The 57,671-nt window shown below is 62.3% G+C and carries 45 protein-coding genes and 3 pseudogenes (2 of these 48 running past the window's edge); 30 read left to right on the top strand and 18 right to left on the bottom strand.

The window, feature by feature from the left end; all coding sequences use genetic code 11:
- On the top strand, positions 1–1,791 hold the 3' portion of the coding sequence (shc, locus tag V1278_RS28660) for a squalene--hopene cyclase (protein WP_334383003.1). 171 nt of this gene lie to the left of the window's left edge; the window shows 1,791 of its 1,962 coding nt (coding positions 172–1,962); the start codon falls outside the window, past its left edge; its stop codon occupies positions 1,789–1,791.
- 26 nt (positions 1,792–1,817) lie between these two features.
- A complete protein-coding gene (locus V1278_RS28655) occupies positions 1,818–2,534 on the top strand; it encodes a phosphorylase (RefSeq protein ID WP_334369224.1) in 717 nt (238 codons plus the stop codon).
- 91 nt (positions 2,535–2,625) lie between these two features.
- Here the strand turns inward: V1278_RS28655 and hpnH are convergent, their stop codons facing one another.
- Positions 2,626–3,786, bottom strand: a complete 1,161-nt coding sequence (hpnH, locus tag V1278_RS28650) for an adenosyl-hopene transferase HpnH (protein WP_334367825.1) — start codon at positions 3,784–3,786, stop codon at positions 2,626–2,628.
- Positions 3,787–3,827: 41 nt separating this feature from the next.
- Entirely contained in the window at positions 3,828–4,754 is a 927-nt protein-coding gene (gene ispH, locus V1278_RS28645; RefSeq protein WP_057848041.1) for a 4-hydroxy-3-methylbut-2-enyl diphosphate reductase, read from the bottom strand.
- A gap of 448 nt (positions 4,755–5,202) precedes the next feature.
- Between ispH and V1278_RS28640 the strand changes: the two genes are divergently transcribed.
- Complete coding sequence (locus V1278_RS28640) at positions 5,203–7,791, top strand: MMPL family transporter (RefSeq protein ID WP_334383002.1); 2,589 nt, start codon at positions 5,203–5,205, stop codon at positions 7,789–7,791.
- Here the strand turns inward: V1278_RS28640 and V1278_RS28635 are convergent.
- The gene (locus V1278_RS28635) at positions 7,759–8,424 is read right to left on the bottom strand and encodes a DUF2147 domain-containing protein (RefSeq protein WP_334383001.1); all 666 of its coding nucleotides are present in this window, start codon (positions 8,422–8,424) and stop codon (positions 7,759–7,761) included. The two genes, V1278_RS28640 and V1278_RS28635, sit on opposite strands and share 33 nt — an antisense overlap.
- Before the next feature lie 102 nt (positions 8,425–8,526).
- Here V1278_RS28635 and hpnO point away from each other — a divergent pair, with 102 nt between their 5' ends.
- A complete protein-coding gene (gene hpnO / locus V1278_RS28630; RefSeq protein ID WP_028350900.1) occupies positions 8,527–9,918 on the top strand; it encodes an aminobacteriohopanetriol synthase HpnO in 1,392 nt (463 codons plus the stop codon).
- 96 nt (positions 9,919–10,014) lie between these two features.
- On the opposite strand, the gene V1278_RS28625 is transcribed toward hpnO, so the two are convergent.
- Positions 10,015–10,458, bottom strand: coding sequence for a DUF695 domain-containing protein (locus V1278_RS28625; protein ID WP_334383000.1), 444 nt, complete (start codon positions 10,456–10,458; stop codon positions 10,015–10,017).
- Between the two features lie 200 nt (positions 10,459–10,658).
- Between V1278_RS28625 and V1278_RS28620 the strand changes: the two genes are divergently transcribed.
- Positions 10,659–11,066, top strand: coding sequence for a GFA family protein (locus V1278_RS28620; protein WP_334382999.1), 408 nt, complete (start codon positions 10,659–10,661; stop codon positions 11,064–11,066).
- 205 nt (positions 11,067–11,271) lie between these two features.
- Complete coding sequence (locus V1278_RS28615) at positions 11,272–12,249, top strand: Bug family tripartite tricarboxylate transporter substrate binding protein (RefSeq protein ID WP_334382998.1); 978 nt, start codon at positions 11,272–11,274, stop codon at positions 12,247–12,249.
- 115 nt (positions 12,250–12,364) lie between these two features.
- Here V1278_RS28615 and V1278_RS28610 read toward each other — a convergent pair whose 3' ends face one another.
- Complete coding sequence (locus V1278_RS28610; RefSeq protein ID WP_334382997.1) at positions 12,365–13,426, bottom strand: aminoglycoside phosphotransferase; 1,062 nt, start codon at positions 13,424–13,426, stop codon at positions 12,365–12,367.
- 232 nt (positions 13,427–13,658) lie between these two features.
- Entirely contained in the window at positions 13,659–14,504 is an 846-nt protein-coding gene (locus tag V1278_RS28605) for a uroporphyrinogen-III synthase (protein WP_334382996.1), read from the bottom strand.
- 144 nt (positions 14,505–14,648) lie between these two features.
- Between V1278_RS28605 and purU the strand changes: the two genes are divergently transcribed.
- On the top strand, positions 14,649–15,512 hold the full coding sequence (gene purU, locus V1278_RS28600; RefSeq protein ID WP_334367837.1) for a formyltetrahydrofolate deformylase: 864 nt from the start codon (positions 14,649–14,651) through the stop codon (positions 15,510–15,512).
- Here purU and V1278_RS28595 read toward each other — a convergent pair.
- Complete coding sequence (locus V1278_RS28595) at positions 15,509–15,787, bottom strand: hypothetical protein (protein ID WP_334367838.1); 279 nt, start codon at positions 15,785–15,787, stop codon at positions 15,509–15,511. The genes purU and V1278_RS28595 overlap by 4 nt on opposite strands.
- A gap of 352 nt (positions 15,788–16,139) precedes the next feature.
- Between V1278_RS28595 and V1278_RS28590 the strand changes: the two genes are divergently transcribed.
- From V1278_RS28590 to V1278_RS28540, 11 genes and pseudogenes are all read left to right on the top strand, one after another.
- Positions 16,140–17,312, top strand: a complete 1,173-nt coding sequence (locus V1278_RS28590) for an ABC transporter substrate-binding protein (RefSeq protein WP_334382995.1) — start codon at positions 16,140–16,142, stop codon at positions 17,310–17,312.
- Positions 17,313–17,488: 176 nt separating this feature from the next.
- Positions 17,489–18,358: a branched-chain amino acid ABC transporter permease gene (locus V1278_RS28585; protein ID WP_334376518.1), complete on the top strand. Its 870-nt coding sequence runs from the start codon at positions 17,489–17,491 to the stop codon at positions 18,356–18,358.
- A gap of 7 nt (positions 18,359–18,365) precedes the next feature.
- Positions 18,366–19,397 carry a branched-chain amino acid ABC transporter permease gene (locus V1278_RS28580; RefSeq protein ID WP_334367840.1) on the top strand — a complete coding sequence of 344 codons (1,032 nt, stop codon included), beginning with the start codon at positions 18,366–18,368 and terminating at the stop codon, positions 19,395–19,397.
- The gene (locus V1278_RS28575) at positions 19,394–20,146 is read left to right on the top strand and encodes an ABC transporter ATP-binding protein (RefSeq protein WP_334382994.1); all 753 of its coding nucleotides are present in this window, start codon (positions 19,394–19,396) and stop codon (positions 20,144–20,146) included. Before V1278_RS28580 ends, V1278_RS28575 begins: the two co-directional genes overlap by 4 nt.
- Positions 20,139–20,855, top strand: a complete 717-nt coding sequence (locus V1278_RS28570; protein WP_334367842.1) for an ABC transporter ATP-binding protein — start codon at positions 20,139–20,141, stop codon at positions 20,853–20,855. Before V1278_RS28575 ends, V1278_RS28570 begins: the two co-directional genes overlap by 8 nt.
- A gap of 19 nt (positions 20,856–20,874) precedes the next feature.
- The gene (locus tag V1278_RS28565; RefSeq protein ID WP_334382993.1) at positions 20,875–21,996 is read left to right on the top strand and encodes a cobalamin-independent methionine synthase II family protein; all 1,122 of its coding nucleotides are present in this window, start codon (positions 20,875–20,877) and stop codon (positions 21,994–21,996) included.
- 159 nt (positions 21,997–22,155) lie between these two features.
- A pseudogene (locus tag V1278_RS28560) lies at positions 22,156–23,509 on the top strand (hypothetical protein).
- A gap of 60 nt (positions 23,510–23,569) precedes the next feature.
- Positions 23,570–24,763 carry a methionine adenosyltransferase gene (gene metK / locus V1278_RS28555; RefSeq protein ID WP_334382992.1) on the top strand — a complete coding sequence of 398 codons (1,194 nt, stop codon included), beginning with the start codon at positions 23,570–23,572 and terminating at the stop codon, positions 24,761–24,763.
- A gap of 128 nt (positions 24,764–24,891) precedes the next feature.
- On the top strand, positions 24,892–26,325 hold the full coding sequence (ahcY, locus tag V1278_RS28550) for an adenosylhomocysteinase (RefSeq protein WP_334382991.1): 1,434 nt from the start codon (positions 24,892–24,894) through the stop codon (positions 26,323–26,325).
- Positions 26,326–26,523: 198 nt separating this feature from the next.
- Entirely contained in the window at positions 26,524–27,990 is a 1,467-nt protein-coding gene (locus V1278_RS28545) for a flavin-containing monooxygenase (RefSeq protein WP_334382990.1), read from the top strand.
- 159 nt (positions 27,991–28,149) lie between these two features.
- A complete protein-coding gene (locus V1278_RS28540; RefSeq protein WP_334382989.1) occupies positions 28,150–28,302 on the top strand; it encodes a hypothetical protein in 153 nt (50 codons plus the stop codon).
- 327 nt (positions 28,303–28,629) lie between these two features.
- Here the strand turns inward: V1278_RS28540 and V1278_RS28535 are convergent, their stop codons facing one another.
- Together V1278_RS28535 and V1278_RS28530 are read right to left on the bottom strand one after the other, a co-directional pair.
- On the bottom strand, positions 28,630–28,944 hold the full coding sequence (locus V1278_RS28535) for an EthD family reductase (RefSeq protein WP_028348979.1): 315 nt from the start codon (positions 28,942–28,944) through the stop codon (positions 28,630–28,632).
- A 30-nt stretch (positions 28,945–28,974) separates the two neighbouring features.
- Positions 28,975–29,184: a hypothetical protein gene (locus V1278_RS28530; RefSeq protein WP_334382988.1), complete on the bottom strand. Its 210-nt coding sequence runs from the start codon at positions 29,182–29,184 to the stop codon at positions 28,975–28,977.
- 99 nt (positions 29,185–29,283) lie between these two features.
- Between V1278_RS28530 and V1278_RS28525 the strand changes: the two genes are divergently transcribed.
- The gene (locus V1278_RS28525; protein ID WP_334367848.1) at positions 29,284–29,538 is read left to right on the top strand and encodes a hypothetical protein; all 255 of its coding nucleotides are present in this window, start codon (positions 29,284–29,286) and stop codon (positions 29,536–29,538) included.
- A 96-nt stretch (positions 29,539–29,634) separates the two neighbouring features.
- On the opposite strand, the gene V1278_RS28520 is transcribed toward V1278_RS28525, so the two are convergent.
- Positions 29,635–30,288: a hypothetical protein gene (locus V1278_RS28520; RefSeq protein ID WP_334367849.1), complete on the bottom strand. Its 654-nt coding sequence runs from the start codon at positions 30,286–30,288 to the stop codon at positions 29,635–29,637.
- A gap of 81 nt (positions 30,289–30,369) precedes the next feature.
- The gene (locus V1278_RS28515) at positions 30,370–31,992 is read right to left on the bottom strand and encodes a GMC family oxidoreductase (protein ID WP_334382986.1); all 1,623 of its coding nucleotides are present in this window, start codon (positions 31,990–31,992) and stop codon (positions 30,370–30,372) included.
- Between the two features lie 171 nt (positions 31,993–32,163).
- Between V1278_RS28515 and V1278_RS28510 the strand changes: the two genes are divergently transcribed.
- Complete coding sequence (locus V1278_RS28510) at positions 32,164–33,336, top strand: M20 aminoacylase family protein (protein WP_334382985.1); 1,173 nt, start codon at positions 32,164–32,166, stop codon at positions 33,334–33,336.
- A gap of 163 nt (positions 33,337–33,499) precedes the next feature.
- Here V1278_RS28510 and ppk2 read toward each other — a convergent pair whose 3' ends face one another.
- On the bottom strand, positions 33,500–34,426 hold the full coding sequence (ppk2, locus tag V1278_RS28505) for a polyphosphate kinase 2 (protein WP_334384283.1): 927 nt from the start codon (positions 34,424–34,426) through the stop codon (positions 33,500–33,502).
- Positions 34,427–34,767: 341 nt separating this feature from the next.
- Between ppk2 and V1278_RS28500 the strand changes: the two genes are divergently transcribed.
- On the top strand, positions 34,768–35,238 hold the full coding sequence (locus tag V1278_RS28500; protein ID WP_334367852.1) for a VOC family protein: 471 nt from the start codon (positions 34,768–34,770) through the stop codon (positions 35,236–35,238).
- Between the two features lie 403 nt (positions 35,239–35,641).
- On the opposite strand, the gene V1278_RS28495 is transcribed toward V1278_RS28500, so the two are convergent.
- Positions 35,642–37,024 (bottom strand): UdgX family uracil-DNA binding protein, encoded by a 1,383-nt coding sequence (locus tag V1278_RS28495; RefSeq protein WP_334382984.1) that lies wholly within the window; start codon positions 37,022–37,024, stop codon positions 35,642–35,644.
- A gap of 227 nt (positions 37,025–37,251) precedes the next feature.
- On the opposite strand from V1278_RS28495, the gene V1278_RS28490 reads away from it, so the two are divergent.
- From V1278_RS28490 to V1278_RS28470, 5 genes are all read left to right on the top strand, one after another.
- Complete coding sequence (locus V1278_RS28490; protein ID WP_334382983.1) at positions 37,252–38,085, top strand: ImuA family protein; 834 nt, start codon at positions 37,252–37,254, stop codon at positions 38,083–38,085.
- A 262-nt stretch (positions 38,086–38,347) separates the two neighbouring features.
- Positions 38,348–39,925 carry a Y-family DNA polymerase gene (locus tag V1278_RS28485; protein ID WP_442893719.1) on the top strand — a complete coding sequence of 526 codons (1,578 nt, stop codon included), beginning with the start codon at positions 38,348–38,350 and terminating at the stop codon, positions 39,923–39,925.
- Positions 39,922–43,512 carry an error-prone DNA polymerase gene (locus tag V1278_RS28480; protein ID WP_334382982.1) on the top strand — a complete coding sequence of 1,197 codons (3,591 nt, stop codon included), beginning with the start codon at positions 39,922–39,924 and terminating at the stop codon, positions 43,510–43,512. The genes V1278_RS28485 and V1278_RS28480 overlap by 4 nt, the downstream gene beginning before the upstream one ends.
- A gap of 277 nt (positions 43,513–43,789) precedes the next feature.
- Positions 43,790–45,187, top strand: coding sequence for an NfeD family protein (locus V1278_RS28475; RefSeq protein WP_334476145.1), 1,398 nt, complete (start codon positions 43,790–43,792; stop codon positions 45,185–45,187).
- An 11-nt stretch (positions 45,188–45,198) separates the two neighbouring features.
- Entirely contained in the window at positions 45,199–46,014 is an 816-nt protein-coding gene (locus V1278_RS28470; RefSeq protein WP_334382979.1) for a slipin family protein, read from the top strand.
- Between the two features lie 661 nt (positions 46,015–46,675).
- On the opposite strand, the gene V1278_RS28465 is transcribed toward V1278_RS28470, so the two are convergent.
- The 5 genes from V1278_RS28465 to V1278_RS28445 form a co-directional block, all read right to left on the bottom strand.
- Entirely contained in the window at positions 46,676–47,107 is a 432-nt protein-coding gene (locus V1278_RS28465; protein ID WP_334384280.1) for an MgtC/SapB family protein, read from the bottom strand.
- A gap of 92 nt (positions 47,108–47,199) precedes the next feature.
- Entirely contained in the window at positions 47,200–48,117 is a 918-nt protein-coding gene (locus V1278_RS28460; protein ID WP_334382978.1) for a hypothetical protein, read from the bottom strand.
- 314 nt (positions 48,118–48,431) lie between these two features.
- Positions 48,432–48,704: a PilZ domain-containing protein gene (locus tag V1278_RS28455; RefSeq protein WP_334367861.1), complete on the bottom strand. Its 273-nt coding sequence runs from the start codon at positions 48,702–48,704 to the stop codon at positions 48,432–48,434.
- A gap of 259 nt (positions 48,705–48,963) precedes the next feature.
- Positions 48,964–49,734, bottom strand: a complete 771-nt coding sequence (locus V1278_RS28450; RefSeq protein ID WP_334382977.1) for an SDR family NAD(P)-dependent oxidoreductase — start codon at positions 49,732–49,734, stop codon at positions 48,964–48,966.
- A 132-nt stretch (positions 49,735–49,866) separates the two neighbouring features.
- The gene (locus V1278_RS28445; protein ID WP_028348964.1) at positions 49,867–50,154 is read right to left on the bottom strand and encodes a hypothetical protein; all 288 of its coding nucleotides are present in this window, start codon (positions 50,152–50,154) and stop codon (positions 49,867–49,869) included.
- A gap of 56 nt (positions 50,155–50,210) precedes the next feature.
- Between V1278_RS28445 and V1278_RS28440 the strand changes: the two genes are divergently transcribed.
- The 4 genes and pseudogenes from V1278_RS28440 to V1278_RS28425 form a co-directional block, all read left to right on the top strand.
- A complete protein-coding gene (locus V1278_RS28440) occupies positions 50,211–51,605 on the top strand; it encodes a CoA transferase (protein ID WP_334382976.1) in 1,395 nt (464 codons plus the stop codon).
- A gap of 168 nt (positions 51,606–51,773) precedes the next feature.
- Positions 51,774–52,998: pseudogene (locus V1278_RS28435) on the top strand (efflux RND transporter periplasmic adaptor subunit).
- Between the two features lie 29 nt (positions 52,999–53,027).
- Positions 53,028–56,150: an efflux RND transporter permease subunit gene (locus V1278_RS28430; RefSeq protein ID WP_334382975.1), complete on the top strand. Its 3,123-nt coding sequence runs from the start codon at positions 53,028–53,030 to the stop codon at positions 56,148–56,150.
- A 105-nt stretch (positions 56,151–56,255) separates the two neighbouring features.
- A pseudogene (locus tag V1278_RS28425) lies at positions 56,256–57,671 on the top strand (hypothetical protein) (it continues 61 nt past the right edge of the window).

Below are 57,671 nucleotides of genomic sequence, written 5' to 3'. Positions count from 1 at the left end.
GCCGAGCCCATCGACAGTGAGCTCGAAGCCAAGATCGCGAACTATCTACGTCGCACCCAAGGCAATCATGGCGGGTGGCCGCTGGTGCAGGATGGCCCGTTCGACATGAGCGCCAGCGTCAAATCCTATTTCGCGCTGAAGATGATTGGCGATTCCGTCGATGCGCCGCATATGGTGCGCGCGCGCGAGGCGATCCGCTCCCGCGGCGGTGCTGCCCGCGTCAACGTTTTCACGCGGTTTCTGCTGGCGTTCTACGGTGTATTGACTTGGCGCGCGGTGCCGGTGCTGCCGGTCGAGATCATGCTGTTGCCGATGTGGTCGCCGTTCCATCTCAACAAGATCTCCTATTGGGCGCGCACCACGATCGTGCCGCTGATGGTGATGGCGGCGTTGAAGCCGCTGGCGAAGAATCCCAAGGGGGTCGGCATCGACGAGTTGTTCCTGCAGGATCCCAAATCGGTCGGGATGAACGCGAAGGCGCCGCATCAAAGCTGGGGCTGGTTCACGCTGTTCAGCGCGCTGGACAAGATCCTGCGCGTGGTCGAACCATTGTTTCCGAAGAAGCTGCGCCAGCGCGCGATCGACGCCGCGCTCGCGTTCACCGAGGAGCGGCTCAACGGCGAAGACGGCATGGGTGCAATCTATCCGCCGATGGCCAACATCGTGATGATGTACGACGCGCTCGGCAAGGGGCCGGATTATCCGTCGCGTGCGGTCACCCGCAAGGGCATCGACAATCTGCTCGTGATCGGCGAGCACGAAGCCTATTGCCAGCCCTGCGTCTCCCCGGTGTGGGACACGGCGCTGACCTGCCACGCGCTTGCCGAGGCCGGCGGCGAGGACACGCTCAAGAAGATGAAGCAGGGTCTCGACTGGCTGAAGCCGCGGCAGGTGCTCGAGCTCAAGGGCGACTGGGCGGCGAAGGCGCCCAACGTTCGTCCGGGCGGCTGGGCGTTCCAGTACAACAACGACTATTATCCCGATCTCGACGACACCGCCGTGGTCGTGATGGCAATGGACCGGGCGCGCCGGCAGACCGGCAGCAAGGAATACGATCAGGCGATTGCGCGCGGCCGCGAGTGGATCGAGGGGCTGCAGAGCCGTGATGGCGGCTGGGCTGCCTTCGACGTCAACAACCTTGAATATTACCTCAACAACATCCCGTTCTCCGATCACGGCGCGCTGCTCGATCCGCCGACCGAGGACGTCACCGCGCGCTGCATCTCAATGCTGGCTCAGCTCGGCGAGACCGCGCAAACCAGCAAGGCGGTCGCGGACGGCATTGCCTATTTGCGCCGCACCCAGCTCGCGGAGGGCTCCTGGTACGGCCGCTGGGGACTGAACTACATCTACGGAACCTGGTCGGTGCTGTGTGCGCTCAATGCCGCCGGCGTGGACCACCAGGACCCCATGATTCGGAAGGCGGCGGACTGGCTGGTTTCGATCCAGAACCGGGATGGCGGCTGGGGCGAGGATGCGGTCAGTTACCGACTCGATTACAAGGGATATGAGCAGGCGCCGTCGACCTCCTCGCAAACGGCATGGGCTTTGCTTGGATTGATGGCGGCCGGCGAGGTGGAACATCCGGCCGTCGTGCGGGGCGTGGAGTACCTAAAAGCCACACAGACGGAGAAAGGACTGTGGGATGAGGCGCGCCACACGGCTACAGGCTTTCCGCGGGTGTTTTACTTGCGGTATCATGGCTACTCGAAGTTCTTTCCGCTCTGGGCGCTGGCGCGGTATCGGAATTTGAGAAGCACCAACAGCAGGGTGGTAGGGGTCGGGATGTGACTTTGGAGGCGGGGGCCGCCGCGATCGTGGACAATTCGGTTGATCGCAATTCGAATGATCCGCGACCGGTTTTGATCGTTACAGGATTGGTGCAGGAAGCCCGCATTGCGGCCGGGCCCGGCATGATCGTCATCTGCAGTTCCAGCGATCCGCAGCAATTGCGCGCACTGCTGGCAACGCTGGATTCTACCACTTTCAGGGGTGTGATCTCGTTCGGCGTCGCCGGCGGGCTCGATCCGTCGCTGAAATCGGGCGATGTGGTGGTGGCGACCGAGGTTCTGGCCGGCGATACCCGGTTTCTGGCAGGCTTGGCGCTGAACGAGGAAATGATTACCCGCGCGGCGCTGCGCCGCCGGCGCGTGGTCCGTGGCATTCTTTCGGGTGTGGAACAGGTGATCGCGGCGACCGCCTGCAAGGCCGCGCTGCATTCGGAGACCGGGGCGGCGGCGGTCGATATGGAAAGCCACATCGCGGCGGCCTATGCGGCCGAGGCCGGGCTTCCGTTCGCGGCGCTGCGGGTCATCTCCGATCCGGCCACCAGGGCGCTTCCGGCGCTCGCCAAGAGCGCCATCAAGCCGAATGGCGACATCGACCTCGGCAAGGTGCTGCGCGGGGTGGCGCGCAATCCCGCCACGCTGCGTGCGCTGGTCTCCACGGGCCTTGATTTCAACCGCGCGCTGCGCTCGCTGCGCGGCTGCCGTGGTTTCCTGCATGGCGAGAGCTTCGCCATGGCGGAGGCCTGAGGCAGGCTTCAGAGTTTTCGAAGGCGTCAAAAAACAAAGGGCCCCGGTTCGCTCAAGAACCGGGGCCCTTTAAGCTTGTTTCCGTGCTCGCTCAGGCGGCGGTGGAGGCCTTCGCCTGCTGTTTGGCGGCGGCAGCAGCCGCCTCGTCGCGGCGGATTTCCGACAGTTTCTTCTGAACCTGTTCGGAGAAGATGTACTGCGCCGGGCGCTGGTTGGAGAGGTCGATCTCGGGCGCCATCGGACCCGAGGTGCGGACGCCCCGCAGCGCGACCCACATCGCCTTGAACGGACTGGTCAGCGCGGCGTTGGCAGCGGTCGGCTCATAGCCGCAATGCGCCATGCAGTCGGCGCACTTCTCGTAACGGCCGGTGCCGTAGGAATCCCAGTCCGTGGTCTCCATCAGCTCCTTGAAGGTCTTGGTATAGCCCTCGCCGAGCAGGTAGCAGGGCTTCTGCCAGCCGAAGATGTTGCGCGCCGGCATGCCCCAAGGCGTGCATTCGTAGGACTGGTTACCGGCCAGGAAGTCGAGGAACAGGCCGGAATGCATGAAATTCCACTTCTTGCCCTTGCCGAGCGCAAAGACGTCGCGGAACAGTTTTTTAGTCTTGGTGCGGTTGAGGAAGTGCTCTTGGTCCGGGGCGCGCTCATAGGCGTAGCCCGGCGACATCGAGACGCCGACACCGAGTTCGGTGGTGAAATCCAGGAACTTCGCGATGTCTTCGGCGGCGTGACCGTCGAAGATGGTCGCATTGACGTTGACGGTGAAGCCGCGCGCTTTCGCGGCCTTGATGGCGGAAACCGCGCGATCGAACACGCCCTTCTGCGACACCGCCTTGTCGTGGTGGTCCTTGAGGCCGTCGAGATGCACCGAGAAGAACAAGTACGGCGAGGGCTCGAACAGATCGAGCTTCTTTTCGAGAAGCAGCGCGTTGGTGCAGAGCGAGACGAACTTCTTGCGCGCCACGAGGCCGCGCACGATCTCGCCAATCTCCTTGTGGATCAGCGGCTCGCCGCCGGGGATTGCCACCATCGGCGCCCCGCATTCGTCGGCCGCATCCCAGCATTCCTGCGCAGTCATGCGGCGGTTGAGGATCGCATCGGGGTAGTCGATCTTGCCGCAGCCTACGCAGGCGAGGTTGCAGCGGAACAACGGCTCCAGCATCAGCACGAGCGGGTAGCGCTTCCGGCCGAGCAGCTTCTGCTTCATCAGATAGCCGCCGATACGCATTTCCTTGAAGAACGGTATTGCCATTTTGGAGATTTTCTTTCTGGACCTGTAAATCTTGAAGTGGATCAACCCGCAGTCAGTTCGGCCGGAAGCCGGAACTCGATATTTTCCTCCCGGCCGGGCAGCACCGAGACCGTGACGGGTCCGATACGCCTCAAAGCCTCGATCACGTCGTCGACCAAAACTTCGGGCGCCGATGCGCCCGCCGTAATGCCGACAGCCTTTGCATCCTTCAACCAATCAGGGTTCAGCTCGCTCCCGTCGGCAATGAGATAACTCGCGACGCCGACCTCGGTGCCGATTTCACGAAGCCTGTTTGAGTTGGAACTATTGGCAGCCCCCACCACCAAGATGACGTCCACCAGCTTACTCAGGTCCCTTACCGCAGATTGGCGGTTCTGTGTCGCATAGCAGATATCCCGGATGTCGGGGCCTTGAATATCTGTAAATTTGGCCTGAAGGGCGGCGATTATGTCTTTTGTGTCGTCCACGCTGAGGGTGGTCTGGGTGATATAGGCCACCGGGGCATCGGTCGGCAGCGGCAGGGCCGCCACGTCATCGACGTTCTGGACCAGGAGAACCGGGCCCGGAACCTGGCCCATGGTACCCTCGACCTCGGGATGGCCGGCATGGCCGATCAGGACCAGGGTCCGGCCCTTGGACATATACCGTTTACCCTGATTATGGACCTTGGTGACCAGCGGGCAGGTGGCATTGAGGACCGGCAGGCCGCGGGCCGCGGCCTCTTCCTCGACGCTTCGGGCCACGCCATGGGCGCTGAACACGGTTACCGCAAGCGGCGGCACCTCCGACAGGTCCTCGACGAAGATCGCGCCCTTGGCCTTCAGGCTCTCGACCACGTATTTGTTGTGCACGATCTCGTGCCGGACATAGACCGGCGGGCCGTATTTCTCGAGCGCACGCTCAACGATTTCGATGGCACGCACGACGCCCGCACAAAATCCGCGAGGCTGCGCTAGATACACTTCCATTGGATGTCCATTACGCAAGTTGCACCAAATACCGAATTCGCAAATTCACCCGAAGGCCTCCGTGCAGCCGATCACACTCCGGATATTTGCAATATCCGCACCATGGCTGGTTCCCGCAGGTAATCCCCATACTAGGCACATGGAAGCGCAGGACTATGTGTCAAAAATTGTGCGGATAGAAAAGGTGGATCGCGCAATGGTTACCGGACGTTGGGTATTTAGATACCGATAAATGCGCTGCCCGGACGGTTGTTCCTACCGGTTCGTCACTTTATCGCCCACCCGGACCGGCTATACCGGCGCCCGAACGCCCGTTCCGGTCTGTTGTGGCGACTTCGCTTGAACCCTCGGCGAAGTAACCAAAACAACATTAGATCGGCTGCGGGAACTCCGCTAGACAGCGGGGCGTTTTCGCCGAGCTCTCCTTTTAGATTTAGAAAGAAACGAAGTGCTGACCAGTGTTGTTGTCGCCGTTGTCAGAACCTGTACGCGGTTTGCCACTCTCGTCGTCATCGTCTCCCTGCTTCTGGCGGTCGGGGGGACCTACTATGCCGCCCGGCATTTCGCCATCAACACCGACATCAATACGCTGATTTCGCCCGACCTCGACTGGCGCAAGCGCGATAATCAGTTCGAGCAGGCCTTTGACCGTGAAAAGCTGATTCTGGCTGTCGTCGAGGCGCCGAGCCCCGAGCTCGCCAGTGCGGCTTCCAAGGCGCTGGCCACGAAGCTGTCCGGCGACACCAAACATTTCGAATCGGTGCAGCCGCTCGGCTCCGGCGAGTTCTTCGAGAAGAACGGGCTGCTGTTCCTGCCGGTGGAAGAAGTCGGCAAGGTCGCCGGCCAGCTCGAAGCCGCAGCGCCCCTGATCGAGATCATGGCCGGCGATCCTTCGATTCGCGGCCTGACCGGCGCGTTGGAAACCGGGCTTGCCGGTGTCAAGCGCGGGCAGGTCAAGCTCGACAATACCGAGCGCCCGTTCAACCTGATCAGCCAGACGGTCGAGGATATCCTGAGCAAGGGGATGGCGACGTTCTCCTGGCGCGAGCTCGTCAGCGACAAGCCTTTGACTGATGCCGACCGCCGCGCCTTCATCGAATTCAAGCCGAAGCTCGATTACAATGCGCTCGAACCCGGCAAGGACGCGACCGACGCGATCCGACGGGCCGCGACCGACCTCGATTTCGCGGGCCAGTACAGCGCCCGCGTCCGGCTGACCGGCCCGGTTCCGATCGCCAACGAGGAATATTCGACCGTGCAGGACGGCGCGATCGTCAACGGCGTCGCAACGGTGCTTATTGTCCTCGTCATTCTCTGGATGGCGCTGCACTCAGCGAAGATCATTTTCGCGGTGTTCGTGAACCTGTTCATCGGCCTGGCGCTGACGACTGCGGTCGGCCTGATGATGGTGGGATCGCTGAACCTGCTGTCGATCGCCTTTGCCGTGCTGTTCGTCGGCCTCGGCGTCGATTTCGGCATTCAATTCAGCGTCCGCTACCGTTCCGAGCGTTTCAAGAACGAAGATCTGGCTCTGGCGCTGGAGAGCGCGGCCCGACGTTCGTCGGTGCCGCTGTCGCTTGCCGCGATGGCGACCGCTGCCGGCTTTCTTTGTTTCCTGCCCACCGACTACAAGGGCATTTCCGAACTCGGCAAGATTGCCGGCGCCGGTATGCTGATCGCGTTCATCTCGAGCATCACGGTGCTGCCAGCCATGCTGAAGCTGCTTCACCCGCCCGGAGAAAGCGAGCCTGTCGGTTACGCGTTCCTGGCGCCGGTCGACGAGTTCCTCGAACGGCACCGCGTCATCATCGTCGCCGGAACGCTGCTGCTCGTGGTGGCGGGCCTGCCGCTGCTCTACTTCATGAAGTTCGACTTCAACCCGATCAACCTGCGCAATCCGAAGGCCGAATCGATCGCGACCTTCCTCGACCTGCGCAAGGATCCCAACACCGGCGCCAACGCCATCAACGTGCTGACCAATTCCGAAGCCGAAGCGAAGAAGATCGAGGCGCGGCTGGAGAAGTTGCCGGAAGTTCTTCGCGTGATGTCGATCGACAGCTTCGTGCCCGAAGACCAGCCAGCCAAGCTCCAGTTGATCGGAAAGGCAGCGAAGGTCGTCGGCCCCGCGCTCAATCCCGACTCGGTCGACGCGGCGCCCACCGATGAGGAGAATGTGGAGGCGCTGAAGAGTTCGGTCGACAGCTTGCGCAGGGCCGCGGGCGACGGCAAGGGGCCGGGCGCGGTTGCCTCGCGAAGGCTGGCGGATGCACTGTCGAAGCTTGCCGGAAGCGATCAGGCGACGCGCGACAAGGCCCAGGACATCTTCGTCACCCCGCTCAAGATCGTGTTCGACCAGCTCAGGAACACGATGCAAGCCGGGCCGGTGACGCTGAAGACGCTGCCGCCGGAACTGTTGAATAGCTGGAAGTCCAAGGACGGGCTGATCCGCGTCGAGGCGCTACCGAAAGGCGATCCCAACGACAACGACAATTTGCGCCGCTTTGCCGATGCGGTGCTGGCTGCCGAGCCGAACGCGATCGGCGGACCGGTGTCGATCCTCAAATCCGGCGACACCATCGTGAAGGCGTTCATTCACGCCGGCATCTGGGCGCTGGTGGTGATCAGCCTGTTGTTGTGGCTAACGCTGCGGCGCGTCACCGACGTGCTGATGACGATGGTGCCGCTATTGGTGGCCGGCGCGGTGACGCTGGAGCTCTGCGTGCTGATCGAACTGCCACTCAACTTCGCCAACATCGTAGCATTGCCGCTGCTGCTCGGCGTCGGCGTCGCCTTCAAGATCTATTACGTCGTGGCCTGGCGCGAGGGCAGAAATAACCTGCTGCAGTCGAGCCTGACACGCGCGATCTTTTTCTCCGCGCTGACGACTGCGACCGCTTTCGGAAGCTTGTGGCTATCCAGTCATCCCGGCACCGCCAGCATGGGAAAACTGCTGGCGCTGTCGTTTGTCATCACGCTTGCTGCGGTGTTGCTGTTCCAGCCGGCGCTAATGGGCAAACCGCGCGATGTCGGGCAATAAGCAGATGTCGCCGATATCGCCGGACTGGGCGGCCGCCTGTTTCTGACCGGGCGCGGCCTTCGGCGCGGGCGCAGGATTTACCGCACCCGTGGTCTTCGGCGGCGCCGGCGGGGCGGCCGGCGCTGCGGTCTTGGGCGCTGCGCCGGATGCACCCTTCGGTGCGCCCTTGGCCATGCTGTTGGTGGGGCTTAAGGGGATCGGCGGACCGACACGGGTCCAGGTTTCGCCGCCGCAGAGGAAGCCGAGCACGCAGCCTTGAATCTCAAGCTGGTCGGTCCCGACCGGCTTGATGGTCGCACTGTAGTTTTGTCCGTCCTTGGCGTTATAGACCTCACCCTCCCACGCATCGACGCCGGACTTCTTCTTCATGTCGATCAGGATTGGCATGCCCAAAGTCGGCCGGCTCTGCTTAGAGGCATCCGGATTGTTCTTGTCCTTGCCGCCCGGCATCCTTTCCCAGGCAACGACGCCCCACATGTTGCCGTTGCATTGGGCGACGCGAATGTTGGCAACACCGTCGGCCACTTTCCAGTCACCGGTGGGATCGGCGGCCAGCGCCGCATTAAGACCTGTGGCTAAAATGATTCCCGAATAAACTATTGTGCGCGCGACAGTTCTTAGGCAGTGCAACATGGTTCGAACCTGTGTTTAAGTAGATGATCCAAGCGAGAGGTCAAAACGCCGCATTGAGCGTTTTCAGTTGACGAAACAGCCATCAACCGACGTATGTAGCCGATGCCAGATTCATATCTAGACGTTTCCGGGCTGTTTGTAGAGCGGCAGGCGCAGCGCAGTTCCATGCATGCGCGCCATCTGAACGAGCAGCTCGTCCGAGTGCTGAAGACCATCGGCTACGATGTGGGCTTTCAGAAGGGTCAAGGACAATACCTGTTCGATCGTGACGGGGCCCGTTATCTCGATCTACTCAGCGGATTTGGCGTTTTTGCGATTGGCCGCAATCATCCGGCGCTGCGTCTGGCGCTGAAAAGCGTGCTCGACAGCGATTTTCCTAATCTGGTGCAACTCGACGTCTCGACGCTCGCGGGCGTGCTGGCGGAGCGCCTGCTCGAACATGTTCCATATCTGGACAAGGTGTTCTTTGCCAATTCCGGCGCCGAGACCGTCGAAGCCGCAATCAAGTTCGCGCGCGGTGCGACCGGCCGTCCCGGCATCGTCTCCTGCTCGCATTCCTTCCACGGCCTGTCCTACGGCGCGCTGTCGCTGATGGACGATGCGAACTTCAGAGGCGGCTTCGAGCCGCTGCTGCCGGGATGCACGCAGATACCTTTCAACGATCTCGCCGCGCTCGAGCAGGCATTGTCCTCGCGCCAGGTCGCAGCCTTCATTGTCGAGCCGATCCAGGGCAAGGGCGTCAACATGCCCTCGGATGAATTTTTGCCGGGCGCTGCCGCGCTGTGCAAAAAATACGGCACGATCTTCATTGCCGACGAAATCCAGACCGGTATCGGCCGCACCGGAAAATTCCTCGCGGTCGAGCACTGGAATGTCGAGCCCGACATGGTGCTCTTGGCAAAGGCGCTGTCGGGCGGTCACGTTCCAGTCGGCGCGCTGCTGACCCGCAAGTCCATCTTCGACAAGATCTTCAACCAGATGGATCGCGCGGTCGTGCACGGCTCGACTTTTTCGAAGAACGATATGGCGATGGCCGCCGGCATCGCCACTCTCGATGTGATCAAGCAGGAGAAACTTGTCGAGCAGGCCGCCAAGCGCGGCGCCGAGCTTCGCCTTGCGCTGACCCGCATGGTGCCGGGCTATGAACTGCTGAAGGAAGTGCGCGGCAAGGGATTGATGATCGGCATCGAGTTCGGTCCGCCGAAATCGCTGAAGCTGAAGGCTTCCTGGAATCTGCTGGAGACCGCAAATAAAGGCCTGTTCTGCCAGCTCATCACCGTACCGCTGTTCAAGGATCACAAGATCCTGACGCAGGTCTCCGGCCACGGCAGCCACACCATCAAGCTGCTGCCGCCGCTGGTGATCACGGAAGAAGATTGCACCTGGATCGAAAAATCGTTCGACGACGTCATTGCCGCGAGCCACAAGGTGCCCGGTGCGATCTGGTCGCTCGGCAAGACGCTGGTCGACAACGCGGTCAGGAAGTCGGCGTAGGGCCCAATAGCAAAGTGTATTGCGCCGACCGCGACAAGATTTGTCGTTTGGACGCGTGAAGCTGGATTATGCCCCCGCATCATCCGGCGTGATGTATCAATTCAATGGTCTTTTTAGATACCATTCAGTCTTTCGCCACTCGGGGTCGCTTTCGATCCGATAGTCGAATTCGCGCGGATAATTCTTCGAAGCGAGAAGTTCGCTCAAGGCAGAATGAGGCGCCTCCGGCTCGTGAACGCGCCAGATGATCTCTCTGCGCGCATCGAGGGTGACACGAGCGAGAAACAGTGCGTTGCTGTCTGCTGTGATTAACGAAGCAAGTCTGTCCTCAAACTCATACAACACCTTCTGTTCGTCTGGAGACGGGAGCCAGTTCTCGACAAGATCGTCGCAACAAATCAGGACAGATAAGTGCCAGGAGAAAGCGGCCCTTCGCTCGAATTCTCTAAGTGCCGTATTGACGATTGCAAATCCTGGCCGGTCTCGCTGGCGAAATTCCAGAAGCGTGTGTACTTCTGTCGGAATGATTTTGTCGCTCACGGTTGTCTAGCCCGCCTTCGTATGGACCGAGACCGAGGTTGTACGAGAGAAGCGTTACATCAACTCGCTGCTTGTGTCGACAACGCGATACGTAAATCGGTGTAGTCGCGCGACAGTAGGACGCAATGGCAAGTCCATTGCGTTGATGCCATCAATCTCCAAGTATCGAGCGGGCAGGGCTGCATCGATCGGAGGAGAGCATGGTCAACATCACCGGCGGCTGTCACTGCGGCGCGATCCGTTACGAGATATCGGGCGAACCCATCGTTCATGCATTGTGTCACTGTACAGATTGCCGCCGCCACGCCGGCGCGCCAATGGTCGGATGGTCGATGTACCCGGAGAATGCGCTCAAGGTGACGAAGGGCACGCCGAAACTCTATGAGTCCTCCGAACATGGCCGGCGGCAATTCTGCGCGGACTGCGGCACGGGATTGTTCTACACCAATGCGAATATCATGCCCGGCATCGTCGACATCCAGAGCGCGACCTATGACGATCCCGACGCCGTGCCGGCGATGATGCACATCCAGACCGCAGAGCGCATTCACTGGATGGAGCGAGCACACGAACTGCCGACCTTCGAGCGCTATCCGTCGCCGCCATAGCGGCCGCTGCAAGGATAGTCTTACTGTGTTTGAGCAGCGGTGAGCGTCTGGCGCGCCGAACGAAAGCCCTGTCAGTCGCGCTAACGCGAAAGCATTTCGCCTCTCCCTGACGAAAATCGGTATCCAATTTTCCCGATCATGCTCTAGGATGCGCGCGCCGAGCGGTCGCAAAGAGCCGCCGGCGCGTGTTGTCGGAGGAAGCATGATGGAATATCAACGTCGCCAGTTCTTGCAGCTCGTCGCCGGTGCGGCTGCGCTCCCCGTTACGTCAAGCATCGCAAGTGCGCAGGCCTATCCATCGCGGCCGGTTCGCCTCGTGATCGGCTATACGCCCGGCGGCTCGGCGGACCTCACCTCGCGGCTGATGGGGCAATGGCTATCGGAAAAGCTCGGGCAATCCTTCGTGATCGAGAACCGGCCGGGCGGCGGCACCAATATCGCGACCGAGCAAGTGCTGCGCGCTACCCCTGACGGCTACACGCTGCTGCTGGTGGCGCCGGCGAATGCGATCAACGCCACGCTCTACGACAAGCTGCCGTTCGATTTCATGAAGGAGATGGAGCCGATCGCCGGCATCACTCGCTTTCCCAACGTCGTGGTGGTGCACCCCTCGCTGCCGATCAAGTCGATTCCCGAGCTGATCGCCTATGCCAAGGCCAACCCGGGCAAGCTCAACATGGCATCGTCAGGCAACGGCTCAACGATCCACATGTCGGGCGAACTGTTCAAGATGCTGACCGGCATCAACATGCAGCATGTGCCGTACCGCGGCGGCGCGCCGGCGCTCACCGACATGCTTTCCGGTCAGATGCACGTCATGTTCGACAACCTTCCGACCTGCGCCGAGCACGTCAAATCCGGCAAGCTGCGCGGGCTTGCGGTCACCAGCACGACACGTTCGGACGTGCTGCCGGATTTGCCGTTGGTCGCAGATTACCTGCCGGGCTACGAGGCAAGCGCCTGGTACGGCCTCGCCGCGCCAAAGGGCACGCCGCCGGAAATCGTCGAAAAGCTAAACAAGGCGGTCAATGAAATCCTCGCCGACCCCAAGGCAAAGGCCCGCTTCGCCGAGATCGGCGCCATCCTGCTGCCGGGCTCGCCCGCCGATTTCGGCAAGCTGGTGGCGGATGAAACCGAGAAATGGGGCAAGGTGGTCAAGTTCGCCGGCGCGAAGGTGGATTAGAGGGCGGTATTCATCAAACTGGCGGTAAGCCAGCAGTGTCTGCTTTCGGGGGGTAAACCAGACGCGGATCAGCCGCGCCGTGATGTCCGCAAGTGGACCCAATTCGGACTTGGGTTCAGGTAAGTAGCGTCCTGCAATCGAGATCATCGACGGCAAGCATGATGCGTTCAAGACTATTCCACCAGATCACGGCGGGGATACTGTTCACAGCTTGCCACACCGGCGTCGTAATTTGCCAAAGCACTGACAATCGATAATCGGCTTGAAGCGCATGTCGGTCGTAGCCCGAGACCCCGTGAGCAACCAGCGTCTCGTGGTATTCGTCGAGGAGTGAACGTTCCATCGCTTGTCGACGGTCAGGATACCAGTGCATCGCGATCATGTAGGCAAGGTCTCGCGATGCGACATCGAGGCGCCAGCTGTCCCAGTCGAACAGTCGAGCATCATCGGACTGATGGTCTCGCGGCAAAAACGTATTCCAAACATGCGCGTCGCCTTGGGTGATCGTAAAGTTTCGATGTGAGTGATACCGCTGAAGCAGACGAGGTGCAGAGCCGAGCAATTGTTCATAGAGCCGGCGCCGCTCGCGTGACAGTAGGTCACCCGCGCGATCAGCAAAACGTTGGAAGTCGGTCGCGACAAGCTGCATCTGCCGATCCATGGCCTCGGGGTCCAGCCACGTCCCTACGGAGACGCCGAGTCGCGGGCTGTCCCACCAAGAAGCATGGAGGCGAGCGTGCGCTCGAACGATTGCTCCACATTGCTGCCTTGAGGGCGGCAGCGGCCACTGCGTCGGGACGGCGTGGGTTTCTGTGAGGTCCTCAAGGAGGAGGTGCCACGCGCTCGTCTCAGCATCGCGATACGCCTCGAAACAGCGAGGCACGATGTTGGTCACCATCAGTGGCGCAATCTGATTATAAAATGCGACCTCCTGACGGCCTGCATGCAGCGCGTCTCCGACGCGATCGGGGTGACAAGTCTTGAAGATGAGGGAGCGGGGGGCGTCGTCGGTCGGTGTACTGTACGTCAGGCGTATCCGAATGATTCGAGAGAGGATGGTTTCGCGGGAGCTTTCGACCGTGACATCGCTGACGTGAGCCTTGCCAAGCACACCAGTTCGGCGGAATGTCGCGGTGAGACGCTCAGCCTGGATCGCTTCTGGAATCGGTTGCGTCATCGCGCTCTCCTAATTCGAAGGTAGCTCTTTCCGGTCATGTGCGCAACTAACGGTTGAGCACGATCGCCCGCCGTGATCGGCAGTATAACGATGACCGCTGCTGGAATGTTAGCGTGACCTTGATGTCCGATCTTGCACGTCGCGGACATGCGGAGATCAGTGCGTAATGTCCGCTTTCAGCTGCAAAGCGAGTTTTGCTGGTCGCAAGTAATCCAGATTATGGTTCAAGTTGTCAGTTTCTCGCCATCGCCCGCGGCGGACTCTTGCCAAGCGCCATTGCCATCGCCGAGATCAGTGGCCGCATGAAAAAAGCGTCCTCCGCCGGATAGATATCGGTGCGCAGGCCGTGGGACTTCAGTTCATCGGAGACCGCCGGTCCGACCGAAGCGATTGGCGTGCGGTCAAGCCCTTCGCGTAACCGATCCTCGCAACCCTGCGTCCGCGCGACCTCGATCAGTCGACGGATCTGACCAAGATTGGTGAGCGCGATCGCGTCGATGCGGCCCGCCGCCATCTCGTCGATTGCATTGATGATGTTAGCGTCGGCGGCCTGCGCGTCGTAGACGTAAGGCAGCACGGTATCGACCTCGGCCCCTTGCGCCTTGATCGCGCCGATCAGGACGCTGTGGTCCTTGTCCGGATAGAGCTGCAGGCCGAGGCGATGGCCGCTGAGGTCGAGGCGTGACAGCATCTCGGCGACGCCTTCGGAGGTCGGCTTCTCCGTCGTCATCTGTGGTTCCAGCCCGATTTCGCGCAGCGCCTTGCCCGGCTTGGGACCACGGGCGAATTTGCGTGCGTTGCCGAGGGCGGCAATGAATTCCTGCTCGACGCCGATGCGCCGGACCACCCTCATCAGCCGGCGCAGGCCTTCGCCGGTCATCAGCACGACGTCGTCAAAAGGCTTGTCGATCGACCGCCTGATCCAGGCTTCGACCGGCGCCGGGTCCGGCGCATCGTGGATGGTGAACATCGGACATTGCAGCACGTCGGCGCCCTGCTCGGTGAGCAGGCGGGAGAACTGCGCTTCCTCGCGCGTTTCCAGGATCAGGATGCGGTAACCGTTCAATCTGTCAGCCATGATCTCGCTCCAACGCTTTTGCTTCGCGCTTTGTTCATCCTGACCCCGGTTTCCGGATTGGCGCAAGCGCGTCTGCGGTGATAGAGCAGGGCCGCAAATCCGAGGTTTTCACCCTTCTGCCTGAATTGTAGTCAAGTCAGCGCCATGCCCGATCACCAATTCGTCCTGACCCTGTCCTGCCCGGATCGCCCCGGCATCGTTTCCGCGGTGTCGACCTTTCTTGCCCATAACGGTCAGAACATTTTGGATGCCCAGCAGTTCGACGACGTCGAGACCATGAAATTCTTCATGCGGGTGGTGTTCACCGCCGCCGATCTCGCCGTCGAACTGCAGGCGCTGCAGACCGGCTTTGCCGCGATCGCCGAGCGCTTCAACATGGACTGGCAGATGCGCGACCGCGCCAATCGCCGCCGGGTGATGCTGCTGGTCTCCAAATCGGATCATTGCCTGGTCGATATCCTCTACCGCTGGCGCACCGGCGAACTCGAGATGATACCGACCGCGATCGTTTCCAACCATCCGCGCGAGACCTACAGCTCGCTCGATTTCGGCGAGATCCCGTTCCACTATTTGCCGGTGACGAAGGAAACCAAGCGCGAGCAGGAAGAGGCGGTCTGGAAACTGGTTCAGGACACAAAGACCGATCTCGTCGTGCTGGCGCGCTACATGCAGATCCTGTCGGACGAAATGTCGGCAAAACTGTCCGGGCGTTGCATCAACATCCACCATTCGTTCCTGCCGGGCTTCAAGGGCGCGCGGCCCTATCACCAGGCCCATGAGCGCGGCGTCAAGCTGATCGGCGCCACCGCGCACTACGTCACCCGCGACCTCGACGAAGGCCCTATCATCGACCAGGACGTCGAGCGCATCAGCCATCGCGATACGCCGGAAGATCTGTCGCGCAAGGGTCGCGACATCGAGCGCCGCGTACTGGCGCGTGCCATGCGCCATCATCTCGAGGACCGCGTCATCCTCAACGGCCGCAAGACGGTTGTGTTTATGGATTAGCGCGCCGCATCCTTGGACGCGGGCGCCGGGTTGGTCTCCTTGTCGCGCTCGGAAGCCGGCATCAGGCGCTTTCGTTCGCGCTCCCGCATGTACTCGTCATACTTCGCCGTTCCCGGACGCGGCGGCGCGTCGGCGGGCAGGCCGCCGGCCCAGGCCGGAATGGCATCGCTGACGCCGGCTGAGACTTTCTCGTTGATGGTCCCACAGCCGCTCAAGCCGCAGCCCGCGAGGGCAACGGTGACGATCGTGACAATGTGGCGCGCGCTGGTCGGCATCGGCAGAAGACTACAACCTTAACCGTTTAAGGATGATGGATTTAGGGCGCTGCTCTGGGAACCGGCGAGAGCGGTTCTTTGTTGACAGGACCATTTCATTTGTACAATCGTACAAATGAAATGGCAATCGCGGGAGGTTCGGGCAAGCGATATCGGATCGTATTGTACCATCCGTCACATCTTTTGCGGCTATGCGGCTTCTTCGCTGCGACCCGCCAATGGTCCGATTGACAAAAGGGCGGCCAAGGACGCCATGTTGCCGCGCTGCCCGGCGGAAAATTCTGGGTTATGGTGAGATCAAGGGCCGGGGACTCGGTTCGAGACACAAGGCCGATCAGGGGGAGAGATGCTCATGTCTATTCGCAGTCAAATATTGCTGGCCGCAGGCTCGGTCGCCGCGATGCTGGCGCTTGCGCCGGCCCACGCCCAGGACGCCGTCAAGATCGGCCTGATCCTGCCGATGACCGGCGGCCAGGCCTCGACCGGCAAGCAGATCGACAACGCGGTCAAGCTCTACATGCAGCAGAACGGCGATACCGTCGCCGGCAAGAAGATCGAAGTCATCCTGAAGGACGACGGTGCGGTTCCCGACAACACCAAGCGCCTCGCGCAGGAACTGATCGTCAACGACAAGGTCAATTTCATCGCAGGTTTTGGCGTGACGCCCGCTGCGCTCGCGGCGGCGCCGCTCGCGACGCAGGCCAAGGTTCCCGAAATCGTGATGGCGGCGGGCACGTCGATCATCACGGAGCGCTCGCCCTATATCGTCCGCACCTCCTTCACGCTGGCGCAGTCGTGCACCATCATCGGTGATTGGGCCGCCAAGAACGGCATCAAGAAGGTCGCGACGCTGACCTCCGACTACGCGCCCGGCAATGACGCGTTGAACTTCTTCAAGCAGAACTTCACCGCCGGTGGCGGGGAGATCGTCGAAGAGGTGAAGGTGCCGCTGCAAAACCCTGATTTTGCTCCGTTCTTGCAGCGCATGAAGGATTCCAAGCCCGACGCCGTGTTCGTGTTCGTGCCGGCAGGCCAAGGCGGCAACTTCATGAAGCAGTATGCCGAGCGCGGGCTCGACAAGGCGGGCATCAAGGTGATCGGCCCCGGCGACGTGATGGACGACGACCTGCTCAACGGCATGGGCGACGCGGCGCTCGGCACGGTGACGGCGCATCTCTATTCGGCCGCGCATCCCTCGGCCGCGAACAAGGAATTCGTCGCCGCCTACAAGAAGGCGTTCGGCCAGCGCCCGGGCTTCATGGCGGTCGGCGGCTATGACGGTATCCGGCTGATCTACGAGGCGCTGAAGAAGACCGGCGGCAAGACCGACGGCGATGCGCTGATCGCGGCGATGAAGGGCGCAAAGTGGGAAAGCCCCCGCGGCCCGATCATGATCGATCCGGAAACCCGCGACATCGTGCAGAACATCTACATCCGCAAGGTCGAGAAGGTCGACGGCGAACTCTACAACGTCGAATTCGCGACCTTCGAGGCGGTGAAGGATTCGGGCAAAACGAAGAAGTGACGGCGAAGCCGTCATCCCGGAGCGCATCTCCCGCTCTCTCCACGTCATGCCCGGGCTTGACCCGGGCATCCACGCCCCTCAACGGGCGAGGAAGTCGTGGATGGCGGGACAAGCCCGGGCATGACGATGCCGTTGATTTCGTGTCCCTCGCTAGCATTGTTGGATTTCGCTGACCAATGACCACGCTATTCACCATCCTGTTCGACGGCGTCGCCTACGGCATGCTGCTGTTCGTGCTCGCCTGCGGGCTGGCTGTGACGCTGGGGTTGATGAATTTCGTTAACCTCGCCCATGGCGCCTTCGCCATGACCGGCGGCTATATCTGCGCGGTGCTGGTGAATAATTCCGGCTGGCCATTCTTTTCGGCGCTGCCGCTGGCCTTTGTTACGGCCGCGCTGGTTGGCGTCGCGCTGGAGCGCACGCTCTATCGCCACCTCTACACCCGCAGCCATCTCGACCAGGTGCTGTTCACGATCGGCCTCACCTTCATGTCGGTTGCGGCGGTCGATTACATCATGGGATCGTCGCGGATTTTCATCAAACTGCCGGCGGCGCTGGAGGGACAGTTCGACTTCTTCGGCGTCGGCATCGGCCGCTACCGGCTGATGATCATCGTGATCTGCGGCTTGCTCACGGTGGCGCTGCAATTGATTTTGGCGAAAACCCGTTTCGGCAGCCGCCTGCGTGCCGCGGTGGACGATCCGCGTGCAGCAAGCGGCCTCGGCATCAACGTGCCGCAGGTGTTCGCGTTCACCTTCGCCTTTGGCTGCGGCCTTGCCGGCCTCGGCGGTGCGCTGAGCGCCGAGATCCTCGGGCTTGATCCGTATTTTCCGCTAAAATTCATGATCTACTTTTTGATCGTGGTCACCGTCGGCGGCTCCTCCAGTATCACCGGGCCGTTCCTGGCGTCGCTGCTGCTCGGCATCGGCGACGTCGCCGGCAAATATTACGTGCCGAAGATGGGGCCGTTCGTCATCTACACCATCATGATCGTTATCCTGATCTGGCGTCCGAACGGTCTGTTCGGCCGCGCTGCCGCGCGATGAGTCCGCGATGACCGCAGCCTCCGACGTCTCATCCCATGCCATCGCCCGCGCCCGCTGGCGCCCGGCCGAGATCGCGTTCTGGATTCTTGCCTTGTCCTGCGCGTTCCTGTTTCCGTCCCGCTATCTGATCATGACCGATATCCTGCGGCTGGCGTTGTTCACGCTGTCGCTCGATCTGATCCTCGGCTACGCCGGGATCGTTTCGCTGGGGCACGCTGCGTTCTTTGGCGTCGGCGCCTATTCGGCCGGGCTGCTGGCGCTGCATGGCATCATCAACGAGCCGGTGATCGCGCTGGTCGTCGCCGGTCTCGTCGCCATGGTGCTCGGTTTCCTCACCAGTTTCCTCGTCATCCGCGGCGTCGACCTCACACGGCTGATGGTGACGCTCGGCATTGCGCTGCTGCTCGAAGCGCTGGCGGAACGGTTCTCCAATATCACCGGCGGCACCGACGGGCTGCAGGGCATCGAGATGCAGCCAATCCTCGGCCTGTTTGCGTTCGACATGTTCGGCAAGACCGGCTTCTTCTATTCGCTGATCGTGCTGTTCCTGCTGTTTCTGTTGGCGCGGCGGATCGTGAATTCGCCGTTCGGCCTGTCGCTGCGCGCGATCAAGAACAATCCGCTGCGGGCGTCGGCCATCGGCGTGCCCGTCAACCGACGCCTGATCGCGATCTATACGATCGCCGCGTTCTACGCCGGCATTGCCGGGGCGCTGTTCACCCAGACCACGGCGCTGGCCTCGCTCGACGTGTTCGCGTTCGAACGCTCGGCCGATCTGATGCTGGTGCTCGTGATCGGCGGCACCGGCTATCTCTATGGCGGGCTGATCGGCGCCGTCGTGTTCAAGATGCTGCAGGAACTGTTTCAGACCATCACGCCGCAATACTGGCTGTTCTGGATCGGTCTCGTGCTGGTCGTGATGGTGTTGATCGGCCGCGAACGCATCCATCGCTGGGTGCTTTGGGGGCCGAACCTCGTCATCCGTCAGGTCTTCGGACGCAAGGCCGTCGTGGCCGTTCCCGAAAGTGATGCGCCATGACGATCGCGCTCGAAACCAGGGGGCTGGAAAAATCCTTCGGCGGCTTGCGGGTCACGCGCGAGCTGTCGCTGAAGGTGGAGCAGGGCGCCCGCCATGCCCTGATCGGGCCGAACGGCGCCGGCAAGACCACCGTCATCAATCTGCTGACCGGCGTGCTCAAGCCCAATGCGGGACGGATCCTGCTCGAGGGCAACGACATCACCGATTTGCCGGTGCACAAGCGAGTGCCGCGTGGGCTGTCGCGCACCTTCCAGATCAATCAGCTCTATGCCGACCTGACCCCGCTCGAAACGGTCGGGCTCGCCGTCTCCGAACGTCTCGGCCGCGGCGGAGACTGGTGGCGGCGGATGGGCACGCGCGACGAGGTCAATCAGGAGGTCGCGGAGACGCTCGGACGTTTTCATTTGCTTGACGTAATGAACGAGCGCACCGCGACGCTGCCTTACGGCAAACAGCGCCTGCTCGAGATCGCGGTCGCGATCGCGACCAAACCGCGCGTGCTGCTGCTCGACGAGCCCGCTGCCGGTGTGCCCGAGAGCGAGCGTCACGATATTCTGGCGGCGGTCGCTGCCCTGCCGCGCGACGTCACGGTGCTGCTGATCGAGCACGACATGGATCTGGTGTTCTCCTTCGCCGACCGTATCTCGGTGCTGGTCAACGGCGCCATGCTGGTGGAAGGCCCGCCGGACGAAGTGGCGCGCGATCCGCAAGTGAAGGCGGTCTATCTCGGCGAGGCGGCCCATGCCTGAGCTTCTCGCCATCGATGCCTTGCGCGCCGGCTACGGCGAAGCCGTGGTGTTGCCTTCGATGTCGCTGTCGCTGGGCGAGGGTCAGGTGCTGGCGCTGCTGGGGCGCAACGGCACCGGCAAGACCACGCTGATCAATTCGATCGTCGGCATCACCCGCCGTTTCGGCGGCACGATTGCGCTCGGCGGGCTCGACATCACCGCGATGCGCCCGGACCAGCGGGCGCGGGCCGGGATCGGCTGGGTACCGCAGGAACGCAACATCTTTCGCTCGCTGACGGTCGAGGAGAACATGACCGCGGTGGCCCAGCCCGGACTATGGACCGTGGAGAAAGTCTACGAGATGTTTCCGCGGCTGAAGGAGCGCCGCAACAATTTTGGCAACCAGCTTTCCGGCGGCGAGCAGCAGATGCTGGCGATCGGCCGCGCACTGACCCTCAATCCCAAGGTGTTGCTGCTGGACGAGCCGACCGAGGGACTGGCGCCGATCATCGTTGAAGAATTATTAAGGGCGCTCGGCACCATCACCCGGGCAGGCGGCATCTGTTCGATCATTGTCGAGCAGAATGCGCAAAAGATTTTGGGGCTGGCCGATCGGGTTGTGATATTGGAACGCGGCGCAATCGTGCATGATGCGGCAAGCCACGCGTTGAAGGCCGATCCCGCCGTGCTCGAACGCTATCTCGGCGTCGCCGGCGCGGCCGCCCACTAGATTTATGGGAGTTGAGACCATGCAGAGAACAAAGCCCCCGTTCCGCGCCGACGAGGTCGGCAGTCTGTTGCGTCCGCCGCGCATCAAGGAAGCGCGCGCCAAGCTGGAGAAGGGTGAGATCACGGCGGAGGACCTGCGCAGGGCCGAAGACCTCGAGATCGAAAAGGTCGTGCACAAGCAGGCCTCGATCGGCCTGAAGCTCGCGACCGATGGCGAGTTCCGCCGCTCCTGGTGGCATTTCGACTTTCTTAGCCATCTCACCGGCTGTGAGCTGTTCCACCCCGAAACGGGCATCCAGTTCGCCGGCGTGGAAACGAGGCACGACGCCGTCCGCGTGATCGGCAAGCTCGACTTCCCGGACAATCATCCGATGCTGGATCACTTCCGCTTCCTGAAGAAGCATGCTGATACAGCTCACGTCACGCCGAAGATGACGATCCCGTCGCCCGCCGTGCTGCATTTCCGCGGCGGCCGCAAGTCGATCTCGAAGGAGGTCTATCCCGATCTCGAGGAGTTCTTCCTCGACCTCGGCAAGACCTATCGCAAGGCGGTGAAGGCGTTTTATGACGCCGGCTGCCGTTACCTGCAATTCGACGACACCGTATGGGCCTATCTCTGCTCGCAGGACGAACTGCAGAAGGCGCGCGATCGCGGCGACAACCCCGACGGCCTGCAGGAAATCTATGCGCGCGTCATCAACTATGCGCTTGCGGAGCGCCCGGCCGACATGGTGATCACGACGCACGTCTGTCGCGGCAATTTCCGCTCCACCTGGATTTCGTCCGGCGGCTACGAGCCGGTGGCCGAGACCATGCTGGCCGGCACCAACTACGACGGCTATTTCCTCGAATATGATTCCGACCGCGCCGGCGGCTTCGAGCCGCTGCGCTACCTGCCGAAGGGCAACAAGGTGGTCGTGGTCGGCGTCATCACCTCGAAGTTCGGCGAGCTCGAGAAGAAGGACGACATCAAGCGCCGCCTCGATGAGGCCGCCAAGTTCGCCCCGCTCGACCAGCTCGCAGTATCGCCGCAATGCGGCTTTGCCTCGACCGAGGAAGGCAACATCCTCTCCGAGGAGGAGCAGTGGGCCAAGCTCAGCCTCGCGGTCGAAGTGGCCAACGAGGTTTGGGGGAAGTCGTAGGCTCTCGGCCGTCATTACGCGGAGCGTGAGCGGCGGGCGTTCGCCTCGCAATGACAGCGCTTGGGCCGGGCAGGGATTCATTTCCCCTAGTGGGCAGATGGTGGTAGGACAACCTGGCCAACTACCGCTGCCCACCACGACTTCCCAAGCCCCGGCCCGATGAAAAACGACCAGATCCTCAGCCAGATCACCGAGTTCTGCCGCCAGGCCGACATGGCGGAGACGACGTTCGGACGCCGGGCGGTCAACGACGGCAAGCTGGTGCAGCGGCTGCGCGAGGGCAAGCGCATCACTATCGATACGCTGGACCGCATCCAGGCCTATATCGCGGCGTCCACCGGCACGCTGCCGCCGCCGCGCGGCCTTGAAGTGCCGCCCGAAAAGCGCGATCCCCGGGGCAATTTCCGCTTCTTCGAGAACCGGCAGAAATACCTGCTGTTCGTCCATACCTGCAGCGAAAAGCGGGTGATTGCCGAGCGGGTGGCGCTGGAATTGTCCAGCCTGCATCCGCGTCCGCCGGCGCTCAGGGTATTCGACGCGGGAGTCGGAGACGGCACGGTGCTCGCGCGGGTGATGCGCTCGATGCACGGCCGTTTCCCCCATATGCCGTTCTATATCGCCGGCAAGGAGTTGAGCCTGGAGGACGTACGCCTGACGCTCGACAAGGTGCCAGACCGGCTGTTCGAGCACCCGGCGACCGTCATCGTCCTGACCAACATGCACTATGCGGAGGCGCCCTGGCTGACGCCGGCCTCGCCTGCGGCAGCCGCGGGCATGATCTGGCACGAAGTGGCCCTGCGGGGGGCCTCGTCGGGGGAATTCGAGGCCCAGATCGCCGAATTGGGGCCGTTTCTGGAACAGAACTGGCGCGCCAATATCAGCCCCAAATCGGGCATGCCGATCTATGAGCGGCCGGTGGCGCTGGTGCTGTACCGGGAGGACCCACCGGTTCCTGCTTGATTCGATCATCCCACGGGCCGGTCGGACCGAGGCCAATTTCGACCTTGTGATCGCTTCCCAGCCCTATCGGGCAAAATCCTCTGTGAATTTCCGCGCCAAGCGGATCATTGCACCGCTGGCCCGGTCGCTTCGGGCAGGGGGCCGATTGATTGGAATTCACTCCCACGGGCAGGATCCAGGCCTGGAAATCATCCAGTCGGTCTGGCCGGGAGAAAATCCTTTCGCCGTGAGCCGTCATGAGCTATTGCGCGCGGTGAAATACGAGCTGGGGTCGGCCGGGCGGGACCTTAATTTTAATGCCTACGCCGATAACCGTTCCATCTTCCGTTATGATATGGAAGCGCTGCCCAACGAGGTCACCGGCTCGATCGGAACCTCGACGGCCTTTGCAGCGTGGAATGCGGCGGTGTATGTCGCCCAGATCGAAGACGACCGGTTGACCGAAATGACTGAAAACAGCCGGACGCTCGATGCCACCAGAGAGGTTCTGCGCAAGCATAACGGGCTTTGGTTTTACGACGAATCCTACGTCATTTCGCGGCGTCGCGACTGACATTCCAGGATACACAACACAGACAGCCGCCGGGGTCCGGCGGGAACAAGGGGTTTGTTGATGCGCGCCTCCTATCTCTTCACCAGCGAGTCGGTTTCCGAGGGTCATCCGGACAAGGTTTGCGATCGAATCTCGGACGAGATCGTCGACCTGTTCTACCGGGAAGGCCCGAAGGCGGGCATCGACCCCTGGCAGATCCGCGCGGCCTGCGAAACGCTTGCCACCACCAACAAGGTCGTCATCGCTGGCGAAACGCGCGGCCCGGAATCGGTCACCAATGAACAGATCGAAAACACCGTGCGCGAGGCGATCAAGGACATCGGTTACGAGCAGGAGGGTTTCCACTGGAAGACCGCCGACATTGAAATCCTGCTGCATCCGCAGTCCGCTGACATCGCGCAGGGCGTCGACGCCAAGCAGCCCAGCAACCAGGAAGAGGGCGCGGGCGACCAGGGCATCATGTTCGGCTACGCCACCAACGAGACGCCTGACCTGATGCCGGCGCCGATCTTCTACGCCCACAAGATCCTTCGGTTGATTTCCGAAGCGCGCCACTCCGGCCGCGAGAAGGTTCTGGGTCCGGACTCCAAGAGCCAGGTCACCGTGCAGTACGAGAACGGCAAGCCGGTCGGCGTGCGCGAGATCGTGGTCTCGCACCAGCATCTGGTCGAGGACCTCACCTCCAATCAGATTCGTGACATCGTCGAACCCTATGTCCGCGAGGCGCTGCCGAAGGAATGGATCAACGGCAAGACCATCTGGCACATCAATCCGACCGGAAAATTCTACATCGGCGGTCCCGACGGCGATTCCGGTCTTACCGGCCGAAAGATCATCGTCGATACGTATGGCGGCGCGGCCCCGCATGGCGGCGGCGCCTTCTCCGGCAAGGACCCGACCAAGGTCGACCGTTCGGCCGCCTATGCCGCGCGTTATGTCGCCAAGAACATCGTCGCCGCCGGTCTCGCCGACCGCTGCACCCTGCAGCTTGCTTATGCGATCGGTGTGGCGCGTCCGCTGTCGATCTATATCGATACCCACGGCACTGGAAAGGTGCCGGAAGACCAGCTCGAGCAGGCAGCCGCGAAGGCGATGGATTTGACGCCGCGCGGCATCCGCACCCATCTCGATCTCAATCGCCCGATTTACGCGCGTACCGCAGCCTACGGCCATTTCGGTCGCACGCCCGATAATGAAGGCGGCTTCTCCTGGGAGAGGACCGATCTGGTCGAACCGCTCAAGCGCGCGGTTTAGTCTTAACAGCATCATTCCGGGGCACCGCGATAGCGGTGAACCCGGAATCTTTTTCCATGATTTCGAGATTCCGGGTTCGCGGCTCACGCGCGCCCGGAATGACGAGCTCAAACAGAGGGAAACTCCCCATGACCACCGCCGCCGCCAAGAAGCCCGCCTTCACCGACTACATCGTCAAGGACATTTCGCTCGCCGAATTCGGCCGCAAGGAAATCTCGCTGGCCGAGACCGAGATGCCGGGCCTGATGGCGACGCGCGAGGAATACGGTCCGAAGCAGACGCTGAAGGGCGCTCGCATCGCCGGCTCCCTGCACATGACGATCCAGACCGCGGTCTTGATCGAGACGCTGGCCGCACTCGGCGCCGACATCCGTTGGGTGTCGTGCAACATCTATTCGACGCAGGACCATGCGGCTGCCGCGATCGCCGCCGCCGGCATTCCGGTGTTTGCGGTGAAGGGCGAGACGCTCGCCGAATACTGGGACTACACTGCAAAGCTGTTCGACTGGCACGGCGGCGGCACGCCCAACATGATCCTCGATGACGGCGGCGATGCCACCATGCTGGTGCATGCCGGCTTCCGCGCCGAGCAGGGCGATACCGCCTTCCTCGACAAGCCGACTTCGGAGGAGGAGGAAATCTTCTATGCGCTCGTCAAGCGCCTCCTGAAGGAGAAGCCGAAGGGTTACTTCGCCGAGATCGCCAAGAACATCAAGGGCGTCTCGGAGGAGACCACCACGGGCGTGCATCGCCTCTACGATATGGCGAACAAGGGCACGCTGTTGTTCCCCGCCATCAACGTCAACGACAGCGTGACGAAATCGAAATTCGACAATCTCTATGGTTGCCGCGAGTCGCTGGTCGACGGCATCCGCCGCGGCACCGACGTCATGATGTCCGGCAAGACCGCGATGGTGGCGGGCTTCGGCGATGTCGGCAAGGGCTCGGCGGCGTCGCTGCGCCAGGCCGGCTGCCGTGTCATGGTCTCCGAAGTCGATCCGATCTGCGCGCTCCAGGCGGCGATGGAAGGCTATGAAGTCACGACGATGGAAGACGCAGCGCCCCGCGCCGACATCTTCGTTACCGCGACCGGCAACAAGGACATCATCACCATCGACCACATGCGCGCGATGAAGGATCGCGCCATCGTCTGCAACATCGGTCACTTCGATAACGAAATCCAGATCGCTGGCTTGCGTAACCTGAAGTGGACCAACATCAAGCCGCAGGTCGACGAGATCGAATTCCCCGACAAGCACCGCATCATCCTGCTGTCGGAAGGTCGCCTCGTAAACCTCGGCAACGCCATGGGTCATCCGTCCTTCGTGATGTCGGCGTCCTTCACCAACCAGACGCTGGCGCAGATCGAACTGTTCGCCAACAACAAGGACGGCAAGTACGAGAAGAAGGTCTACGTGCTGCCGAAGACGCTCGACGAGAAGGTGGCGCGGCTGCATCTCGCCAAGATCGGCGTCAAGCTGACTGAACTGCGCAAGGACCAGGCCGACTATATCGGCGTCAAGCCGGAAGGCCCGTTCAAGTCGGATCATTACCGCTACTGACTTCACGTCGCGGGCGACGTCCTGAAGCACTACCAAGCCCCGGAGCGATCCGGGGCTTTTTGCTGATCGGTCGCACAACCTGCGACGGTTGAAGTTCAACGGTAAATTCCGATACAGCCTGTATCGTCGCAGCAACCTGACAATGCGAGTTGCAATTTCTGCCTGCTGGCCATTACATCTGAAAGCAGGGAGATCGCCATGACCGATACGGCAGAGCATTTCGACGTCCTCATTGTCGGCGCGGGACTGTCCGGCATCGGCGCGGGCTATCATTTGCAGGAGAAGTGCCCCGGCAAGAGCTACGTCATCCTCGAGGGGCGCGACTGCATCGGCGGCACCTGGGATCTCTTCCGCTATCCCGGCATCCGCTCCGACTCGGACATGTACACGCTCGGCTATTCGTTTCGGCCGTGGACCGAACCGAAGGCGATCGCCGACGGACCGCGGATCCTGAACTACGTGCGCCAGACCGCTGCCGACAACGGCATCGACAAGCACGTCCGCTTCCACCACCGCGTCAAACGCGCCGCGTGGTCGTCGCTGGATTCGCGCTGGACGGTGGAAGCCGAACGCATCGCAGGCGAGGGCGCGGCGGAGACCGTGCGCTTTACCTGCAATTTCCTGTTCATGTGCTCGGGCTATTACAAATACGAGGAAGGCTACACGCCGGATTTTTCGGGCACGGCGGACTTCGCCGGCCAGATCGTGCATCCGCAGAAGTGGCCCGAGAACCTCGACTATGCGGGAAAACGCGTGGTGGTGATCGGCTCGGGCGCGACCGCCGTGACGCTGGTGCCTGAGATGGCCAAGACCGCTGCGCACATCACGATGCTGCAGCGTTCGCCGACCTATGTGGTGGCGCGGCCGGCGGAGGACGCGCTTGCCAACAAGCTGCGGAAAAATCTCTCCGCCAAGCTCGCCTATCACCTGATCCGCTGGCGCAACGTGCTGTTCGGCATGTATTTCTTTCAGCTCTGCCGCCGCAAGCCCGAGCGCGCCAAGCAGTTGATCCTCGGCGGCGTCAAGATGGCGCTGGGGCCGGAATACGATGTCGGAAAGCACTTTACGCCGCGCTACAATCCGTGGGAGCAGCGGCTCTGCTTGGTGCCGGACGGCGATCTGTTCAAGTCGATCCGCGACAAGCGCGCCTCCGTCGTCACCAACGAGATCGACACTTTTACCAGGAGCGGCATCAAGCTGAAGGATGGCAGCGAGCTTGAGGCCGATATCATTGTCACCGCGACCGGGCTGGTTCTGCAGGTGCTCGGCGGGCTCGAAGTCAGCGTCGACGGCCGCACGGTGGATTTCGCGCGAACGCTGAACTACAAGGGCATGATGTATTCGGACATTCCGAACCTGGCGTCCGCGTTCGGCTACACCAACGCGTCGTGGACGCTGAAATGCGATCTGACCTGCGAATATGTCTGCCGGCTCATCAACTATATGGACCGCAACGGCTACAAGCAGTGCATGCCGCATAATGTCGATCCTGACGTCACCGAACTGCCGTCGCTCGATTTCTCCTCCGGCTATGTGCAGCGCTCGATCGCCAAACTGCCCAAGCAGGGCTCGAAGCGGCCGTGGCGGCTGTACCAGAACTACGCGCTCGACATCGTCACGCTCCGTTACGGCAAGGTCGATGATGGCGTGATGCAGTATTCGTGAGCGATGCACCTTGCGCGGGTGCGTCCGGCCGTCCGATGCGTCGTTTCGCGTATACGTAGATGGCTTCGAATCGTCCAACATGTCCTCACGGTTAACGCCGGATTAACCGGCGTGTCGCACGCTGCGTAGCTTGCGGCCCCTGACAGCACGAGGAAGCCCATGGACGCCCAACGAATTGCCGTCGACGCCATCGTGGCGCTGACCGATTGCGACCGCGATGCGGCGATCGCCTTCATCCGCAAGTTCTATCTGGCGGGCGTCCGCGATCCCAAGCGCCTCACCTTCAAAGGCCTGCAGGCGCTGCGGAGCTGAGGGCAGGGCGCTCTCTCCTCCGTCTTCCCTGGCTCCGTGCTCAATCGCGCACTCGGCGCAGGGACCCATAACCACCAGCCTACATTGTTGAAACGCAGCCGTCCCCCCGAGTGCCCATTTCGCCGGCCGCGGCGTATGGGCCCCTGCGTTCGCAGGGGCGACAAGTTGAGGGTTCTCGCCTCTATTCCGTCGTCCCTGCGCCGTGTGCGCGATTGCGCACGGAGGCAGGGACGACGCGCATCAGAGAAGCGCGACCGCCGAGAGATGGTGGGCACAGCGCAAGCGCGCCTTTGCTCACCCTGCATCATTGCGAGCCGCGCTACGCCATCAGCCTACGACGACTTCGCTGATCTGGATCACCGGAGACTGGTCGGTATAGTTCGGGATGTCTGCCATTATCTCCTTGGCATGTGGCCCGAAGCCGGTCTGGAACGCCTCGATCGAGTCGCAGAAGATGTGGCACATGCCGACATAGGTGGCGGGAGCGCCGGGCGCGCCGCCGGCCAGGCCCTTGTCGACCGTGTAGGACCTGCAGGCGTCGCCCATGCGCGCTTTCACGAGCGGCATATGCTTGTCGCGGTAGTAGTCGTGATCGAAGCGCCCGCCGGGCGTATTGGGATACATCACGCTTACCTTGATCATGGACGTGCCCTCCGATTCTCGCGTTCGCCGTTATTCTCCGGCAATGCCCGAAATCTGTGTCAGTTTTGCGGATCTTGCAACCGGAAGGCGGCGTACCTTCGCCTCATCCTGCCGCTGCCGCACGTCTGCGCCGATATTCAGCGCGGGCAGGCCGGCCGATCGTTTCATTTGTAGGCAAATATTCTGCTGATGCTGGCGGGCGTATTCCGCACGTTCACGCCATCGCGCGCTTTCAAGCACGACTTTTCAAATCGTGGTGAGAGCCGCCGCATGGCTATCCGCTTTTGCGCTGCGATACCCAATTGGATGGAGTGATTTCACGATAAGAGGATATCACCAATGACCAAGTCTATCCCAGCACTCGCCGCCGCGTTTCTGATGACCGCGATCGCAACGCCCGTGTTCGCGCAACCCGCGATCCAGGAGCCCGGTGCCTATTCCTTCTATCATCCCAATGCCGACGTGCTCGGCGGCCGGCCGTCATACCGGTCATTCAATCAATCCAATGCCTATTACAACGAGGCCGCGCCCGCGCCGGCGCCGCGAATGCGGCAGAGGTCCGTCACGCCGAGGAATCATCGCAGGGCGCAGTAGCCGTTAGCAGTAGCAGGATGAGCCGTCGGGCGCATTGGCGCGACACGCTACCATATCTGGCTACTTGGCTATTTGGCCTAGACAAGGGAATCGGGCTTAGCGAACAACGACAGATTTGGGCCATGGTGGCGCTTCCCATACCGTGGTCCATTCGGTGTTTTCGCCACGGCAGGGCTTTTCCCTGACTTCGACGCGGACGACCACGAAACTTGCGGCCCGGCTGACCCAGCCTTCGCTCAAGCCCAATCGATAGGTGTGCCGGAGCTCCGAATTGGGACACATGTCCGATCCGGTTACGGCTTCAAATACGCCGGCACCTCTTTTCCAGGTGATCAGGCCCGGTTTGGTTGTCGTGCCGAAACCGTCCTTCTTTGCAATGAACGGAAGCTCTACCAGCTTTGGCCTTCGCCGGTCCACAAAGTCGAATACGTGATGCGATCCAACGATCCCGGAACAATACACCAATGCAAGTTGGCGGTTTTCGGCGCTGATGAAACGGATCGGGAGCTCTTTGATGTCGGTCTTGTACTGGCAGCCTGACTGTTCGGCGGCAAGCACGAGTTGTCTCGGCACCAAAGCCGGGTCCGAAATGTCAAAGTCTCCTCCAACAAACGAGATGGCGTCGTATTTCTGGCGGACATCTTGTTGAACGTCAGCTCCCGAGCGGTCATCTCCGGGGGCGGCTGCAATCGACGCGCACAGCAAAATCGCAGTGAGGAGTAGTGACAGAATGGTAGGCTGGAAACGCATGAATCGACTCTACTACAACGCGAAATAAACTCAACGATCGCGTCGGGGAATGAAAACTCCGCGCCACGTTCCATCGCGCAGCTATTTGCGCCCATCCTCCAGGATCATCGTCGCACCTTTCTCCGCGATCATCGCCGTCGGCGTGTTGGTGTTGCCCGACGTGATCGTCGGCATTACCGACGCGTCGGCGACGCGCAATCCGCCGATGCCGTAAAACCGCAACCGCTCGTCGACCACGGCCATCGGATCGTTGGCCGCGCCCATCTTCGCGGTGCCGACGGGATGGAAGATCGTGGTGCCGATATCGCCGGCGGCCTTTACCAATGACGCATCGTCGTCGCCAACAGTCGGGCCGGGTAGGTACTCCTGCGGCCGATATCGCTCCAGCCTTTTCTGCTTCATCAACCGCCGCGTGGTCCTGATCGCGTCGGCTGCGACTTGGCGGTCGTCGTCGGTCGACAGATAATTCGGTGCGATCGACGGCGCTTCGTCAGGGTTGGCCGAGCGGATGCGCACGGTGCCGCGCGAGGTCGGCTGCAGATTGCAGGCGCTCACGGTAATCGCGGGGAAGCGGTGCAGGGGATCGCCGAACTTGTCGAGCGACAGCGGCTGCACGTGAAACTGGATGTTGGCGCGGGCGCGGGTAGCGTCGGAGCGCGTGAAGATGCCGAGTTGCGAGGGCGCCATCGTCAGCGGTCCGCGGCGGCGGAAGGCATAGTCGAGCCCCATCATCCCGCGCCGGACCAGCGACCAGTAGGTTTCGTTCAGCGTCCGGACACCCTCGACCTTGTAGATCGCGCGCTGCTGCAGATGGTCCTGCAGATTGCGCCCGACGCCCGGTCTGTCGAGCACCACATCGATGCCGAGCGGAGCGAGCCAGTCGGCCGGTCCGATGCCGGAGCGGTGCAGCACCTGCGTCGAGCCGATCGATCCCGCGCACAACACGACCTCGCCTTTGGTGCGGGCCTCGATCATCTCATTGCCCTGGATGAAGCGCACGCCGACAGCGCGGCCGTTCTCGATGATGAGCCGGTCGACCAGCACGTGCTTTTCCAGCCGCAGATTGGCGCGGTTGAGCACCGGCTTGAGAAAACCGCGTGCGGACGACCAGCGCCGGCCGCGCTTCTGGTTGACGTGAAAATAGCTGATGCCTTCGTTGTCGCCGGTGTTGAAATCCGCAATGCGTTTGATGCCCATCTCCTCGGCGGCATCGCCGACCGCGTCGAGAACCTCCCAGGACAGCCGCGGCGCCTCGATGCGCCAGCCGCCGCCAACGCCGTGATGTTCGCTCTCACCGAGGAAATGGTCCTCCAGCCGCTTGAACAGCGGCTTTACGTCGTCATAGCCCCAGCCGGTGAGGCCGAGCTGGCGCCAGTGATCGTAATCGGCGGATTGGCCCCGCATCGAGATCATCGCATTGATGGCGGAGCAGCCGCCGATCACCTTGCCGCGCGGATAGGCGAGCGACCGCCCATTGAGCCCGGGCTCCGGTTCGGTCCGAAACATCCAGTCCGAGCGGGGATTGCCGATCGCGAAGAGGTAGCCGACGGGGATGTGAAACCAGATCCAGTTGTCGTTGCCGCCGGCCTCCAGGATCAGCACGCGGTTTTTGGGATCGGCCGACAGCCGGTTGGCCATGATGCAGCCGGCGGTGCCCGCGCCCACCACGATATAATCGAAATCGCCTTCAAGCCTTTTCGGCATGCTCAGTTTCTGCCCATCACGCGCCCCTTATGCCTAATAGTCAGACGTCGATGGCTCGGACAAGTCCCGGCCATGACGTCCGGGAATGGGCGGCGTCTCCAGGCTGTTGGGTGGACCGCCGCTTGCATGCTACAGAGGTCTAACGTTCCAACCTGAGGTTCGAGAATTCCCATGCCCATCGTCAACCGCGTCGCCGATCTGCAACCCGATATCCAGGCCTGGCGCCGCGTTATCCATCAAAATCCCGAGTTGCTGTACGACGTGCACCGCACTGCAGCATTCGTGGCCGATCGGCTGCGCGAATTCGGCTGCGACGAGGTCGCCACCGGCCTTGGCCGTACCGGCGTTGTTGGCGTCATCAAGGGCAAGCAGCCCGGCAAGGGCGAGATCAAGGTGATCGGGCTTCGCGCCGACATGGACGCGCTGCCGATCGAGGAGGCGACCAACCTTCCTCATGCGTCCAGGACGCCGGGCCTGATGCACGCCTGCGGCCATGACGGTCATACCGCGATGCTTTTGGGTGCAGCGCGGTACCTCGCCGAAACCCGCAATTTCGCCGGCGATGCGGTCGTGATTTTCCAGCCGGCCGAGGAGGGCGGCGCGGGCGCCGCCGCCATGATCCAGGACGGGCTGATGGACCGGTTCGGCATCGAGCAGGTCTACGGCATGCATAACGGTCCAGGCATTCCGGTCGGCCAGTTCGCCATCCGCTCCGGCCCGGTTATGGCGGCAACCGACTCGATCGACATCAAGATCGAGGGGCTTGGCGGGCACGCCGCGCGCCCCAACAAATGCATCGATTCCGTCTTCGTCGGCTCACAGCTCATTACTGCCCTGCAGTCGATCGTCTCGCGGACCATTGATCCGCTGGAGTCGGCGGTGATCTCGATCTGCGAGTTCCACGCCGGCAACGCCCGCAACGTGATCCCGCACACCGCGGAACTCCGGGGCACCGTGCGGACGCTAACGCCTGAAGTTCGCGAGACCGTCGAGAAGCGGGTGCGCGAGGTGTGTGAAGGCGTAGCCAGGATGACCGGGGCCAAGATCGACCTCGTCTATGAGCGCGGCTATCCCGTGACCAAGAACCAAGCCGAGCAGACCGAGTTCGCCACGCAAGTGGCCAAGGAGGTGGCCGGTGCCCAGAACGTCCACGAGATGCCACCGCTGATGGGCGCGGAAGATTTTTCCTACATGCTGGAAGCGCGGCCGGGCGCGTTCATCTTCTGCGGCAACGGCGACAGCGCAGGGCTTCATCACCCCGCCTACGATTTCAACGACGAGGCGATCGTGTACGGCACCTCCTACTGGATCAAGCTGGTCGAGAACAAGCTGGCGGCGTCGTAACGCGCGCGACGCCACTTCAACTTCGATCGCACATGACGTGCGAGAGAGCATGAAGGAAGGCCTGTATCTCCAATACAGGCCTTCATTATTTGCCGTTCAGCCGCAACTTGAAGTGCGGGGAGGGCTCTCCGCCTTCAGTATGAGGACGGTGGTCACGCGGCGCTCAATAGCGCTCCGGTAGGTACATTTCGCGGGGAATCGGCCCGCGGCTATATTCCGGATGGCGAACCCGCGGCGGCAGTACCACCGGTTCTAGCTTGATTTCATGGTAGGGAATTTGTTCGAGCAGATGCGCGATGCAGTTCAGCCGTGCCTTCTTCTTGTCGTCGGCTTCGACCAGCCACCAGGGAGCTTCCGGAATGTGGGTACGCTCCAGCATCGCTTCCTTGGCCTTGGTATATAGCTCCCAACGGCGGCGCGATTCCACATCCATCGGGCTGAGCTTCCACTGCTTGAGCGGATCGTGGATCCGCATCATGAAGCGCAAATGCTGCTCTTCGTCAGTGATGGAAAACCAGTACTTGATGAGGGTTATTCCGGAGCGCACGAGCATGCGCTCGAATTCCGGCACCGACCGGAAGAATTCCTCGACTTCGTCTTCAGTGCAGAAGCCCATCACACGCTCGACGCCGGCGCGGTTGTACCAGCTGCGGTCGAACAGCACGATCTCACCGCCGGCCGGCAAATGCGAAACGTAACGCTGGAAGTACCATTGGGTGCGCTCACGCTCGTTCGGTGCCGGCAGCGCCGCGACGCGGCATACCCGCGGATTGAGCCTCTGGGTGATGCGCTTGATGACGCCGCCCTTGCCGGCGGAATCGCGCCCCTCGAAAATCACCACCACCTTGAGCTGGTGGTGCTGCACCCAAGTCTGCAATTTTACCAATTCACCCTGCAGACGGAATAATTCCTTGAAGTATACGCGACGATCGATCGTCTCTTCTGCCGTATAGTCGGCAAATTCATTGGTCAGCGCATCGAGGCGATCGTCGTCGATCTCAAGTTCTAGTTCCTCATCGAAACTGTCCAGCATTTCCTCCCGAATCGGGTCGTGGATCAGCTTGGTGCCCTTCGGGTGCTTTTTGGTCATGGCGGGCTCCGGCTGCAGAGCTGTTGGGGTCGCGTGATGTGTGAATGTCGGTGTCCTTGCCGTATCATCCGTCACTTTGCTGAAAGTAGAAGGCCGCAGTTTGGTTCCGGTCTCCCGCCATCCGTCGGGGCCTGCCACGGCAGCGTCCCGGCCGCATCGCCGATGGCGTCAGGTTCGAGAACAGTACGTAGAGGCACCGACAGGCAGATCGCGGCTGGCAAGGTTCAAGGAAATTCCACAATATTTTCATTAGCCCCTGTCGGAACGCCGCCTCTCCCATCCGTCCTTGTCACAGGAGCGGCAGCGCGCCGGCCAGCAACTGATAGAGAAAGGCAGCGTCGATGAGGGTCACACAGCATCTCTGGTTCGAAAAGGATATGGAGGCCGCGATCGGCTTCTACACCTCGCTGATCCGCGGCTCATCAGTCCAGTGGGTCTCGTCGCTGCCTGCCGAGAGCCCGAGCGGCCCGCCCGGCAGCGTCAAGATCGCGGCCTTTACCCTGGGCGACCAGCGCTACATGGCGATCGAGGCGGGGCCCCTCGACCCGTTCAACCACAGTTTTTCGATCATGGTTGAATGCGACACGCAGGCCGAGATCGACCATTTGTGGGACGCTTTGAGGGAGGGCGGCAAGATCGAACAATGCGGCTGGCTGCAGGACCGCTGGGGCCTATCCTGGCAGATCGCGCCCAGACGGCTCGGCGAATTGATGAACGATCCCGATCCCGCGAAAGCCAAGCGCGTTGCCGAGGCCATGCTGAAGATGGTCAAGTTCGATATTGCTGAACTGGAGGCCGTGGCGAGAGGCTAAACGTATGACGGCCTTTTCGAAGCGCTATCGCATGTCCCGGACGCGGTGCAGCGTGTAACGCTGCGCCGCAGAGCCGGGACCCACAAGCGGTGGACCCCGGATCAGCAGCGCACCACGCCGCAAGTGCGGCGCGCTGCGCAGCATCCGGGGAACGTCGCTTCAGCCATGCGGTGCAACGCTAAGAGGTTCTTGAATGAAGAGGGTCGCGCGCTGCACGGCGCCGGGGCTGGAGGTAGGGAACCGCGCAGCGCGTCGACCATGTGGGAGCATCATCGCGTGAGCAGACGTCCCACATTCCCTTGAGAATGCGATCGTGTTCTCTATCAATTAATAGTTGCAGGCGGGATTGTCAATTTTTCCCGTTATGTTTCACCAGAAATTGCGACTATCGGATTGGCGGAATTCAGGCCGCATGTGCCGATTTTCGCAGCACATCGGCGGCGATTTTGAGGTCCTGGACGAAGCGCCGGTATTCGCGCGCCTTGGCGTCGGCGTCCGGCAATCGCAGCAGATAGGACGGGTGCACCGTCACCAGCGCCGTGGTGCCGTCGTCGAGATCGATCGCGCGGCCGCGGTTCTTGTTGATCGGCGTAATTTTCCCGAACACGCTTTGCGCTGCGGTTGCGCCCATTGCCACCACCAGATCGGGTTTGATCGCGGCCAGCTCGCGCTCGTACCACTGCCGGCAGGCCTTGATCTCCGGCGTGTTCGGCTTCTGGTGCAGGCGGATTTTTCCGCGCGGCACGAACTTGAAATGCTTGACCGCATTGGTGACGTAGACCGTGCGGCGGTCGATGCCGGCTTCTTCCAGCGCGCGGTCGAGCATTTGCCCCGCGGGCCCGACGAACGGTTTGCCGGCGAGGTCTTCCTTGTCGCCGGGCTGCTCGCCAACCAGCATGATCCGCGCGGTTTGCCGGCCTTCGCCGAACACGGTCTGGGTGGCATTCTTGTAAAGATGACAGGCGCGGCAATCGGCGGCTTCTTCGCGCAGCGTCTCGATGTCGTCCTGAACTCTTCTGCGCACCATGGGCGGCTCCGGCCGTTTTGGCGCCTGGTGTGGTTCCGTAGCGTCGCGTTCCGCACGCTTGACTGCAGGCTTAATTATTGAACCCTCTTGCAGGTTCCTCGTCTTTACCGTCAGCCGCGCCGGGTTGAAGATGCTGGCTGAATAGCGCCGCCAGGTTTCCTCCAGCCGGTCGGCGCTGGGGGCTTCGCTTCTGCTGACGCCCGGCGTGAACGAGACGACATGGCCGTCCCAATGCGCGCACAGATCTGGCGTCAGGATCGACCAGGGCATGTCGGCGAAACGGCGTGCGAAGAACGGGGCGGCCAGTTCGACGATGTGGTGCTCCGGCTCGAACCAGGCGACGAAGTGCGATTTCTGCTCGCGGCCTATTTCGCGGAAGCGGACAAGGACATGCATCCTGTGCTCGTCGCGGCGCACGGCCTTGGCCATCGCGGTGATCTCGGCCACGTCAGGATCGGTCGTGAGTTCAAGCAGATCGTGATGCGTTCGCAACCGCCATAGCAGGCGATAGAGCAGGGCGAAGCGCTCGGGGTTGCGGTGCAGGATGGCAACCTCCGCCAGTTCGACGAACCTGGCCGGCACGTTGAAGGTGCCCTGTGGCGGCTCGAGCGGCGGCGCGGTCGGTGCGAACAGTTCGGGCGCATCATCAGCCACGCGCCAGCTCACGTCGGACGGTTTCACGTCATTCAGCGCCAGCGCGCGGGCCGCTTTACGCCAGCCATCAAAATCAGTTTGGCTATCTAGGATGATGTGGTGCATGTGCTTACTCCACACTCTCTGCCCGCATCCCCGCGCAACGGCTTTGCGGTCGTCTGGAGGGGCCCGCGAATCCCTTTGATTCCGCTCATGAATCGCCAAAGCGTCGATCTCGATTGACTCTGCCGGCGCTGTTAGCTTTATATTAGAACATATCATGAACAAATGAGCCAGCCGCGCGTTCACTTAGGGAAAAAGCGGTAAAGGCCAATTTTCTGAAGGAACGGCGGATGAGCACCGCACGCACAAGCACGCTTGCGAGTTTGCGCGGAAGCATCGAGCGCCTGGAGGCGCATGGCGATGCGCATGACCTCAACAAGATTACGCTTGGCCATAAGGCGGCAGATGCTGTGCTGCACGGCGGGCTTGCGCTCGCGGCGGTGCATGAAGTGTTCGCCGAGGGACACCAGAGCGCGACCGCAACCGGCTTCATCGCAGGGCTGGCGGGAAGGGTGTCGCCGCGCCGGCCGCTGGTCTGGGTACGGCAGGATTTTTCGGAAATTGAATCGGGCGCGCTGTCGATGAGCGGGCTCGCCGAACTCGGGCTCGATCCGCGATTGCTCGTCACCGTGCGCGCCACCGACACTGACGCTGCGCTGCGGACCGCCGCCGACGCGCTGGCCTGCGACGCGCTCGGCGCCGTCGTGCTGGAAGTCTGGGGGCAGGCGCGTCAGCTCGATCTCGTCGCCAGCCGCAAGCTCACGCTGGCCGCAGCAGCCTCCGGCGTCACCGCATTGCTGCTGCGGGTGGCGGCGGAGCCGCGCCCCTCGACCGCGGAGACCCGATGGATCGTGCGCGCGGCGCATTCGCCGCCGGGCGCGCCTCCAAAGCCTGCGGCGGCTCCAAAGCCTGCGGCGCCTTGGAGCGCCGCCTGGGGCGCGCCGGTGTTCGACGCGCAACTCGTTCGTAACCGTCATGGCCCGGTCGGCCGCTGGATCATGGAATGGAATTGTGATGAGTGCCTATTCAGAGAACCGTCGGCGTATCCTCAGCCTCTGGCTGCCACGCCTGCCCATCGACCGCATCAAGCGCAAGCTTTCGCCGGCCAGCGCCGCGCAAGCTGAAAATTGCCAAGCGGTTTCAAGCGAAATCTCTAACCACACGAACAGTGGGCTCCCTCCCCCCTTGCGGGGGAGGGCGGGGGAGAGGGGTGGCGGCAACGGCAGTGCTCGTGGCTTACCCCTCTCCCTAACCCTCCCCCGCAAGGGGGGAGGGAACGGCACCGCCGCCCCGGTTGATATCTCTCACGACACGAACAGTCGGCTCCCTCTCCCGCTTGCGGGGGAGGGTTGGGGTGGGGGTCTCGCCGCGAGTGACACTGTTCGTATGGAGAGAGCTCCCACCCGGATCGCATCTTGCGATGCGATCCGACCTCAGAGCGAGCTTCGCTCGTCTCGACCCCCGCAAGCGGGAGAGGTGAAGTACCCCTCCGTCGTCGTTGCCAAGCAGCACAATGCCATCCTGATCCATTCCCTCGACGAGGCCGCTGTCCAGGCCGGCCTCTCGATCGGCCTGCCGCTCGCCAATGCGCGCGCGATCTGTCCCGAGCTGACAGTGTTCGACGCGGATGAAGTCGCCGATCGCAAAACGCTCGAAGACATCGCCGACTGGTGCGACCGCTTCACCCCGCTGGTGGCGCTCGATCCGCCGTACGGCTTGTTCCTCGACATCACCGGCTGCGCCCATCTGTTCGGCGGCGAGCGTGCGTTGCTGCAGATCGTCAGCGGCGCACTGAGCCGCCGCGGCTTTGCCGTCAGCGCCGCGATCGCGAGCACCTCGATCTGCGCCCGCACGCTGACGCGCCAGACTTCCGGAAAAATCATTGCCGAGGGCGAGGAGGCGGAGGCCGTCAGTCCGTTGCCGGTATCTGCGCTCGGCGCCGGTGATGCCATCACCGCCGGCCTGCGCCGTGCTGGGTTGAAGACCATCGGCGATGTCGCCTCGCGAGGACGCCACGAAATCACGGCGAGGTTCGGTGCGCCCTTCACGACGCTGTTGCAGCAGGCGCTGGGGCAGGGCGATGCGCCGATCAGCCCGCGCAAACCGCCGCCGGATTATATCGTCGAGAAACGCTTTCCCGAACCGGTCACGACCGGCACCGTGATCGCGATGAACCTGTCCGCGCTCGCTCAAATGCTGGTTACGGCGATGGACAAGCAGGGCAAGGGCGCGCGGCGGTTGGAGGCGAGCTTCTTCCGCACCGACGGCGCGGTGCGCACGATCTCGGTCGATACCGGGCGTCCGGTGACAAAAGCTGAAGTGATCGACCGCCTGTTCCGCGAGCGGCTCGATGCGCTCAACGATCCCCTCGACCCCGGCTTCGGTTTCGATCTCATTCGTCTCTCCGCCAGCCGCACCGAAATCGTGGTGCAGCAGCAGCGCGATCTCGATGCCAATGTCCATGACAATGACGAATTGTCCGCGCTGATCGACCGCATCGCCGCGCGCATCGGCGGAAAACGCGTCGTCGTGCATATGCCGGAGGATACGCATATTCCCGAACGCGCGGTGCTGTCCGTGCCAGCGCAGCATCATCTGGCGGCAGCCGCCCAGGCGGCCTGGCCCGAGCGTATCGAGGGCGAGCCGCCGCTGCGCCCGTTGCGCCTGTTCGACAAGCCGGAGCCGATAAAAGTGCCGTTCGCAACCGTGCCCGACGGCCCGCCGCATCAATTCACCTGGCGGCGCGTCACGCACGCGGTGGTGCGGGTGGAGGGGCCCGAACGCATCGCGATGGAGTGGTGGAAGCCAAACGGCGGTGGCCCGACGCGGGATTATTTCCGCATCGAGGATGAAGCGGGCCTGCGTTTCTGGATCTTTCGCGACGGCCTCTATGAGAGCGAACCGGCGGATGCGGAGGGCGAGCCCGCTTCTATCAGATGGTTCGTGCATGGATTGTTCGCATGAAAAATCCTGTGCCCGACTATGCCGAAATCGGCATCACCACCAATTTTTCGTTCCTGCGCGGCGGCTCGGACCCGCGCGCCTATGTGCATCAGGCGAGCGAGCTTGGTATTCCCGTGATCGGCATCGCCGACCACAACACGCTGGCCGGCGTGGTGCGCGCCTGGAGCGAGCTCGACAACCCTGCCGTCACGCATAAGCCAAAGCTCCTGATCGGCGCGCGGCTCGTCTTCATCGACGGCACGCCTGACATTCTGGTCTATCCGCGCGATCGCGCGGCTTACGGCCGGCTCTGCCAGTTACTCACCCGCGGCAAACGCGGCGACGACATCACGCGGATCGAAAAGGGCGAATGCCACCTGAAATTCGACGACCTCCTCGATTTCGCCGAGGGTCAGCTTCTGGTGCTGGCGCTGCCGCATCGCTTTGACGTGGCGAGCGCGCAGGCAACGCTGGAGCGCCTGAAGAACTCTGATGCCGATGGCGTGTGGCTCGCCGCAAGCCTGCTTTACCGTGGTGACGACAGGCGCCGGCTGGCGCAGCTGCATCGCTTGGCGCTCGCGGCAAAGGTGCCGCTGTTGGCGACCAATGAAGTGCTGTACCACCATCCCGCGCGTCGGCCGCTGCAGGACGTACTGACCTGTATCCGAGAAAAAACCACGATCGATGCGATCGGCAGGCGGCTCGAGGCCAATGCCGAACGCTATCTCAAGCCTGTCAATGAAATGGCACGGCTGTTTTGCGATCTGCCCGAGGCGATTGCGGAAACCATGCGTTTTGCGAAACGCATTTCGTTTTCGCTCGACCAGCTCAAATACCAGTATCCGGACGAGCCGGTACCGCCAGGCAAGACTGCGCAACAGCACCTGGAAGACCTGACCTGGGCCGGTGTCGACAAATATTTCGGTGGCGTAATCGACGACAAGCTGCGTGCCACCTTGCGCAAGGAGCTCGATCTGATCGCCGAGCTGAAATACGCGCATTATTTTCTCACCGTGCACGACATCGTCCGCTACGCGCGTAGCCAGAACATCCTGTGCCAGGGCCGGGGATCGGCGGCCAACTCCGCCGTCTGCTACGTGCTCGGCATTACCTCGGTCGATCCGACCAAGGTCGACCTGCTGTTCGAGCGCTTCATTTCCAAGGAGCGGCTGGAGCCGCCCGACATCGACGTCGATTTCGAGCATTCGCGGCGCGAGGAGGTGATGCAATATGTCTACCGCCGCTACGGCCGCCACCGCGCCGCGATCATTGCGACCGTCATCCACTATCGCCCGCGCAGCGCGATCCGCGACGTCGGCAAGGCGCTGGGGCTGACCGAGGACGTTACCGCAGCCCTCGCCGACACCGTGTGGGGAAGCTGGGGCAAGGGCCTCAACGAGATGCAGGTCCGCCAGGCCGGGCTGGATCCCCAAAATGCGATGGTCGAACTCGCGGTAGCGCTGGCCTCCGAGCTGATCGAATTCCCCCGCCATCTGTCTCAGCATGTCGGTGGCTACGTGCTGACGCAGGATAGGCTCGACACCTATGTGCCGATCGGCAACGCCGCGATGGACGACCGCACCTTCATCGAATGGGACAAGGACGACGTCGACGCGCTCAGCATGATGAAGGTCGACGTGCTGGCGCTGGGCATGCTGACCTGCATCCGCAAGAGCTTTGATCTGATCGCCGACCACAAGGGGCGCCGTTACGAGCTGGCCGACATCAAGTCGCAGGATGACGACGACGTTTATCAAATGCTGCAGCGGGGCGAATCCCTCGGCGTGTTCCAGGTCGAGAGCCGCGCGCAGATGAACATGCTGCCGCGCCTGAAGCCGCGCACCTTCTACGACCTCGTTATCGAAGTCGCGATCGTGCGGCCGGGCCCGATCCAGGGCGACATGGTGCATCCCTATTTGCGGCGGCGAAACGGCCAGGAAAAGGTGAGCTATCCCTCGCCGGCGCCCGAGCACGGCCCTTCGGACGAACTGTACCGTGTGCTTCACAAGACGCTTGGCGTGCCGCTGTTCCAGGAACAGGCGATGCGGATCGCGATCGAGGCCGCAAAATTCACGCCCGAGGAAGCCAACGGCTTGCGCCGCGCGATGGCGACGTTTCGTAACGTCGGCACCATCGGCAAATTCGAGGCCAAGCTGATCAACAACATGATCGCGCGCGGCTACGACCCGGAATTCGCCCAAAGCTGCTTTGACCAGATCAAGGGTTTTGGCTCTTACGGCTTTCCGGAAAGCCACGCCGCAAGTTTTGCGCAACTCGTCTACGTCTCGTCATGGCTGAAGCATTATCATCCGGATGCGTTCTGCTGCGGCCTGCTCAATTCGCAGCCGATGGGCTTTTACGCCCCCGCACAGATCGTCGGCGACGCCCGCAAGAACGGCGTCGAGGTCCGCGAGATCGACGTGTCCTACAGCTTTGCCCAGAACACGCTGGAGGAGGGGAGTGGGAAGTATTGCGCGGTGCGCTTGGGCTTTCGCCAGATCGATGGGTTTCATTGGCTTGATGAGGATGAAGAGCGGTTGAAGCGAATACAGTCGTCATTCCGGGGCATATCAGAGGCAGAATCCGATTTGGTCAGCCGCAAAGGGACTGTGCTCCCTCTCCCGCTTGCGGGGGAGGGTGCCGCCGCGAGTCCGACTGCCCGTATGGAGAGAGCTTCCCCCACCCGGATCGCATCTATCGATGCGATCCGACCTCAGAGCGAGCTTCGCTCGTCTCGACCCCCGCAAGCGGGAGAGGTGAGGCGTCCCCGCGGACCGGCCACTGTGGAAGCAGCAGACTGGGCCAACCGCATCGTCGCCGCCCGCCAACGCCGGCCCTTCACCTCGCTGGAGGAATTCGCCCGCGACACCGGCCTGCCGAAGCGCGCGCTGATCCTGCTTGCCGACGCCGATGTCTTCCGCTCGATCGGTCTCGATCGCCGCGCAGCACTCTGGGCGGTGCGGCGGCTGCCTGACGACGTGCCGCTGCCGCTGTTTCAGGCCGCGATCGCCCGCGAGCAGCCCGACGAGAACGCCAAGCCGCTGCCCCAGATGCCGCTGCCGGAGCAGGTGGTCGCCGACTACCAGACGGTCCGGTTGTCACTGAAAGGCCATCCGATGGAATTTTTACGCGAGCGGTTCACGAAAGAGCGTGTCGTCCCTTGCAAGGACGTCAACCACAGTAACGACCGCCGCCGTATCCGCTGCGCTGGCGTGGTGCTGGTGCGGCAGCGGCCGGGCAGCGCCAAGGGCGTCGTCTTCATGACGCTGGAGGACGAGACCGGCATCGCCAATATCGTGGTGTGGCCCAAGGTGATGGAGCAGTACCGCAAAGAGGTGATGGGCGCCCGCCTGATCCTGGTCGAGGGCTACATCCAGAGCAGCCCGGAGCAGGTGACGCATCTGGTGGCGCAGCAGATGTTCGACCGCTCCCACGATTTGATCGGCCTCGCCAACGATGCGTTAAGCCGCAAGCATCCGGTGCCCGCAGGGCCCGCGCTGGTCGAACCGCTCAACGACGACCGCCGCGACCACGCCGAAACGCCAGCGCAAAAAATCCGCCACCCGCGCGACGTCCGCATCCTGCCGCCGTCCCGCGATTTTCATTGAGCCGCTCTCTTCGGACGGCGGTGATCGCTGTGCATCATCCAGGTGTTGCCGGCACACCGAGATGAAATCCGTCCCGGAGGCGTATGTTTGGGGAACCGGGATTTCGGATGTGCGTTCGCTTCACATGACCTGCGGAGCGCGCTTTGCGCATCAGGGCTCAGATATGTCACGCCCGCCCGGCACCGGATCCTGCGCTCCAGCCGTAACAGTCAGGTTCATCTGCGAATGGCCACCTGGTTCTGACTGTTTCGTCGCGCAAGCTTTTGAGCGACTTACCATGGTGCACTTTCTTTACAGGCTTATTACCGTAGCATTGCTCGTACTTGGCCCCGGAACAGCACTTGGACAAAGTAGCGAGCCGGCGAACGTCGCCATTCTGCTGGATGTGGATGGAGCGATTGGGCCAGCGACTTCTGAATATATCCGCGATGGATTTGAGGAGGCGCGTCAGCGACAGGCGAAGCTCATCGTGCTGAGGCTGAATACGCCTGGTGGTCTCGACCCCTCCATGCGCGAGATCGTAGGGGAAATACTCAGGTCTCCCATTCCTGTGGTCTCCTACGTGACCCCGAGCGGTGCGCGAGCCGCCAGCGCCGGCACCTACATTGTCTATGCGACCCACCTTGCCGCGATGGCGCCGAGCACGCATCTCGGTGCCGCCACGCCCGTCCAGCTCGGCGGTGGCTCCGGCTGGCGCACCGATGACAAGAAAGATAATGACAAGAAAGACGGTGACAAGAAAGAGGGTGACAAGAAAGGAGCATCGTCGCCGACCAGTGCAGGCGAGGCGAAGGCGATCAACGATGCGGTTGCCTACATCAGGGGACTGGCAGAGCTTCGGGGACGAAATGTTTCCTGGGCGGAGAAAGCCGTCCGGGAAGCCGCCACGCTCACCGCGAGCGAGGCCCAGTCGCAGCGTGTCGTCGAGATCGTTGCGAAGGATTTACCCGATCTGTTGTCCCAGGCCGAGGGTCGAGCCGTAACGATCAATGATCAACAGGTCGCGCTGCATACCGGGAGCCTGAGCGTTACAGCAATCGAGGCCAATTGGCGCAACCGCATTCTGGCCACGATTACCAATCCGAACATCGCATACATACTCATGCTGATCGGGCTCTACGGACTTCTATTCGAGTTCATCAGTCCAGGCGCCGTTTTCCCCGGGGTGATCGGCGGGATCGCTCTCCTGGTCGGCCTCTACGCCTTGAATCTCCTGCCGATCAGCTACGCCGGTGCCGGCCTGCTGCTGCTAGGCATCGCGATGATGATTGCAGAAGCGTTTCTGCCCTCGTTTGGCGTGCTCGGAATTGGCGGCGTCATCTCGTTCGCCGTCGGCTCGCTGTTCCTGTTTCGCGGCGACGTGCCGGGTTTCCATCTCTCATGGGCGGTGGTCGCCACGGCCACCATTGCCAGCGCGGGATTCCTGGTGATTGCACTCGCGGCGGTCTGGCGGGCGCATCGGCGCGACGTGGTCACGGGCGAAGCGGCTCTGCTCCGCAGCGCGGGGCAGGTGCTGTGGTGGGCCGACGGCAAAGGCGAGGTCCTGGTCGGAGGAGAACGCTGGGCGGCGAAATCGGAAAGCGAGTTCACCCGGGGTGACCGCGTGCGTGTTCTCGCACGTCAAAACCTGAAGCTGCTTGTCGAGCCAGATCCTGATGCCCCGCCGAAATCATGAGGAGTGAAACCATGCCAGCATTCATAACAGACACCCTCCCATATGTCGTGATCGGAGCCGTAATCATTGCGGTGTTCCTGTCGGCGATTCACATCATGCGGGAATACGAGCGTGCGGTAGTCTTCACATTGGGGCGCTTTTCCGGCGTGAAAGGTCCCGGGCTCATCATATTGGTGCCGATCGTCCAGCAATTCGTTCGGGTAGATCTTCGTACGCTCGTGCTCGACGTACCAAGCCAGGACGTGATTTCTCGCGACAACGTCTCGGTAAAGGTCAACGCGGTTATCTACTTCCGCGTGGTGGATGCGGACAAATCCGTTATCCAGGTGGAAAACTTCATGGCGGCCACCAGCCAGCTGGCACAGACCACACTCCGGTCCGTGCTTGGCAAGCACGAGCTCGATGAGATGCTGGCAGAGCGGGACAAGCTCAATCGCGACATTCAGGAAATTCTCGACAGCCAAACCGATGCGTGGGGCATCAAGGTCGCGAATGTCGAAATCAAGCACGTCGATATCAACGAGAGCATGATTCGCGCCATTGCACGTCAAGCCGAGGCCGAGCGGTACCGCCGCGCAAGAATCATAGGCGCCGAAGCCGAGCAGCAGGCCGCCGAGAAACTGGTGGAAGCAGGCGAGATGCTCGCAAGGAGGCCGGAGTCCATGCAATTGCGTTACCTGTCGACGCTGCAGGATATCGCGGGTGAGAAGAATTCGACGATCGTGTTCCCGGTGCCCGTGGAGTTTCTTCAAGCCCTGGCCGCGCCGGCGACAATACAGCGCGAAACCGCAAATCGCCGGAGGGGATCAGAAGCCGTCCAGGCGTGACGCTCTTCCGCTTCGTCCGAGATCGGACGCCGAAACCTGCGGCCTCTTTCGCCTGGACACGTCTCCCTTTACCAGTAGATCAATCCGCTCCGCGTCGCCCCGACCCCGTTTTTCGCAAATGCTGCTGCAAGTCTCTGCTTTTCGGCGCAATGTGCAGCAAGCTTTTCGTATATCCTTGCCTCCACGAATGGGGCGTGTTCTCTGTTGCCGGACACCGCATTAGCGGTCGCCGATATCAAAGCACTGATTTGGCGTATCAGCAGATCGTCTGTCGATGGCTGCATATCCTCCTCCTTCAATCTCGATCCCAATTGAATTCTCCTGACGCCGCTTCACCGCAAGTCACACGCCTGAGATGTTGGCTGCGACAGATTGCTCGCGCCACTAGTGTTCACTGCGAGAGGTGAATCCTGCGCATGTCCTTTAGCCGAGCCAGGCAATATTCCCGATATAGGATGTTGATGAGGTTCCACATGATCGAACTCCAGGTTTGATCATTGCGTCAACCTACCAACATGTTGTTTCCGGATTTCTTCGTCGGCCGGGAAAATGGCTTCGCCAGGAGGGCGAAACATTTTTTGCGCCCGCGGGCGACGAAACACCTTCACGGAGCCGTGACTGTTATTCCCGTTACGTGGCTGCCCAGCCCTTCCGTTGGACTTCAATCCATCTTCACGTCTTTTTCGTCCTTGACCAGCGTCAGCAGCGTCAGCGTCAGGAACGTAAGCACCGCGATCGTCACGGCGACATCGTAGCTGCCGAGGCCAACGGAGATCCCGATCGCGCCGGTGGCCCACAGGCTTGCCGCCGTCGCCGTGCCCTGCACGGTCGTGCCCTGCTTGAGGATTGCGCCGCCGCCGATGAAGCCGATGCCGGTGATCACCCCTTCTATCACCTTCGACATGCCATCGGGAGAATTCACCATCAACTGTTCGCTGGCCTGCACGAAACCGCAGCTTGCCAGCGCCACCAGCGGGAACGTTCGCAGGCCCGCGCTGCGCGCCCGCTTCTCGCGATCCCATCCGATCGGTACGGCCAGCGCGAAAGCCGCGGCCAGCGCCAGAAAATCGATGCCTGCCTGAGTCCAGTCCAAAATACGCCCTTCTGAAATAGAAGTCGCGCAACCCGCGACGCAGGCGTGTAACGCCGCAAAGCGGCGCAAGTTTCAGCGCGCCGGCGGTTGTGCTACCGGGTGCTGCCGACGACGGTCGTGCTCGGCGCTGCGCTCGTGATCGCAGCCTCGGTCCGGTACTGCGGCAAATGATGCTCGAGCGAATAGAAGACGCACAGCGCAAGGCTGGACCAGACGGCCAGGCTGAAATAAAGCGACATCCAGGCAATCTCGTCTTTCCACTCGGCCAGGTCGTGCGTCACGACCCAGCGCGTGCTGACGTCGCGCAAGCCCTCGCGCGGCGTCAGGCGTTTGTCGCCATCGGCGTCTCCGGTCCGCCAGCGCTTCAGGTACATCGGGACGTCGATCGTCATCAGAAACGCCAGGAAGCCCACGATGCCCGCGATGGCGACGGCGAGGCCTACGCGAACCGCACCATTGAATTCCGGAAGCAGACGGCAAAGGCCGACGCCGACGGCGAAGAAGGCAACCGCCCACAGCGAATTTTCGATGGCGTTGCCGAGATAATTCCTGGTCAGCACCGCATACCATGAAAGGCATTCCGCAATCAGGATCAGCGGCACGATCACCCACGCGACATTTACGGTGGTTTCCGCGCCGGTCATCGTGCCGAGCTGGTGCAGGATAATCGCCCATTGCGCCACGAAGCAGATCTCGGCCACGGTCGCCACGGAACGTCCGACCATGACGCTCGACAGCCAGGTGTCGACCAGGCAGATCCGCTGCACATCGGCGCGCGGCAGAAACGACCTGAAGGCGCAACCGAACACATAGGCCGCGCAGAACAGCAGCATCATCCCGATGCCGGACGAGCCGCCGGCAGCGCCGGTCGGCTGGACGGGAAGCTCGCGATACAGCGCGAACCAGATGGCGATATTGACGCCGCTCACCAGCGTCAGCAGGCCCCACCACCAGGACACGGGATTCGACCAGGCCAGGGAACCTGACCGCGCCTGCCATTCCAAGCTCATTCGCCGCTCCACCGTAATCGAACTGACATCTGACTGTAATAATACAGTCACATATCGAAGCCAATGGCGACGAGAGTAGGGCGGGGCGGGATGGCCACTCCGGCGGCGAGGAAGGCCATGAGGCGACAGCCTTCATCCTTCGAGACGCCGCTTACGCGGCTCCTCAGGATAAGGTTCTATGCCGGTGTTGCGGGTAAGATTAGCAGGCGGCTGTGGAATCTCCCCTCATGGTGAGGAGGCGCCGAGCGCCGTCTCCGGACGATGCTTCGCATCGCCGGGAGAACCATGAAGCCGCGCGGCGGAGACGCCGCTCCTCAAGACAGGAATTTCACGCCGTAGGTCTTGCCACGGCGCCAGACCACTTCGCACGACTGGCGCGTCGCATGGTCGGGTACCAGCGCCAGTTGAAAGCTGTCCCTGACGTCGAACGCGACATCGGTAACGATCTTGGCGCCACCCGGTGAGACGTCCAGGACAAAGCATTCAATCCTCGTCGTCCCGTTGTCGGTCGTCATCCATGTCGGCCGTTTGCGGAGCTCGCGTCGCGGTTCGCGCTGCACCTTTGTCCTTTGCTCGTCGACAATCATCGTGGCCATCCGTCATTGGACCCAGTGGCTGGGTCATCGAAGCAGGCGTCACAATGAGGGGAAGTTCGTAAAGTTCAGTTAGCTTATCGATTCAAATTGACCGGTTTGGTTTGCGAGTTGTAAGCCGAGCTCTCACAACCTTGCCAGTTTCGTCGAGATGTTAAGGCCTCCGCGATGTGCCCACCATCACTTGCACCGGACGCTGGAATGGTGGGCACGGCGCAAGGGCGCCTTTTGCCCACCCTACAACCGTCATTCTTCAAAAATTCACGCGGTTCGAAATCGCGCCGTCGACGACGAGGTTCGAGCCGGTCGTGAACGAGGAGGCCGGGCTCGCCAGGAACACGGCTGCGTTGGCGATTTCCTGCGGCGTCGCCATGCGGCCGGTCGGGTTACGCGCCAGCGCATCCTGGTACCGTTTCGGCATATTCTGTTCGACCATGTTCCAGATGCCGCCCTTGAAATAGACCGTGCCCGGCGACACCACGTTGACGCGGATTTTCTTGTCCGCGTATTGCCGCGCCAGTCCCTTGGCCATGTGGATCAGCGCCGCCTTGATCGGGCCGTAGGAGCTGGCGCTATCCGCCTGCGCCGCCGAGATCGACGATATGATGATGAAGGCCGCGTCGCCGGTCTTCTGCGCACCCGCTTCGAGCAACGGCCGCGCGGCCTCGAACGCGTTGACGGCGCCGAGCACGTCGAGCCGGAAATTCTGCTCCCATGAGGCAGGATCGCCGCCTTGCGCCATGGCGCCGGCATTGGAAAACAGCATGTCGATGCTGCCCAGCTCGGCGGCCGCATCCGATACCCACGATTTCAGCGCGGCGGCGTCGGTGACATCAACCGGCGCGCCGGTGGCGCGCACGCCAAGCCCCTTCAGCTCAGCAACGGTGGCTGCGACCTGATCCGCATGGCGGGCGCACACGGCGACGCCCGAGCCTTCGCCCGCCAGCGTTTCCGCAATTGCCCGTCCGATGCCGCGCGTGCCGCCGAGCACGACGGCGTTTCTGCCTTTCAAACCCAAGTCCATCTTGTTCTTCCTTAGTTGATTCCGCAGCATTGTAGCGGCGACGGCGGTTACGGCGAAAGCTCAAACCGAGAAAGCCTCTTCCTTTCCGTCATTCGAGGGCGTTCTCAATGAACTCGTAGCCGGATGTGCGCACTACTCCGGCGCCGCACCCACCGGCGGGCCGCCGGGCGGACGGTGCAGGAAGGTGATCGTCGCGTAGGCACCGAGCCACGAACCGAGTGCGGCGAAGGCGACGTAAACCCAGTTCTCGGTGTAGCTGATGACGGCGAACGATGAGAGCAGATACCAGACGCTGCTCCAGGTTGCCGCCGGCACACGCTTGCGCGCCACCACCGCCGAGGTGAACATGACGTAGACCGCATCCGTTGCGGCGGTCGCAAGCAGAACGGCTCCCGCCGTCAGGGGATCGATGGCAGCCATTGCAACTCCTCTGGTGGTCGGGCAGAGCTTGAGAAAACTAGGGGAGAGACACGCCGATGCAAAGCCCCAGAGAAATCCTCTCCGATATCTGGACCTCCATTGGCGGCGATCCGTACGCGCTTGGCGCGCTCACGCTGACCGGTGACGAACCGCAATTGCCGTCGTCGTTTCGCGTCGCTGCTGCGGCGCAGGTCAGCGTCGCGGCAACCGGGCTTGCAGCCGCTGAGATCTGGAAAAGGCGCAGCGGCGAGACGCAGGACGTCGCGGTGGATATGCGCCATGCCGTGGTCGAATGCCGGAGCGAACGTTATCTGCGCGTCGACGGCAAGCCGCCATCGCCGGCCTGGGACGCCATCGCCGGTATCTACAAGATCCGCGACGGCTTCGTGCGCCTGCACACCAATTTTCCCCATCACCGCGACGCCGTCTGCAGAGTGCTGAACTGCAAGCCGGAGCGTGACGCGGTGCAGGCCGCGCTGTTGCAATGGGACGGCGAGGCGTTCGAGACCGCGGCCTATACGAGCGGTGGCGTCGTCGCCTTCATGCGCTCGCATGACGAATGGTTGGCGACACCACAGGCCGAGGCGCTCGCCGGATTGCCGCTGATCTCGATCACGAAGATTGGCGAGGCTCCGCCAAAGCCGTGGCCCAAGGGTGAGCGGCCGCTCGCAGGTATCCGTGCGCTTGATCTGTCGCGTGTCATCGCCGGCCCCGTTGCGGGGCGAACGCTCGCCGCGCATGGCGCCGACGTGCTGCTGGTCTCGGGGCCCGATTTGCCGGCGATCCCCTGGCTCGTCATCGACACCGGAAGGGGCAAGCTGACGAGCTTTGTCGAACTGAAGAGCGAGCAGGGGCGTGCGACCTTGCGCGATCTGCTGGCGCAGGCGGACATCTTTTCGCAAGGCTATCGACCTAGCGCACTCGCCGCCCTCGGCTTCTCGCCCGAGAATGCCGCGCGCATCAGTCCCGGTATCATTTACGTCACGTTGTCGGCCTATGGTCATGCCGGGCCATGGGCGGAACGTCGCGGCTTCGACTCGCTGGTGCAGACGGCGACCGGATTCAACCATGCCGAGGGGCAGGCCGCAGGTGTCGATGGACCGAAGGAATTGCCGGCGCAGATGCTCGACCACGCCACCGGTTACTTCATGGCATTCGGCGCCATGATGGCCAAGGCGCGCCAGGCGCGCGAAGGCGGCAGTTGGCACGTCCAGGTGTCGCTGGCGCAGACCGGACGCTGGCTGTGGAATCTCGGCCGGGTCGCCGACGGTCTTGCGATCGAGGATTTGAAGGGGGAAGTGGTGAAGCCGTTCATCGAGGAGGTGGGCTCCGGCTTCGGGCCACTGCGGTACGTGACGCACTCCGCACTGTTGTCGAAAACGCCAGCCTTCTGGGCTCGCCCGGCGATGCCACTCGGCAGCCACCCTCCGCAATGGCCCCTACGCGAATAGGTGATCCCCTCGCTCAGAGCCTGCCTCTCCAAATTTTAATCGCGTCCGGTACGGCTATTTTGCTTTTTTGGGTTGTGCGAGATGCCAATTGGGCACTATAGCGCCGGTGAGACAAATTGTCGCTGGAACCCATGTCGTATGTTTGGCAGATTTTGCAAGCGATTACAGATGGTTAACTCAAAGAAATGGGTCGTTGCCATTGCCCTGATGGTAGTACTGGCCGGGGCGGCCGTTTACGGCGGCGGCGCCTATCTCGGCGGCCCAAAACGCGGGCATTCGGAAATCTCGAGCCAGTCCCGCAAGCGCGGACTGCAGCGCTACACGCCGAGCCCAGCCGAATGGGCCAGCCTGACCATTCAGCCTGTCGCTGAACGCGACTTCCGCGCCGAGCGCGTCACCGAAGGCAAGATCGCAATCGACGAAGATCGCTCGACGCCGGTGTTCTCGCCCTATGCGGGCCGCGTCACCAGGTTGCTGGCCAAGCCAGGCGATAGCGTCGTCAAGGGCCAGCCGCTGTTTGTGATCGAGGCCGCTGATAACGTTCAGGCGCAAAACGATTTCATTGCGGCGATGAGCGCGATGAACAAGGCTAAGTCCGCGCTCGATCTGGCGCAGTTGCAGGGAGCGCGCGCCAAGGACCTGTTCGAGGGCAAGGCCGTTCCGCTGAAGGATTATCAGCAGAGCCAGGCGACGCTGATCCAGGCGCAGAATGACGTGCGCTCGTCGGAAACGGCGGTCCAGGCAGCGCGCAACAAATTGCGCCTTCTCGGCCTCACCGACGACGACATCGCGACCTTCCAGGAGAAGGGCCGCATCAATCCCGAAATCACCATCTTCGCACCGATCGCGGGTACCGTGGTCCAACGCAAGATCGGCCCGGGGCAATACGTCAACGCCGGCGCCAGCGACCCCGTCTATGTGATCGGCGATCTCTCCACCGTCTGGATGACGGCCTTCGTCCGCGAAAGCGATTGCGCGAACGTCGCGGTCGGGCAGGAGGTGACGTTCAATGTGCTGGCGCTGCCGGGCCGTTCGCTTTCGGCGCGGATCAACTACGTCGCAGCAGCAATCGACCCTGCGACGCGGCGGCTGCTCGTCCGCGCCACGATCGACAACAAGAACGGTACGCTGAAGCCTGAGATGTTCGCGAATGTCACGATCTATTCGGCAGGCGACCGTCCGGCGGTCGGCGTGCCGAAGCAGGCGTTGATCTATGAAGGCGATCAGGTCCGGATCTGGGTCGCGCATCCGGACAAGACGATTGAACTGCGTCAGGTCAAGCCTGGCCTCACCAATGGCGATCTCGTCGAGGTGGTCGGCAATTTGAAGCCCGCGCGAGCAGATCGTCACCAAGGGCGCACTGTTCATCGACCGGGCCGCATCCGGAAGCTGATGCCTAGCTCATTGAAAGCTTCGATCTGAATGGATCGCCTGGTCGCCCTAGCCGTCAGCCGCCGCTATTTGATGGTCGGCATGTTCATAGCCGTGCTGGTCGGCGGCCTGATCGCGTTCAAGCAGCTCAACATCGAGGCCTATCCCGATCCGACCCCGCCGATGGTCGACATCGTGACCCAAAGCCCGGGGCTGTCGTCGGAAGAGATCGAACGCTACATCACGATCCCGATCGAAACCCAGGTCGCCGGCATCAAGAACCTGCGCACCATCCGCACCATCTCGCTGTACGGATTGTCCGACGTCAAGCTGCAGTTCTCGTTCGACTACACCTATGACGAAGCGCTGCAGCAGGTGTTGAACCGGCTGTCGCAGCTCGCGCCACTGCCGGGCAACGTGCAGCCGACCATCTCGCCGCTCAGCCCGACCGGCGAAATCTTCCGCTACCGGCTGAAGGGCCCGCCGAATTACAGCGTGCTCGATCTCAAGACGCTGCAGGACTGGGTGTTGCAACGCCGCTTCCGCGCGGTGCCCGGCGTCATCGACGTCACTGGCTGGGGCGGCAAGACCAAGACCTACGAGCTGCAGGTCGATTTCAACAAGCTCGTCGCCAACGGGCTGACGCTGCCGCAGGTGCTGCAGGCCGTTTCTAACGCCAACATCAACGTCGGCGGCAACACCGTCAATATCGGCGCGCAATCCGCCGTGGTGCGCGGCGTCGGGCTGATCCGCTCGATCGACGACCTCAACAACACCATGGTATCGCAGTCCGGCGGCAATCCGGTGCTGGTGCGCGACATCGCCCATGTCACGATCGGCGAGAAGCCGCGGCTCGGCATCGCCGGCCTCGACCAGGACGACGACATCGTGCAGGGCATCGTCCTGATGCGGCGCGGCGAGCAGAGTTCGCCGACCATTGCCCGGGTCGAAAAGCTCGTTCACGACATCAATCATTCCTCGATCCTGCCGCCCGGCGTGCAGATCGAGCGCATCTACGACCGCAAGGATCTGATCGACATCACCACGCATACGGTGCTGCACAACATGGTGGTCGGGATCATCCTGATCGTGTTGCTGCAATGGGTGTTTCTGGGCGATCTCCGCAGCGCGCTGATCGTCGGCGCAACGATCCCCTTCGCGCTGTTCTTCGCCGTGATCATCCTGGTGCTGCGCGGCGAATCCGCCAATCTGCTGTCGGTCGGCGCGATCGATTTCGGCCTGATCGTCGACGCCACCGTGATCATGGTGGAGGCGATCTTCCGGCGGTTGACGCAGACCACCGCGCTGTCGGAAGCCGAGCGCAGCGACATCTCGTCCGACACCACGATTGGGATGAAGAGCCACGCCATCCTGTCTGCGGCGGTCGACGTGTCGCGCTCGATCTTCTTCGCCGCCGCGATCATCATCGCAGCCTTCCTGCCGCTGTTCACGCTGAGCGGCGTCGAAGGCAATATCTTCGGGCCGATGGCGCGGACCTATGCCTATGCGCTGGCCGGCGGGCTGATCGCGACCTTCACGGTGACGCCGGCGTTGAGCGCGATCATCCTGCCCTCGCATCTGGATGAAGCCGAAACCTGGATCGTGAAACAGCTCGACCGGCTGTACGTGCCGGTGCTGAAATGGGCCCTCGTAAACCGCAGGATCGTACTCACCGGCGCGGCCGTTCTAGTGCTCATGACCATTGCTTTCGCGCGGCTGCTCGGACTGGAATTCCTGCCCAAGCTGGAAGAGGGCAATTTGTGGATCCGCGCCACGCTGCCGCCGACCATCTCGCTTCAGGAGGGCAATGCCTACGTCAACGAGATGCGCAAGATCATCCGCGCGCGTCCTGAGGTGGAATCGGTGGTGTCGCAACACGGCCGGCCCGACGACGGAACGGACGCCGCCGGTCTCTTCAATGCGGAGTTTTTCGCGCCGCTCAAGCCGAACAGCGAGTGGCCTGATACCCATGACAAGGACGAGCTGACAGCGCAATTGCTGGGGCAGTTGCAGGACAACTTCCCGGGTGTCGAGTTCAACTTCTCGCAATACCTGCAGGACAACGTCTCGGAGGCCGTCTCGGGCGTCAAGGGCGAGAACTCGATCAAGCTCTACGGCAACGACCTGCAGGCGCTGACGGACACCGCCAACAAGATCAAATCCGTGCTCGGCACGGTGCAGGGCGTTACCGACCTCGCAGTGTTCACTTCGCTCGGCCAACCCACAATCCAGATCGATATCGATCGTGCCCGCGCGGCACGCTATGGCCTATCGCCCGGTGATATCAACGCCACCATCAAGGTCGCCATCGGCGGCGACAGCGCCGGCGATCTCTATGAGCCCGGCAGCGACCGGCATTTCCCGATCATCGTTCGCCTCGCCCCGGAATACCGCAAGAGCGCGGAGGCGATCCATAACTTACGGATCGGCGTGGCGGGGCAGGGCGGCACGATCACGCAGATCCCGCTCAGCGAGGTCGCCTCGATCAACCTGATCTCGGGCGCCGCCTATATCTACCGCGAACAGCAGGAGCGTTATCTGCCGATCAAGTTCTCGGTCCGCAACCGCGATCTCGGCAGCGCGATCCATGAAGCGCAGGACAAGGTCGCCGCCGAGGTGCAATTGCCGCCGGGATCGCGGATCGAATGGGTCGGCGAATTCGGCAATCTGCAGGACGCCATCCGGCGGCTGTCGATCGTGGTGCCGATCAGCCTGGCGCTGATCGGTGTGCTGCTGTTCTTCAACTTCGGCTCGATGGTCGATACGCTGCTCGCGATGAGCGTGATCCCGATGGCGATCTTCGGCGGCGTGCTCGGGCTGTTGATCTCGGGAATTCCCTTCAGCGTGTCGGCGGCAATCGGATTCATCGCGCTGTTCGGAATCGCCGTGATGGACGGCATCATCATCCTGTCGCAGTACAATCAACTCATCGGCGAAGGCTATGAGCGGATGCGGGCGGTGATCCGCACCGGCGAACTGCAATTGCGGCCGGTGCTGATGACCTGCGTGGTGGCCGGCGTCGGCCTGCTGCCGGCGGCGGTGTCGGAGGGAATCGGTTCGCAGGTGCAAAAGCCGTTGGCGATCGTGGTCGTCACCGGCATGATGCTGGCGCCGCTGGTGATCCTGGTGACGCTGCCGGTGCTGATCTCGGTGTTTTCGCGCCGCGCGCGCTAGAATCCGTATGGGCACGTGCCCATGTATCCTGCCCACTCGATTTGTGGTTGACGCGATCCGGCGGCCGTTCCTTGATGCTGGCAGGTTCAACCGCGGGAGCAAGCCATGCGGATCGAGGAAAGCCAAGGATCCAGCCAAGGATCTAGCCAAGGATCCGCGGGGCAGCAAAACGGCCACGCGCCGCCGGCGAAATCGGCGCCCACGGCCGAACAGATCCTCGGAGAAATCCGCGACTATTGCCGCCAGACCCGCACGGCCGAATCGACCTTCGGGCGGCTGGTGGTCAATGACGGCAAGCTGGTGTCGCGGTTGCGCGATGGCGCCCGGATCACGACCGGCACGCTCGACAAGGTCCGCGCGTATCTCGCCGAGCACCGGCCGGAATCGGACGGCGCGCCGGCCAATTCGCTCTCGGCCCAACCGCTGAACGACGCGGCCACCGCCAATGCCGTCGCGCCGCCGGGCTTCCGATTTTTCGACAACCGCCAAAAATACCTGCTGTTCGTCTCGACCTGCAGCGAGAAGACCGAGGTCGGCAACCGCATTTCGCTCGAGCTCGGCAATCTGCAGCCGACACCGCCGGCGCTTCGTATCTTCGATGCCGGCGTCGGCGACGGCACCGTGCTGTCGCGGGTGATGCGGGCGGTACATGCGCGATTTCCCACCATGCCGCTCTATGTCGTGGCGAAGGAGATCTCTTACGAAGACGTCCGCCTGATGCTGGAGAAAATGGCGGACCGCCTGTTCGAGCATCCCGCCACCGTGCTGGTCGTGACCAACCTCTATTACCGCCGAGGCGCCATGGCTGACGCCGCGTTCGGTCACGTCAGCGCAAGGCCTGATCTGGAAAGACGTCACGCTATCAGGGAACACCGCACACGGTTTCGCCGAGCAGATCGGGGAGCTCGAGAGCTTCCTGGCCGAGAACTGGCGCGCAGGCATCAGCCCGACCACGGGCAATCCGGTTTATCAGCGCCCGGTGATCCTGACGCTGCGGCGTGAGGATCATTCCTTCCTGCTCGATCCGATCATGCCGCGGCCCGGCCGCGTGATGGCCGATTACGATCTGGTCATCGCCTCGCAACCCTATCGGGCGCGGGCGAGCGTCGAGTTCAAGGCTTCGAAAGTGGTGACACCGCTGGTCAAGGCGCTGCGCCCGGGTGGGCGACTGATCGGCATCCATTCGCATGGCAAGGATCCCGGCATCGAGATCATCGATCAGGTCTGGCCGGGCGACGATCCCTTCAAGACCGACCGCTACGCGATCCTGCGCCAGGTCAAGCACGAGCTTGGCGCGGCCGCACGCCACTACAATTTCAATGCGTCCTCGGATGCACGCTCGATCTTCCGCTACCACATGCACACGCTGCCGGACGAGGTCAGCGGCCCGATCGGCACCTCGACGCTGTTCGCCGCCTGGAACGCCGCGATCTATGTGGCGCAGATCGAGGACAACAGGTTGTCGGAAGTGGTTCGCGATGGCCGCTATTTTGAAGCCACCGACCGCGTGCTGAAGAAACA

This window comes from Bradyrhizobium sp. AZCC 1577, from assembly GCF_036924575.1.
Lineage (GTDB): Bacteria > Pseudomonadota > Alphaproteobacteria > Rhizobiales > Xanthobacteraceae > Bradyrhizobium.
This window is presented reverse-complemented; position numbering and strand designations above follow the sequence as displayed.

Excerpts from the sequence above, each read along its gene's own strand:
- V1278_RS28495 (WP_334382984.1), bottom strand. The coding sequence starts at position 37,024 with ATGCACCACATCATCCTAGATAGCCAAACTGATTTTGATGGCTGGCGT.
- hpnO (WP_028350900.1), top strand. The coding sequence starts at position 8,527 with ATGCCAGATTCATATCTAGACGTTTCCGGGCTGTTTGTAGAGCGGCAG.
- purU (WP_334367837.1), top strand. The coding sequence starts at position 14,649 with ATGCCCGATCACCAATTCGTCCTGACCCTGTCCTGCCCGGATCGCCCC.
- V1278_RS28610 (WP_334382997.1), bottom strand. The coding sequence starts at position 13,426 with ATGACGCAACCGATTCCAGAAGCGATCCAGGCTGAGCGTCTCACCGCG.
- V1278_RS28485 (WP_442893719.1), top strand. The coding sequence starts at position 38,348 with ATGGAGAGAGCTCCCACCCGGATCGCATCTTGCGATGCGATCCGACCT.
- ahcY (WP_334382991.1), top strand. The coding sequence starts at position 24,892 with ATGACCACCGCCGCCGCCAAGAAGCCCGCCTTCACCGACTACATCGTC.
- V1278_RS28565 (WP_334382993.1), top strand. The coding sequence starts at position 20,875 with ATGCAGAGAACAAAGCCCCCGTTCCGCGCCGACGAGGTCGGCAGTCTG.
- ppk2 (WP_334384283.1), bottom strand. The coding sequence starts at position 34,426 with ATGACCAAAAAGCACCCGAAGGGCACCAAGCTGATCCACGACCCGATT.
- V1278_RS28460 (WP_334382978.1), bottom strand. The coding sequence starts at position 48,117 with ATGAGCTTGGAATGGCAGGCGCGGTCAGGTTCCCTGGCCTGGTCGAAT.
- V1278_RS28585 (WP_334376518.1), top strand. The coding sequence starts at position 17,489 with ATGACCACGCTATTCACCATCCTGTTCGACGGCGTCGCCTACGGCATG.
- V1278_RS28490 (WP_334382983.1), top strand. The coding sequence starts at position 37,252 with ATGAGCACCGCACGCACAAGCACGCTTGCGAGTTTGCGCGGAAGCATC.
- V1278_RS28500 (WP_334367852.1), top strand. The coding sequence starts at position 34,768 with ATGAGGGTCACACAGCATCTCTGGTTCGAAAAGGATATGGAGGCCGCG.
- V1278_RS28580 (WP_334367840.1), top strand. The coding sequence starts at position 18,366 with ATGACCGCAGCCTCCGACGTCTCATCCCATGCCATCGCCCGCGCCCGC.
- V1278_RS28540 (WP_334382989.1), top strand. The coding sequence starts at position 28,150 with ATGGACGCCCAACGAATTGCCGTCGACGCCATCGTGGCGCTGACCGAT.
- V1278_RS28595 (WP_334367838.1), bottom strand. The coding sequence starts at position 15,787 with ATGCCGACCAGCGCGCGCCACATTGTCACGATCGTCACCGTTGCCCTC.
- V1278_RS28480 (WP_334382982.1), top strand. The coding sequence starts at position 39,922 with ATGAAAAATCCTGTGCCCGACTATGCCGAAATCGGCATCACCACCAAT.
- V1278_RS28570 (WP_334367842.1), top strand. The coding sequence starts at position 20,139 with ATGCCTGAGCTTCTCGCCATCGATGCCTTGCGCGCCGGCTACGGCGAA.
- V1278_RS28575 (WP_334382994.1), top strand. The coding sequence starts at position 19,394 with ATGACGATCGCGCTCGAAACCAGGGGGCTGGAAAAATCCTTCGGCGGC.
- ispH (WP_057848041.1), bottom strand. The coding sequence starts at position 4,754 with ATGGAAGTGTATCTAGCGCAGCCTCGCGGATTTTGTGCGGGCGTCGTG.
- V1278_RS28510 (WP_334382985.1), top strand. The coding sequence starts at position 32,164 with ATGCCCATCGTCAACCGCGTCGCCGATCTGCAACCCGATATCCAGGCC.
- V1278_RS28605 (WP_334382996.1), bottom strand. The coding sequence starts at position 14,504 with ATGGCTGACAGATTGAACGGTTACCGCATCCTGATCCTGGAAACGCGC.
- V1278_RS28475 (WP_334476145.1), top strand. The coding sequence starts at position 43,790 with ATGGTGCACTTTCTTTACAGGCTTATTACCGTAGCATTGCTCGTACTT.
- V1278_RS28430 (WP_334382975.1), top strand. The coding sequence starts at position 53,028 with ATGGATCGCCTGGTCGCCCTAGCCGTCAGCCGCCGCTATTTGATGGTC.
- V1278_RS28440 (WP_334382976.1), top strand. The coding sequence starts at position 50,211 with ATGCAAAGCCCCAGAGAAATCCTCTCCGATATCTGGACCTCCATTGGC.
- metK (WP_334382992.1), top strand. The coding sequence starts at position 23,570 with ATGCGCGCCTCCTATCTCTTCACCAGCGAGTCGGTTTCCGAGGGTCAT.
- V1278_RS28620 (WP_334382999.1), top strand. The coding sequence starts at position 10,659 with ATGGTCAACATCACCGGCGGCTGTCACTGCGGCGCGATCCGTTACGAG.
- V1278_RS28455 (WP_334367861.1), bottom strand. The coding sequence starts at position 48,704 with ATGATTGTCGACGAGCAAAGGACAAAGGTGCAGCGCGAACCGCGACGC.
- V1278_RS28445 (WP_028348964.1), bottom strand. The coding sequence starts at position 50,154 with ATGGCTGCCATCGATCCCCTGACGGCGGGAGCCGTTCTGCTTGCGACC.
- V1278_RS28545 (WP_334382990.1), top strand. The coding sequence starts at position 26,524 with ATGACCGATACGGCAGAGCATTTCGACGTCCTCATTGTCGGCGCGGGA.
- V1278_RS28525 (WP_334367848.1), top strand. The coding sequence starts at position 29,284 with ATGACCAAGTCTATCCCAGCACTCGCCGCCGCGTTTCTGATGACCGCG.
- V1278_RS28535 (WP_028348979.1), bottom strand. The coding sequence starts at position 28,944 with ATGATCAAGGTAAGCGTGATGTATCCCAATACGCCCGGCGGGCGCTTC.
- hpnH (WP_334367825.1), bottom strand. The coding sequence starts at position 3,786 with ATGGCAATACCGTTCTTCAAGGAAATGCGTATCGGCGGCTATCTGATG.
- V1278_RS28520 (WP_334367849.1), bottom strand. The coding sequence starts at position 30,288 with ATGCGTTTCCAGCCTACCATTCTGTCACTACTCCTCACTGCGATTTTG.
- V1278_RS28590 (WP_334382995.1), top strand. The coding sequence starts at position 16,140 with ATGTCTATTCGCAGTCAAATATTGCTGGCCGCAGGCTCGGTCGCCGCG.
- V1278_RS28470 (WP_334382979.1), top strand. The coding sequence starts at position 45,199 with ATGCCAGCATTCATAACAGACACCCTCCCATATGTCGTGATCGGAGCC.
- V1278_RS28615 (WP_334382998.1), top strand. The coding sequence starts at position 11,272 with ATGGAATATCAACGTCGCCAGTTCTTGCAGCTCGTCGCCGGTGCGGCT.
- V1278_RS28635 (WP_334383001.1), bottom strand. The coding sequence starts at position 8,424 with ATGTTGCACTGCCTAAGAACTGTCGCGCGCACAATAGTTTATTCGGGA.
- V1278_RS28515 (WP_334382986.1), bottom strand. The coding sequence starts at position 31,992 with ATGCCGAAAAGGCTTGAAGGCGATTTCGATTATATCGTGGTGGGCGCG.
- V1278_RS28450 (WP_334382977.1), bottom strand. The coding sequence starts at position 49,734 with ATGGACTTGGGTTTGAAAGGCAGAAACGCCGTCGTGCTCGGCGGCACG.